Here is a 55,839-nt window from a genome sequence, read left to right as displayed (position 1 = left end):
TCGCTTCCGGCGTGTGCCATACCGACGCGTATACCCTGTCGGGCGCCGACCCGGAAGGCATCTTCCCATCGATCCTCGGCCATGAAGGCGGTGCGGTGGTTGAAGCGATTGGCGAGGGCGTAACGTCGGTGGCCGTGGGCGATCACGTGATCCCGCTGTACACCCCGGAATGTGGCAAGTGCAAATTCTGCCTGTCGGGCAAGACCAACCTGTGCCAGGCCATTCGCTCCACGCAGGGCAAAGGCCTGATGCCGGACGGCACCACGCGTTTTTCCTACAAAGGCCAGCCAATTTTCCACTACATGGGCACCTCGACCTTCTCCGAGTACACCGTGCTGCCGGAAATTTCCGTGGCCAAGATTCCTAAAGAAGCGCCGCTGGAAAAAGTCTGCCTGCTCGGCTGCGGCGTCACCACCGGTATCGGCGCGGTGATCAACACCGCCAAGGTCAAGCCGGGCGACACCGTGGCGATCTTCGGCCTTGGCGGCATCGGCCTGTCGGCGGTGATCGGCGCGGTCAAGGCCAAGGCTGGCCGCATCATTGCTATCGACATCAACCCAGCCAAGTTCGAAATCGCCAAGCAACTGGGCGCCACCGACTGCATCAACCCGAAAGACTACGATCGCCCAATCCAGGACGTGATCGTCGACCTCACCGACGGCGGCGTGGACTTCTCCTTCGAATGCATCGGCAACGTGCAACTGATGCGCGCCGCCCTTGAGTGCTGCCATAAAGGCTGGGGCGAGTCGGTGATCATTGGCGTGGCCGGTGCAGGCCAGGAAATCGCCACCCGTCCCTTCCAGCTGGTGACCGGTCGCGTCTGGCGCGGTTCGGCATTCGGCGGCGTGCGCGGCCGCAGCGAACTGCCGAGCTACGTGGAAATGGCCCAGACCGGCGAGATCCCGCTGGACACCTTCATCACCCACACCATGGGCCTGGAAGACATCAACAAAGCGTTTGACCTGATGCATGAAGGCAAGAGCATTCGTACCGTCATCCACTTCTGAGGTCGGCCATGAGTCTGGAAAACCTGTCGTGCCAGAAAAGCTTCGGCGGCTGGCACAAACGCTACAAGCATCATTCCGATGTGCTCGGTTGCGACATGACGTTCGCCGTCTACCTGCCGCCGCAAGCGGAGCAGGGCAGCAAGTTGCCGGTGCTGTACTGGCTGTCCGGTCTCACCTGCACCGATGAGAACTTCATGCAGAAGGCCGGCGCCCAGCGCATGGCTGCCGAACTGGGGTTGATCATCGTTGCGCCGGACACCAGCCCGCGTGGGCCGGGTGTGCCGGGCGATCCGGATAATGCTTGGGATTTCGGCCTCGGTGCCGGCTTCTATCTGAATGCCACGCAGGAGCCGTGGGCCAAGCACTATCGGATGCATGACTACGTGGTGCAGGAATTGCCTGCATTGGTTGAAGCGCATTTTCCGGCTTCGGACAAACGCGGCATCAGCGGCCACTCCATGGGCGGCCACGGGGCGCTGGTGTGCGCATTGCGCAACCCAGGACGTTACCTGTCGGTGTCGGCCTTTTCGCCGATCAACAACCCGATGGATTGCCCGTGGGGTCAGAAAGCCTTCTCGCGTTATTTGGGCGAAGAGCGTTCGAAGTGGCGTGAGTGGGACGCCTGCGTGCTGATCAGCGAAGCCTCGGAAAAGCTGCCGCTGCTGGTGGACCAGGGCGATCGCGACGATTTTCTCGCCGTGCAACTCAAGCCTGAAGCCCTGCAGCAAGCGGCCAAGGCGGCCAACCATCCGCTGGAGCTGCGCCTGCAACCTGGCTATGACCACAGCTACTTCTTTATCGCCAGCTTCATCGAAGACCATTTGCGACACCATGGCCGCGCTTTGCTCGGTTAATGTGAGGCAAAAGTAGGTAGAATCACGCCCTGAATTAAATCGGGGCGTTTTTTTATGCGTATTGGCCACGGCTACGATGTGCACCGTTTCGCTGAAGGCGATTTCATCACCCTGGGCGGTGTGCGCATTGCACATCACCAGGGTTTGCTGGCTCATTCCGACGGCGACGTTGTGTTGCACGCCTTGAGCGATGCCTTGCTCGGTGCCGCGGCGTTGGGCGATATCGGCAAGCACTTTCCGGACACCGACCCGACCTTCAAGGGCGCGGATAGCCGCGTACTGCTGCGTCATGTGGTCGGCCTGATCCACGCCAAAGGCTGGAAGGTCGGCAACGTCGACAACACCATCGTGGCCCAGGCGCCGAAGATGGCCCCCCATATCGAGTCGATGCGCGCGCTGATTGCCGCCGACCTGCACATTGAACTGGACCAAGTGAACGTGAAAGCCACCACTACCGAAAAGCTCGGCTTCACCGGTCGTGAAGAGGGCATTGCCGTGCACTCTGTCGCCTTGTTGCTGCGCGCATGAATGACTTGCAACTATTGGGTCCACGGGCCTATGGCGAGGCCTTGGGCCGTGCGGTGCTGAAGGCAACGGCCGAAGACTTCCAGGTCGACGAGGTGCTGGATATCCCGCTGACCGGCGAGGGTGAACACCTGTGGTTGTGGGTGGAGAAGCGCGGGCTCAACACCGAGGAAGCTGCGCGGCGGATTGCCAAAGCGGCTGGCGTGCCGTTGCGCACCGTCAGCTATGCCGGGCTCAAGGACCGCCAGGCGTTGACCCGCCAATGGTTCAGCGTGCAGCTGCCCGGCAAGGCCGATCCGGACATGAGCGCGGCGGAGAATGACACGCTCAAGATCCTCAAGACCGCCCGCCACAAGCGCAAGCTGCAGCGCGGTGCACACTCAGCCAATGGTTTCACCTTGCGCCTGACCCAGTTGTCCGGTGATACCGCAGCCATCGACGCGCGGTTGCAACTGATTGCACAGCACGGCATTCCCAACTATTTCGGCGCCCAGCGTTTTGGCCACAACGGCGGCAACGTGGTGGACGCCCGTGAGTGGGCCGCGCGCAGGGCGTTGCCGGAGCAGCGCAACGTGCGTTCGCGTTTGCTCTCCACGGCGCGCAGCTTCCTGTTCAACAAAGTGTTGGCGGCGCGTGTGGCCGATGGGTCTTGGCAGCGTGCCCAGGTCGGCGATTTGCTCGCCTTTACCGACAGCCGCAGTTTTTTCCCGGCGGGGGAGGCCGAATGCAGCGACCCACGCCTGGCGATCCTGGACCTGCACCCGACCGGGCCACAGTGGGGTGAGGGCGATTCGCCGGCCAGTGGTGCAACCTTTGAGCTTGAACAGGCCGTTGCCGCCGGTGAAGCCGACCTGCGCGATTGGCTGGTGAATGCCGGTATGAGCCAGGAACGTCGCATTCTGCGACTGCCCATTGGCGGTTTGACGTGGCATTATCCCTCGCTGGACATTCTGCAATTGGAATTCGTCCTGCCGGCCGGATGCTTCGCCACTGTCTTGGTGCGCGAGCTTGTGGATCTGGTGCCGGTGGGGCAGACGGACAACCCATGCGTATTCTGATATCAAACGATGACGGTGCCACCGCACCCGGTCTTGCCGCGCTCTATGCTGCGCTGGAAGATTACGCCGAGTGCGTGGTGGTTGCCCCCGACCAGGACAAGAGCGGCGCCAGCAGTTCGCTGACGCTCGACCGTCCGTTGCACCCGCACGTCCTGGCCAATGGCTTTATCAGCGTGAACGGCACCCCCACCGACTGTGTCCACCTGGCGATCAACAGCCTGCTGGATCAGGAGCCGGACCTGGTGGTGTCGGGTATCAACCTCGGTGCCAACCTGGGCGATGACGTGCTGTATTCCGGCACCGTGGCGGCGGCTCTCGAAGGCCGTTTCCTGGGGCGTACGGCGTTCGCCTTTTCGTTTGCTTCGCGCCAACTGGATAACTTGCCGACTGCTGCGTATTTTGCGCGCAAGCTGGTGCAAGCCCATGGCTCCTTGAACCTGCCTCCGCGCACCGTGCTCAACGTCAATATCCCCAACTTGCCCCTCGACCATATCCGCGGCATCCAGCTGACACGCCTGGGCCATCGTGCCCGTGCGGCGGCGCCGTTGAAGGTGGTCGACCCGCGTGGCAAGGAAGGTTATTGGATTGCTGCAGCGGGAGATGCCGAAGATGGCGGGGAAGGCACGGACTTTCATGCCGTGATGCAAGGCTATGTGTCGATTACTCCGTTGCAGTTCGATCGCACCTTCAGCGATGCCTTCAGTGGTCTCGATGGCTGGCTGGAGGGGCTGCGCTGATGGGCCGTGAACAAGACGACTTGCTGCGTCGGGGTATCGGGATGACGTCCCAGCGTACCCGCGAACGCTTGATCCAGCGCCTTTACGAAGAGGGCTTGTCCAACGCCCAGGTGCTGGAAGTGATCCGGCGCACGCCTCGGCACCTGTTTGTCGATGAAGCCCTGGCTCATCGTGCCTACGAAGACACGGCGCTGCCCATCGGCCACAACCAGACCATCTCCCAGCCTTACATGGTGGCGCGCATGAGCGAGCTATTGCTGGCGGCGGGTCCATTGGACAAGGTGCTGGAAATCGGCACCGGCTCCGGCTACCAGACCGCCGTGCTGGCACAACTGGTGGAGCGGGTGTTCTCGGTCGAGCGCATCAAGGTGCTGCAAGACCGTGCCAAGGAGCGTCTGGTGGAGTTGAACCTGCGCAACGTGGTGTTCCGCTGGGGTGATGGCTGGGAAGGCTGGCCGGCGCTGGCGCCGTACAACGGCATCATCGTGACCGCCGTGGCCACCGATGTGCCCCAGGCGTTGCTCGATCAACTCGCTCCGGGTGGGCGTCTGGTCATCCCGGTGGGCTCCGGTGAAGTGCAACAATTGATGCTCATTATCCGTGAGGAAGAAGGCTTTTCCCGGCACGTACTGGGCGCCGTGCGCTTCGTGCCGCTGCTCAATGGCCCGCTGGCCTGATCATTTGTTCGCAGGCAGTGAATTCTGTTGGCGCGGATGTGTCTTACGGCGGGGTCTATCGAGTCAACATGATCGGGCGCCGGCATTAAACACGATGAATGTTTCGTTTCAGTCGTATGCCGGTAAAAAGCCAATGCCCAGTTATACTTGCGTCATATTTCAAGCCTGATACAGGCGTTCATATTCAGCCACCACAAAGGGAGCGGCGGGTGAGTCTCACAGGTCTTGCGCAGCGTATGAGTAAAACAAGCTTTCATCGACTGGTGCTTGGCCTCGTCTTCAGTTCCGTGTTGGTCGGGTGCTCCAGCTCGCCAAGCAGCGGCGCACGGGTGGTTGACCGTAACAATGCGGTACCGCAAAAGCCGACGGTGACCACCGGGCAATACGTGGTGCGCAAGGGCGATACGATGTTCTCGATCGCCTTCCGTTATGGCTGGGATTACAAGGCGCTTGCAGCTCGTAACAATATTCCCGTGCCCTACACGATACATCCGGGTCAGACGATTCGTTTCGACGGCCGCACCGGTTCGACCCCTACGACAGTTGTGACAAACACCGGATCTTCGCCGTCGTCTTCGAGCAAAACCACCATTATCACTAGGCCTGCAGGTACCGCCAAACCGGCGTCTGCGGCCAAGCCGGCACCCGCGCCGTTGCCGCCTGCCGGGCCTGCGCCGACCGGTTGGGGATGGCCCTCGAACGGCGTGTTGATTGGAAAATTCTCTTCAAACGGTAGTTTGAATAAAGGCATTGATATCGCCGGGGATTTGGGACAGCCTGTTTTAGCTGCGTCTGATGGGACAGTGGTGTACGCCGGGAGTGGTTTACGGGGCTACGGCGAGCTGGTCATCATCAAACACAGTGATACCTACGTCAGTGCTTACGGCCACAACCGTAGGCTGTTGGTTCGGGAGGGGCAGCAGGTCAAGGTCGGACAGACAATTGCTGAAATGGGGTCAACTGGTACAGACCGGGTGAAACTGCACTTTGAGATTCGCCGCCAAGGGAAGCCTGTAGATCCTCTGCAATTCCTACCCCGTCGTTGATGTGTTGCACAGCCTGTTCCCTCACGTAGAAGGAACAGGCTCCAGCGTTGCCAAGGATAAAGGCGCCGCTTGAGCTTGAGGTCGAACTCACCAAAGGACTATAACAATGGCTCTCAGTAAAGAAGCGCCGGAGTTTGACATCGACGATGAGGTTCTCCTTATGGAGGCCGGTATCGATACGGAATCGATGTCGAATGAGGGACCAGCTGTACCTTCAGTTCGCACCAAATCCAAGAACGCCACCGCATTAAAGCAACACAAGTACATTGACTACACGCGGGCGCTCGATGCGACCCAGCTGTACCTCAATGAAATCGGTTTTTCCCCTCTGCTTACCCCCGAAGAAGAAGTCCATTTTGCGCGCTTGTCGCAAAAGGGCGATCCGGCTGGGCGCAAGCGCATGATTGAAAGCAACCTGCGCCTGGTGGTGAAAATCGCCCGACGCTATGTCAATCGTGGGCTGTCCCTGTTGGACTTGATCGAGGAAGGCAACCTGGGCTTGATCCGGGCGGTGGAGAAGTTCGACCCTGAGCGGGGCTTCCGCTTTTCAACCTATGCCACCTGGTGGATTCGCCAGACCATCGAACGGGCGATCATGAATCAGACCCGCACGATCCGGTTGCCGATCCATGTGGTCAAGGAGCTCAACGTCTACCTGCGGGCGGCACGTGAGCTTACCCAAAAACTCGATCATGAACCTTCGCCCGAAGAAATCGCCAACCTGCTGGAAAAACCGGTAGGGGAGGTCAAGCGCATGCTGGGTCTCAATGAGCGGGTGTCTTCGGTCGATGTCTCGCTGGGTCCGGATTCGGATAAAACCCTGCTGGACACCCTGACGGATGATCGTCCTACCGATCCTTGCGAGCTGTTGCAGGACGATGATCTTTCCCAAAGCATTGACCAGTGGCTGTCGGAACTCACGGACAAGCAGCGTGAGGTGGTGATTCGCCGCTTCGGCCTGCGCGGCCATGAGAGCAGCACCCTGGAAGACGTAGGCCTGGAGATCGGCCTGACCCGTGAGCGGGTGCGGCAGATCCAGGTGGAGGGGCTCAAGCGTCTGCGTGAGATCCTCGAGAAGAATGGCTTGTCGAGTGAGTCGTTGTTTCAATAGACGACGCAGGACCCAATGTGGGAGCGGGCTTGCTCGCGAAGGCGATGGATCAGTCAGTACATCTGTAACTGACGCACCGCCTTCGCGAGCAAGCCCGCTCCCACATTTTTTTGTGCTCGGCCATTACATCGCAAGCAGCACCGAATGACAGGCATAAAAAAAACCCGCTTTTAAGGGCGGGGTCTTTTCGACTAAGTCAGTACAAGTTAGATAACTCCTGGAGATCGGCCTGACCGGTGAGCGGATGCGGCAGATCCAGGTGGAGGGGCTCAAGCGTCTGCGTGAGATCCTCGAGAAGAATGGCTTGTCGAGTGAGTCGTTGTTTCAATAAGCGACGCAGGACCCAATGTGGGAGCGGGCTTGCTCGCGAAGGCGATGGATCAGTCAGTACATCTGTAACTGACGCACCGCCTTCGCGAGCAAGCCCGCTCCCACATTTTTTTGTGCTCGGCCATTACATCGCAAGCAGCACCGAATGACAGGCATAAAAAAAAACCCGCTTTTAAGGGCGGGGTCTTTCGACTAAGTCAGTACAAGTTAGATAACTCCTGGAGATCGGCCTGACCGGTGAGCGGGTGCGGCAGATCCAGGTGGAGGGGCTCAAGCGTCTGCGTGAGATCCTCGAGAAGAATGGCTTGTCGAGTGAGTCGTTGTTTCAATAGACGACGCAGGACGCAATGTGGGAGCGGGCTTGCTCGCGAAGGCGATGGATCAGTCAGTACATCTGTGACTGACGCACCGCATTCGCGAGCAAGCCCGCTCCCACATTTTTTTGTGCTCGGCCATTACATCGCAAGCAGCACCGAATGACAGGCATAAAAAAACCCCGCTTTTAAGGGCGGGGTCTTTTCGACTAAGTCAGTACAAGTTAGATAACTTGAACTTCTTCAGCTTGCATGCCTTTCTGACCGCGGGTAGCGATGAAAGAAACCTGTTGGCCTTCTTTCAGGCTTTTGAAGCCGTCGGATTGGATAGCTTTGAAGTGAACGAACAGGTCGTCACCGGATTGTGGAGTGATGAAGCCGAAGCCTTTTTCATCGTTGAACCACTTAACGGTACCAGTTTGGCGATTAGACATGGTGTATCTCCTTGGACAAAGTTAACTGCGACTCAGGAAAAGCCCTGGCCGAGACTGAGTGCAAAGAGCAGGAAAAATTCTTGGAGATGGTTGGATCGAAATTCAACATATCGTGTAGAGATTCTCAGTGACACAAGCAGCACAGTGGCGCCACCTTAACCCTTTTTCCGGGACGTGCCAATGATATTTCCGAAGGTTTCTCCAAATTCGTGACTGGCGGTGGTATTTCTGCTCACTGGCATGCCCATACATATCCCGGCCCCGCTAGCTGCGGCTTATGGCAGGCGGCGCATTCGTCAAGAAAAGGCCCGCGGCCTTTGAACCCCAACGCCGGCCCCGGTAAGATGCCCCACAGAATTTTTCCACCTCGCTATTCAGGACACACGCCATGAGCATCAAATCGGACAAGTGGATTCGCCGCATGGCGCAGGAACACGGCATGATCGAACCGTTCGTCGAGCGCCAGATCCGTGGCCAAGGCGATGCACCGGTGATTTCCTACGGCGTTTCCAGCTACGGCTACGATGTGCGCTGCGCCGATGAGTTCAAGGTGTTCACCAACATCAATTCAGCGATTGTCGATCCAAAGAACTTCGACGAAAAGAGCTTCGTCGACGTCAAGAGCGACGTGTGCATCATTCCGCCGAACTCCTTCGCCCTGGCGCGCACCGTGGAATTCTTCCGTATTCCCCGCGACGTGCTGACCATCTGCCTGGGTAAAAGCACTTATGCGCGTTGCGGCATCATCGTCAACGTGACTCCGCTTGAACCCGAGTGGGAGGGCCACGTGACCCTGGAATTCTCCAACACCACCACGCTGCCGGCGAAAATCTACGCCAACGAAGGCGTGGCACAGATGCTGTTCCTGCAGTCCGATGAAGCCTGTGAAGTGTCCTACAAAGACCGTGCAGGCAAGTATCAGGGCCAGCGCGGCGTCACCCTCCCACGCGCTTGATCGAAAGCTCCTACGCGCAAAGGGAATTAGTCTGCATAAAGTGACTCTATCTAGGTGTACTGCCTCGGCACGTGTAAAACGCGCCGAGCCACGCTTGAGGAGTACCTTATGAAGATCGACCCGCGAATCAGCGCAGAACTTGCCCGGCTTGAACCCAATCAGATTGGCGTTCTGGCCTGGTCCCTGATGGCCGATCCTGCTTATGCGGGCGGCATCCCCGGCCAACCCGAGCCGGATTACCCACAACCTACCGAACCTGGTGAGCCGACATTGCCGGACGAGCCACCACCCGCACCGGTTGCCTGATCCCTAGCCCACTGGCCAGACGTCATGATCGCCAATCACATAGATTTGGCGGTCATTGTCCTGTTCCACCCCATGCCCGCCGGTAAATGCGCCGAACGCCGGCAGCAGGCTGACTCGGACGCCGATCACAAAGCACGGCAAACGTAAGCTCTGCCGACCCTTGCCGCGTAATCGATACACCGGATGCACATGCCCCGCCAGCACGTGGTGGCTGGGATGGGCGTCAGGTTCGTGCTGCAGGGCAAAAGGGCCTATCAGCAGCGGCTCTGTGACCACGTTTATGTTCAGGTCCTCGGGCGGGTCGCCTGCGCGTTTATCGTGATTGCCGCGAATCAAGGTCATGGGCAGGTCAGGATTGAGGGCTCGCCAGCTTCTCAATGCGCCCAGCGTGCCGCTGGCGTGCGAGCCCGGGCCGTGCAGGAAGTCGCCAAGAAAGATCACCTGCGTGCAGGGCAGCGCCGAGAGCAACCGATCCAGGCGCTGCAGGTTTTCCGTGGTGGTCCCTTGCGGCACCGGTTGTCCCAGGCTGCGATACGCCGAGGCCTTACCGAAATGTGCATCGGCGATCATCAGGCATTGGCGCGCTGGCCAGTAGACAGCCTTGTCCGCCAGCAGCCACAGCTCCTCACCCTCTAGCTCCACCGTGCACAGCATCAGCGTTTCCCGTTGTCCGCGACTTTTTCCAGGTCCTTGACCATCCGTGCGATGCGCTCCGAGAGTTTTTCCGAACTCATGCTTTCGCGCATCCGTTCAACCAGCAATGGGAAGGCCAGGGGCGTGGGCCGCTGGATCCGATGCAACTCCAGTTTCAGCGCGCAAAGATGGCGTAACGTTTGTTCCAGTCGACGAATGTCCAGCTCATCGCGCAGGACTTCTTCGCCGGCCTGGGTCAGCAACAGGTTCTGCGGGTCATATTGCTTGAACACCTCAAAGAACAACCCACTGGACGCCTGCACCTGCCGGGTACTTTTGGGGGCGCCCGGATACCCGGCAAACACCAGCCCGGCGATCCGTGCGATCTCGCGAAAACGACGCAGGGCCAGTTCCCCGGCATTCAGGCTGGCCACCACGTCTTCCAGCAAATGTTCAGGGCTCAGTAGTGCTTCATTCAGCAATGCCGGCCAATTCACTTCAGTGGCACTCAACAGCTCCAGTCCATAATCATTGACTGCAATCGAGAAGGTGACGGCCTGCCCCTGGCTCACACGCCACGCCAACAGGCTCGCCAGCCCCAAATGCACCTGGCGTCCGGCAAAGGGATAGAGAAACAGGTGCCAGCCTTCCCGTGCCTTCAGCGCTTCGGCCAGCAGGTGTTCGCGCGTCGGCAAGCCGGACCAGCGCACCTGCGTCTGCAACAATGGGCGTACCGCCTGCATCTCCGGCCCCTCGAAGTGCCCCTGAGCCGCTGCATCAAAGCGCTCTACAACCGCTTGCGCCAGCTCGTTGGAAAGCGGCATGCGCCCGCCATTCCAGCGTGGCACGGCAGCTTTTTTCGCGTTGCTGCGGCGCACATAGGCCGTCATGTTTTCTACCCTCACCAGCTCAAGCAGGCGGCCGGCGAACAGGAAGCCATCTCCCGGCTTCAGCCGGGCAATAAACCCTTCCTCGACACTGCCAAGGTTCTTGCCACCTCCGCCTTTGCTCCAGAATTTCAGATGGATGCTCGCATCACTGACGATCGTGCCCACGCTCATTCGGTGACGCCGTGCCAGCCGGGCATCCGGGACACGCCAGATGCCGTGCTCGTCTGGTTCCACGCGGCGGTAATCCGGATAGGCGGTCAACGACAGCCCACCATGACGCACAAAACCTAGAGCCCAGGCCCAGTCTTCATCCGTCAGGTCGTGGTAGGCCCAGGCACCCCGCACTTCCACCAATAAGTCGTCGGGCTTGTAGCCGCCGCCCAATGCCATGCTGACCAAGTGCTGTACGAGTACATCCAAAGGCTTGTAAGGCGATTCCCGTGCTTCGATACGCCGTTGCGCAATCGCATCTTGAGCGGCGGCAGCTTCCACCAGCTCCAGGCTGTGGGTCGGCACCAGCGTCACCCGCGACGGCCGTCCTGGCGCATGCCCCGAGCGACCGGCGCGTTGCATCAAACGCGCCACGCCTTTGGCCGAGCCGATCTGCAGCACGCGTTCCACCGGCAGGAAGTCCACCCCCAGGTCCAGGCTCGAGGTGCACACCACTGCCTTGAGCTGGCCGTCTTTCAAGGCCCGCTCCACCCAGTCACGGGTCTCTCGGGACAGCGAGCCATGGTGCAGCGCAATCACCCCGGCCCAATCGGGGCGTGCGTCCAGCAACGCCTGAAACCAGATCTCCGACTGCGCCCGTGTATTGGTAAACACCAGGCAACTGCTGCTGGCGTCCACTTCAGCCACTACCTGGGGCAACATCTTCAAACCGATATGCCCGGCCCACGGAAAGCGTTCAGTCACAGGTGGCAACAACGTATCGATGATCAACTGTTTAGCCGTTTGCCCCTGCACATTGATCCCGTCACCTTGTGGGACCAAGACTTCCAGCGCGTGAGCTTGATTACCCAAGGTCGCCGAAATCCCCCATACCATCAAATCAGGGTGCCAGCGCCGCAGTCGCGCCAGTGCCAATTGCAGTTGCACACCGCGTTTATTGCCAATCAGCTCATGCCATTCATCCACCACCACCATGCGCAGGTGCGCAAGACTCACTTCGCTGTCGGCGCGGGCGAGCATCAGCGTGAGGCTTTCCGGGGTGGTGACCAGTACGGTGGGCTGGCGCCGGGTCTGGCGTGCGCGCTCGCTGCTGCTGGTGTCGCCAGTGCGCAGGCCGACACTCCAGGGAATCTGTAACGTCTCAAGCGGGGCTTCAAGGGCGCGGGCGGTGTCGGCGGCCAGCGCACGCATGGGCGTGATCCACAACACCGTCAGCGGCTCAGCGGGCGGTTTGCGTTTAGCGGTAACAGGCGGGCGAGCGATGGCGAAGCGATTGAGGGCGGCGAACCACAGCGCATAGGTTTTACCCGCACCGGTGCTGGCGTGCAGCAACCCCGATTGACCGCTCTTGACCGCCGCCCATACCTCTTTCTGAAAGGCAAACGGCTTCCAGCCTTTGGCGGCAAACCAGCGTTTGGCGAAATCGGTGGCTTTTGCCATGGGGCGGCTGACACTCTGGAAGGCCTATTCCACAGACCCTCCAGAGCGACCAAAGGTTTACTTCAAATTGCCACTCAAGAACTGCTGCAAGCGCTCGCTCTTCGGATTGCCCAGCACCTCTTCCGGCGGACCTTGCTCTTCCACCAGCCCCTGGTGCAGGAACAACACCTGGCTGGACACTTTGCGTGCAAAGCTCATTTCGTGGGTGACCATGATCATGGTGCGGCCTTCCTCGGCCAACCCCTGGATCACCTTCAACACTTCGCCCACCAGCTCCGGGTCGAGGGCAGAGGTGGGCTCGTCGAACAGCATCACTTCCGGTTCCATGGCCAAGGCGCGGGCGATGGCGACGCGCTGTTGCTGGCCGCCGGAGAGGAACGCCGGGTATTGATCGGCCACGCGTGCGGGCAGGCCCACCTTGTCCAAGTAACGACGGGCGCGGTCTTCGGCGTCCTTCTTGCTGCACCCCAGCACCCGGCGCGGGGCCATGGTGATGTTCTCCAGCACGCTCATATGGCTCCACAGGTTGAAGTGCTGGAACACCATGGCCAGGCGCGTACGCAGGCGCTGTAATTCGGCGTCATCAGCCACGCGCATGCCGTGTCTGTCGCTGACCATGCGGATCGGCTGGCCGTCGAGGGTCATGGCGCCGTCGTTGGGGGTTTCCAGGAAGTTGATGCAGCGCAAAAAGGTGCTCTTGCCCGAGCCGCTGGCGCCGATCAGGCTGATCACGTCACCGGTCTTGGCCTTGAGCGAAACACCTTTGAGCACCTCATTGTCGCCATAGCTTTTATGCAGGCCTTCAACGGTCAATTTGTACATGGGGCGTGCATCCTCAAGGCGAAAGTAGATAGCCGCTGCGGTAGGCCTCGGTGCCTGCGACATGGGCGATTACCATCCCGGCAGTGGCCATGCGGCGCAGCGAACGGGCGTAGAGCAGGCCGGCATTGCGGCAATGCACGGGCGTTACGCGGTCGGAAAGGGGGTCGATGATTTCAGCGATCAGTTGTCCGGCTTCCAGGTATTCACCCGGCAGGGCGCAAAATACCAGCAGGCCGCCCACAGGCGTTGCCACGGGTTCAACACCCGCCAGCGGTGTGGCCGGGTAAGGCAGGTCGGGCAGCGGTGCAACGTCACCGGCGATGGCGCCGAAGTGGATCAGGTAATCGATGATCGCCTGGCAGTCGAGGGCGGCCAGGCCGTGGTTGACGTCACCTTGGCCACGCAGTTCGACGGTGACCGAAAAACTGCCCATGGGGATCGGGAAGCGCTCACCGAAGCGTTGCTGCAACTGCCACCACACCAGGGTGAAACACTCATCGAAGGACTGCCCGCCGGAGTCGGTCGCCAGCAGATTGGCCTGCGAACCGATGTAACGCGCCAACGGCTCCACCTGCGGCCAGGCCTCGGGCGTGGTGTACAAGTGCGCCACGGCTTCGAAGTCGCAATGCAGGTCCAGCACCATATCGGCATTGCACGCCAGGCGTTGCAAGACCAGGCGCTGGGAGTGCAATTGGGTCTCAGCGCTTTGCGCGGCGAGGGCGGTAGACAGTGCCGCGCGGATCAACTCGACGTTGTGCTGGGGATCGTCCCCAAGCAGGTCCTCGACTTGATTACCCACCGCTTCACTGAGGTCGACAAACAGACGATTGAAGTTCTGCCCGCTTTCCAGCTCGTAGCGGCCCAGGGGAATATCCATCAGCACCTGTTCCAGGCCCGCGGGGTTGGCAATGGGCACCAGCACAATCTCGCTGCGCAGGCGACCAGCCGCCGCCAGTTCAGCCAGTCGCACCTTGAGGTGCCAAGCCACCAGCATGCCCGGCAGCTCGTCGGCATGCAGTGACGACTGAATGTAGATTTTGCCCGCGGCCTGATCCGGGCCGAAGTGAAAACTGTGAATCTGCCGCGCCGTTCCTGGCACCGGCGCGATCAGTTCATGGACTTGATGTCGCATGAAAGCTCCTGAACATAAAAAACGGCTTAATGGCTCGGCCCGAGGAAGGCCAGCCAGCGACGCTCCGCCAACCGGAACAGACCGACCAGGGCAAAGGTCACGGTCAGGTAGATCAGCGCAGCGATACCGAAGGATTGAAAGGTCATAAAGGTGGCCGAGTTGGCATCCCGCGCCACTTTGAGGATGTCTGGAATCGTCGCGGTGAAGGCCACCGTGGTCGAGTGCAGCATCAGGATCACTTCATTACTGTAGTACGGTAGCGAGCGACGCAACGCCGACGGCATGATCACGTAGGCGTAGAGCTTCCACCCGCTCAAGCCGTAGGCCTTGGCCGCTTCGACCTCACCATGGGCCATGCTGCGGATCGCCCCGGCGAAAATCTCCGTGGTGTAGGCGCAGGTGTTGAGGGCGAAGGCCAGGATGGTGCAGTTCATCGCGTCGCGGAAGAACGCATCCAGCAACGGCTGTTCGCGCACGGCGGCAATGCTGTAGATGCCGGTGTAGCAGATCAGCAGTTGGATGTAGAGCGGCGTGCCCCGGAACAGGTAGGTGTAGAACTGCACTGGCCAACGCACCAGGCGCTTGCGCGACACGCGGGCGATGGACAACGGGATCGACACCAGGAAGCCAATGACCAAGGCGGTGGTGAGCAACCACATGGTCATGGCGAGGCCGGTGATGTGCTGGCCGTCGCTATAAAGGAAGGGGCGCCAGTATTCCTGCAAGAGTTCGATCATCGCACGGCCTCCCGGGCGCCAGCGGAGTAGCGACGTTCAAGGCGGCGCAAGACGAAGTTGGACGCGCTGGTGATCAACAGGTAGATCAATGCCGCGAGTACCAGGAAGTAAAACAGCTGATAGGTGCTCTTGCCGGCATCCTGGGCGGCCTTGACCAGGTCGGCCAGGCCGATGATCGACACCAGGGCCGTGGCCTTGAGCATCACCATCCAGTTATTGCCGATACCCGGCAGGGCAAAGCGCATCATCTGCGGGAAGGTCACGTAGCGAAACCGCTGGCCGCGCTTGAGCCCATAGGCCGTGGCGGCTTCCAGCTGACCACGCGGCACCGCGAGGATTGCGCCGCGGAAAGTCTCGGTGAAGTACGCACCGTAGATAAACCCGAGCGTGATCACCCCGGCGCTGAAGGGGTCGATCTCGATGTATTCCCATTCCATGAAGTCGGTGAGGCCGGTCAGCCAAGTTTGCAGGCTGTAGAAAATCAGCAGCATCAGCACCAGGTCGGGCACACCGCGGATCAGCGTGGTGTAGAGCTGGGCGGGAATGCGCAGGAAGGGCAGGCTGGACAGTTTGGCGCTGGCGCCGAGCAGGCCCAGCAACACGCTGACGGCCAGGGACAGCACCGACAACTTGATAGTCATCCAGGTGCCTTGCAGCAACAGCGGGCCGAAACCCTTCAGGCTGAGCGCGCTCAGGCCGAGGGTTTGCAACAGTTCTTCGAACATAAATCGGGACCTATGGCGATAAAAAAGCGCCCCTCCAGGGGAGGGGCGCTCCAGGCATTACTTGCCGCTGTACAGGTTCAGATCGCCAAAGTGTTTCTTCTGAATGGTGGCGTAGGTGCCATCATCGTGTAACGCTTTGATACCTTTATCCAAAAGCGCCTTCAGTTCAGTGTTACCTTTTTTGATACCGATCGCGGTTTTCGACGGCAGCAGCGGGTCGTCAATCGCCGCGCTGACTTCATAACCGGCACCGGCCGGCGACTTCAGGAAGCCCAGCTCGGCTTGCAGCATGTCCTGCACAGAAGCGTCGAGACGGCCGGAGGTCAGGTCGGCATACACCTGGTCCTGGTTGGCGTAGGCCTTGGTGGTCACGCCGGCTTTATCCAGTACGGCCTTGGCATAGGCTTCCTGGATGGTGCCTTGCTCGTAGCCCACAGACTTGCCCTTGAGGGACTCAGGCGTCGAGTAGCCTGCGCCTTTCTTGAACACCAACGAAGTAGGGCCGGAGAACAGTTCGCTGGAGAAGTCGATGGCCTTCTCGCGCACTGGGGTCACGGTCATGGACGAAATCACGCCATCGAATTTGTTGGCTTTCAGGCCTGGAATCATGCCGTCGAAGTCACTTTCTACCCACTTGCACTTCACTTTCAGCTCGGCGCAGATCGCATTGCCCAGGTCGATATCGAAGCCTACCAGGCTGCCGTCGGCGGCCTTGGACTCGAACGGTGCGTAGGACGGATCGACACCAAAACGCAATTCCTTGTATTCCTTGGCCAGCGCGGAACCGGCGGCCATGCACAGGGCCAGTGCAGAAAGGGTCAGCAATGCTTTTTTCATTATGTAATCCCTGGAAACCAAGATAAGCGCTTGTGGCGCGTTTAGGACTGTTACTGAACGGTGTCAGACGGATCACAAGTAGCAATTTCTGCACCATAGTTCCGAATGAGCGTTTTAAAAGGTGAGACAAGGAAGAAGTGAGTGTAGGAGATGCCCGAAAATGGGCGCACAAAAAACACTGCACCAAGTTGGGTCTGGCACACCTCAAGAATGTGGGAGCTGGTATTTGTTGCCAAACAATCAGGTCAGAAGGTTTTGCAGGGTGGCAAGGTTGTCAGCCTCTTCCACGGATTTGTCCTGCCGCCAGCGCAACATCCGCGGAAACCGCACCGCAATCCCACTTTTGTGTCGCTTGGACAGGGCAATGCCCTCGAACCCCAGTTCAAACACCATGCTCGGCGTCACGCTGCTGACCGGGCCGAATTTTTCCACCGTGGTCTTGCGCACAATGGCGTCAACCTTGCGCATTTCTTCGTCGGTCAGGCCGGAGTAGGCCTTGGCAAACGGCACCAGGGTGCGTTCGCTGCCGGGCGGTCCGTCCCACACGGCGAAGGTGTAGTCGCTGTAGAGGCTGGCGCGCCGACCATGACCGCGCTGGGCATAGATCAACACCGCGTCGACGCTGAACGGGTCGACCTTCCACTTCCACCACACGCCCATGTCCTTGGTGCGGCCGACGCCGTAGAGGCCATCCCGCGCCTTGAGCATCATGCCTTCCACGCCGAGGCTGCGGGAGGCTTCGCGTTGTTTGGCCAGCGCTTCCCAGGTCGCGCCGGTCAACAGCGCAGACGCCACTAGTACGGGCTGATTGCACTGGGCAATCACCCGCTCAAGCTGCGTGCGACGCTCAGCCTGGGTGTGGTTGCGCCAATCGTCGCCCTGGTGTTCCAGCAGGTCGTAGGCCAGTACCGCAACCGGAGCATCTTCCAGCACTTTTTTGCTCAGGGTCTTGCGGCCAATTCGCTGTTGCAGCAGCGCGAAGGGTTGCACCGTGTCTTTCCATACCACGATTTCACCGTCGATCACCGTGCCATCGGGCAAGCCGCTCACCAGGCTGTGCAGTTCTGGGAAACGCTCGGTTACCAATTCTTCGCCACGGGACCAGATCCACAGGCGGCCCTCGCGTTTCACCAGCTGCGCGCGGATGCCATCCCACTTCCATTCCACTTGCCAATCGGCGGGAGAGCCCAGCAAATCGTGGAATTGCTCCACCGGTTGTGACAAACCATGGGCGAGAAAAAACGGATAAGGCTGTCCGCCCCGTTGTGCATGTTCGTCGGGCGATTCGGCGGCGATCAACTTGAGGTAGCCTTGGGCCGTAGGACGGTTGGATAAGTCGGTGTAGCCCACCAACCGTTGCGCCACGCGCTTACTGTCCAGATCGGCCATCGCGGCGAGTGCGCGGGTGACCAGCAGTTTGGACACGCCAACGCGAAAGCTGCCGGTGATCAACTTGATGCACACCATCAGGCTGGGCTGATCCAGTTGTGACCATAACGCCGGTAGACGTTCGGCCAATTCCAATGGCGGCAGACCACGCAGGGGCAGGAGTTTTTCCTCCAGCCACACTGCCAAGCCGTCCTCCGAGGTGTAGGTAGATTCCGGCAGCAGCAGGGAAATGGTCTCCGCCAGGTCGCCCACCGACTGGTAGCTTTCTTCGAACAACCACGGCTCGATGCCGGACGCTTCGGTGGCCATATCGCGCAACAGGCGCGTCGGCACCAGTTGCCGAGGTCGCCCGCCGGACAGGAAATACACCGCCCAGGCGGCATCCTCCGGTGCGGCATCCTGGAAGTAGGCTTGCAGCGCGGCAAGCTTGGCGTTGCTGGAGGTCGTGGCGTCTAGGTTGGCGTACAACTCGGCAAAGGCCTTCATGCGCTGGCCTCTTCTTCGTCATCACCGTATTCAGTCGTGAAGCCCTGGGCATCCAGGCCTTTTTCCCGCAGATGGCGCACCAGAACGCCGACAGACCCGTGAGTGACCATCACCCGCTCGGCGCCGGTTTGCTCGATGGCCCACAGCAGGCCAGGCCAATCGGCGTGGTCCGATAGCACAAACCCCCGGTCCACGCCGCGCCTGCGTCGGGTGCCGCGCAGGCGCATCCAGCCGCTGGCGAAAGCGTCGCTGTAGTCGCCGAAGCGCTTGATCCAACTGCTGCCGCCGGCGGAAGGCGGCGCGATGATCAAGGCCTGGCGCAGCAGCGGGTCGGTTTTCTTGAAGTCACCGGCGTATAGGGTTTCAGGGATATAGATGCCGGCCTCGCGGTACACCCGATTCAATGGTTCGACCGCGCCATGGCTGAGGATCGGGCCGATGCTGGCGTCGATGCCATGCAGGATGCGCTGAGCCTTGCCGAAGGAGTAACAGAACAACACGCTGGCTTTGCCGGCTGCGATATTCGCCTGCCACCAGGCGTTGATCCCGGCAAAAATCTGCGCCTGGGGCTGCCAGCGATAGATCGGCAGGCCAAAGGTGGATTCGGTGATAAAGGTGTGGCAGCGCACCGGCTCGAAGGGCGCGCAGGTGCCGTCGGGTTCGACCTTGTAGTCGCCGGACGCGACCCAGACTTCACCCCTGTATTCCAGGCGCACCTGGGCCGAACCCAATACATGCCCGGCGGGGTGAAAACTCAGGGTGACGCCGTGGTGGAGCAATTGTTCGCCGTAGGCCAGGGTCTGCAGGTTGATGTCCTGTCCCAGCCGCGAACGCAGGATGCCTTCGCCAGGGGCGGCGGCCAGGTAGTGCTGGTTCCCGGTGCGGGCATGGTCGCCATGGGCGTGGGTGATGACCGAGCGTTCCACCGGGCGCCAGGGGTCAATGTAGAAATCTCCGGCGGGGCAGTAGAGGCCTTCGGGGCGGGCGATGACAAGGTCCATGGGCGTGCCGGGGGCGATGGGCTTATCAGGTAGGAGGCGGTTGGCAGAGGAGAAGTTCGATTAACTATTTGCAGTGATCGGGCTTGCTCAACACAGCAAGCCACTCCCACATGTTGATCCGGTTATTTACCGGGCGTCAGGGTCAACCTGGCTTTCCCATACACCTTCTCGAAGTTCTGCGGCTGCATCGGGAAGCTCAGGTATTGGGCCTTGAGCGACGGGTCGATGCCATTGGCATAGTTCGGGCTGGCCGGGTTGCCGGACTGGCCGATGCCACCCTGGCCCATCATCGGTTCCACTTGGCCGAAGTCGACGATCATGCGCAGGGCCGACACTTGGGTGGTGGTGAAGTCCTGGCCCCAGCTGTAAGGCGCAGGGTTCAGGGTGTTGTGGTCGCCACCGGAGGCCAGCGGGCCGCGGATCGCCTGGCCGTTGGTGTTTTTCCAGGTGGTGGTGTGCAGTTTGCCCCACTGCCAGGCCTTGTGATCGGCGCCCAACTGGCTATCCCCCGCGCTGATCGCGGCGGCCAGGCTGCGGGCGAGGATCGCCGGTTTGTCTTCTTTTTGCGGGGTACGCACGTCATCCCAGAACGGGCTGTCTTCGCGGCCCAGCAAGTGGTCGGCCTGGGCGGCGTAGGACAGGCTGGCATTGCTGACAAACGCCTTCCAGCTGGCGCTGTTTTCCGGGCCGAGTTCGTCAAGGAAGATCTGCTTGGCGCTTTCTTGCAGGAACAGTTCATAAATCGCCGCGTCGGCGGAGGTGGACGCCAGGCGACCGTCAAAGGCCATCAGACGCCCCAGCGCTTCCCGTGCCTTGGTCTGTTCGGGCGCCGGCAGTGCGTCGATCGCCTGTTTCAGCGGCTGGGCCATGCCTTGCGCCTGGAACATTGTCTTGAGCTTGGCGGCGAAGGTGGTGGTCTGGTCGTACTGCATGGCGATCATGCTGCGGCTGTCATGCTTGCCGGCATTGGCCAGTTGCGCCAGGCGCTCACTGCGCTCCGGTGCATCCCAGGAGTTGGACAACTGCATACCATAACCGCGCGGCGCGGTGCGTTGGTTGGCGGTGCCGATCCAGCCTTGGGCCGGGTCCTGGTCATAGGGGTGCAGCATCGCGTCGGCGTAGCCATCCCAGTCAAACCGCGTGTCCCAGCCGGGCGACGGCAGCAGGCCTTCGCCTTCGCGACGGTTGGGGAAGCGCCCGGTGACTTGCCAACCAATGTTGCTGGCGTCGGCGAAGATCATGTTCAGGGCAATGGCGCGAATCTCGCGCGTCGCGTCCGAGGCCTTGCCGGCGTTTTGTGCACGGGACAGGTCGAAGAACGCGTCCAGGCTCTTGTCATCCTTGAGTTCGGCGGTTTGCAGCGCCAGACCCAAACCGGTGGTCAGCGCCTGGCTGCTGTTGAGCAGGGCGCCGTGGCGGGTTTCGTACACCACTTCACGAATCGAGCGTTGGCCTTTGACGAAGAAGGTTTCGTTACGCACACCAGCGGGTAGCCATTTTCCGTTGTTCTCGTAATACAACGCGCTGCCCTGGCGTTTGACCTTTTCCAGGAACAGGTCCTGAGTGTCGCCCTTGACCGTGCTCATGCTCCACGCGACTTTGCCGTTGAAGCCGGACAGCAGTGTCGGCAGGCCGGCAATCGAGGCGCCCACGGCCTGGTACTTCGGCGCGCGGATCTGCACGTAGCTCCACGGAGACGGTGCTTGCGGCTGGGCGGCGAGGTCGCCTGCCAACAGGCTTTTACCGCTGCGGCTGCGTTGCGGGCCAATGGCCCAGTTGCTCGATGTGGTCACTGCCAGCGAGTTGAGGCTGCTCAGTTGCTGGCCGACCGCGTCCAGGCCGGCGAGGCCGGTAATCTGGCTGAAATTCACGCCCTTGAGTTTCTCGGCCTCGGCCAACGGGATCGCTTCATCCGGCGCACTTGGGGTGAGCCAGGCGAGTTTGTCGACGCCGACCTTCTGTGCCAGCACCAAGGATGCGATTTCCTCCTGCAGGTTGACCGATTCGCTGAAATTCAGCAGGCAGAACAGCAGCGCCGAATCTTCCGGCTTCCAGTACTCGGGCTTGTACCCGGTCTGGGCCAGGTCTGGCGGTAGCTTGTCGCGGTAGCGGAACAGGTAGGCATTGACGCCACGGGCATACACTTCGAAGAAGCGCTTGAGGCGCGGGCTCGATGCGTTATACAGCTCGCCCGCGCTTTTCTTCAGGTTGACCGCGCGCATGAATCGATCGACATCCAGCACCTCGGGCCCGGACATTTCCGCCAGGCGGCCCTGAGCCAACAGGCGCAGGGTGACCATCTGTGTGATGCGATCACTGGCGTGCACATAACCGAGGCTGAACAGTGCGTCATGGAACGTGTTGCTTTCGATCAGCGGCATGCCTTGAGCATTGCGGCGCACGGAAACATTCTGTGCCAGGCCTTTGAGCGGCTGCACGCCGGCGACCGGGGGCAGGGTGTCCTGGGTGCTCTGGAGCTGGCAACCGGCCAGGCTTAACGCACTGGCCACTGCCGCGGCAACGCCGAACCGGGGAAGAAAATGTGAGAGGGCTGGCGAGGCCATGGCAAAGCTCCTGCGGGGGGTAGCGTCAGTAAAGGCGCTACGTTAGTGAGCGCGGCGAAACGACGCAAGCAGGAGCTATGCCTTATTTTCAGGAAATGCGTATCAAGACTTGGGCGGGTTCACTTTCTGCACCAGCTCATACGCGCGGACCGTCGCCGGCCGCTCCTTGATCCTGTTGAACCAGCGGTGCAGGTGTGGGAAATCTTCCAGGCGTTGGCTCTGCCACTTGTGGGAAACAATCCACGGGTAGATCGCCATGTCAGCAATGCTGTAGGCCTCACCCGCCACGAACGCGCGGTCTGCCAGACGCCGATCCAGCACACCGTAAAGGCGAGCGGTCTCGTCCACATAACGCTTGATCGCATACGGAATTTTTTCCGGTGCGAACTGGCTGAAGTGATGATTCTGACCGGCCATCGGCCCCAGGCCGCCCATTTGCCAGAACAACCACTGCAGTGTTTCCTGGCGACCGCGTAGGTCTTTTGGAATGAACTGGCCGGTTTTTTCCGCGAGGTACAGCAGGATCGCGCCGGATTCAAACAGTGAAATCGGCGCGCCACCGTCGGTCGGGTTCTGATCGACGATGGCCGGAATGCGGTTGTTGGGAGCGATCTTGAGGAAGTCAGGCTTGAACTGGTCGCCCTGGCCGATGTTGATCGGGTGCACCTTGTAGGGCAGGCCGGCTTCTTCCAGGAACAGCGATACTTTGTGACCGTTAGGGGTAGTCCAGTAATACAGGTCGATCATGAAGCTCTCCAAAAGTGGTGATGCTTGAGCGAATGCCTGTAGGTATAGGTAATGTTGGGTGTGCGAAGTTTCAATGAAACATTTGCGCATACCCATAGAAGCAAATTAAAAGGCGCCGTCCACCAACACCTGCACCGTCTGCTGCGAACAGCGCTCGATGCGTGCCCGCACGCGATACACCTCGGCAAACAGCAGTGGGTTGAGCACGTCGTCCGCTGCACCGCTGGCATACAAACGTCCCTGGCGCAGCACGGCAATATGGTCGGCGAAGCGCGCGGCGAGGTTGATGTCGTGCAGCACCACCACGGCAATCAGGTTGTGTTCGCGCACCAAATCGCGCACGCAATCCATGACTTTCAGTTGGTAATTGAGGTCGAGGGCGCTGGTGGGTTCGTCCAGCAGCATCACCTGAGGGCGACGGGCGATGAGTTGGGCGAGGCTGACCAGTTGGCGTTGGCCGCCGGATAGGGTGCTCAGCAACTGATCGGCCAAATGCGCGATGCCAATGCGCTGCAAGGCGTCGAAGGCTTCACGCAGGCAGGCGTCGCTGGACAACGGGATGCCCTCGACATTCGCCACGCGCAGGGCGGCGATCACACTTTCCATCACGCTGAGGCTCAGTCCCGGTGGCAAGTTTTGCGGCATGTAGGTCACACGCCGCGCGCGCTCGGCGACGGACATGGCCGACAGGTCGAGGTCACCCAATCGCACAACGCCTTGCATCTTTTCCAGCCCGGCCACGGCACGTAGCAAGGTGGATTTACCCGCGCCGTTGGGGCCGATCAGAGCGGTGATGCTGCCGTGGGGCAGGGTGGGCAGGCTCAGGTCGTGCACGATCTGGCGGCGCCCGTAACTTACCTGGGCATTGTGTACGCTCAACCCTTGGCTCATAACTGCCTCCCCCGCTTGAACACCAACACCACGAAAATCGGCACGCCCACCAACGCGGTGACGATGCCCACCGGCACGATCACGCCGGGCATGATCAGCTTGCTGGCAATCGACGACAGCGCCAGCAGCAACGCGCCGGTCAAGGCGCTGGCCGGTAGCAGGAAGCGTTGATCTTCGCCCACCAGAATCCGCGCGATATGCGGACCCACCAGGCCGATAAAACCGATGGTGCCTACAAAGGCCACGGCGGTGGCCGACAGCAGACTGATGCGCAGCAGTGAGAAAAACCGCAGGCGCTTCACGTCCACGCCAAAGCTTTGCGCACGGTCCTCGCCCATGCGCAACAGGGTCAGGCGCGGTGCGGCGGCAAAGGAAAACGGCAGCACTACCGCGACCACCAGCGCCAGGATGCCGAGCTTGTCCCAGTTGGCCCGGGTCACACTGCCCAACGTCCAGAACACCAGCTGTTGCAACACATCTTCGGTGGCCACCAGTTGCAGCAGCGCCACCACCGCGTTGCAACTGAACACTAGGGCGATGCCGAACAGCACCAGGCTTTCCACCCCGGCGCCGCGCAAACGCGACATGGCTTGCAGCAAAAATACCGACGCCGCCGCGAAGATAAATGCCGAGATGGAAATCGCCGTATTGGCCGAGACCCACAGTGTCGTCACCGGAAACACAATCACCAGGGACGCGCCCAAGGCCGCCGCCGACGACACGCCCAAGGTGAACGGGCTGGCCAGCGGGTTGTTCAGGATCGCCTGCATTTCGGCCCCGGCCAGCGACAGCGCGCAGCCCACCAGCACTGCCATGAGTGCATAGGGCAGGCGCACGTTCCAGATGATCACCTGGTCGGTGACGCTGAGGTGGGACGGGTGCAGGATTCCGTCCAGCAAGGCCAGCAGGCCCATGCCCGAGGGGCCGCTGGCAAGGTCCACGAGGATGGCGCTCACCAGCGCCGTACCGAGCAGGCCAAGCAGCCAGGCGCGCCGCGCCAGCAGACGGCGATAGCCATGGGTGGCGCTGGCGAGGTCGAGGGTTCGAGTGGTCATTGAGCTCACACAATCTTGAAAGCGAAGAGGATCCAAATGTGGGAGCTGGCAAGCCTGCTCCCACACTGACTGCATTCCAATAGGGCGATCAACGTTACTTGGGCTTGCTGTCGATCCAATAGGCACCCTGCAACGGCATCCCCAGGAATTGCGCGTTGATCTGGTCCATGGTCGTCTGCGGATCCAGCTGGGCGAACAGCTCCGGGTGCACCCATTTGGCCAACGATTCAATCGCCAGCAGGTTGTACGGCGAGTTGTAGAAGTCATGCCACAGGCCGTGGGCATTGCCCTCACGGATTGCACGAAGATTGGCGAATTCGGGACGCGCCAATACCCGGTCCAGCGCCTCGTGGGCTTCATCTGCGCCGACACCCGCGCCCAAGATCAAGCCGGGCTTGCGGTTGCCGGTGGCTATATACACATCCGGGTCGGCCTTGAGCGCGTACTCGACGCTGATATCGCCCAACGCACCCGGCACCACGCCAGCGGCGATATTGCGCCCGCCGACCAGTGCGATCAGTTCGCCCATGCCACTCTTGCCGGTGGTATGCCCCGGCGCTTGCCAAACGCCGGCCAGCAGTTCGAGGAACACACTCGGGCGCGGCCCCGCCGGCAAGGTGGCGATCGCATCGGTGATCACCTTGATGTGCTGGTCATAGAAATCCAGGAACGCCTTGGCCTGGGCTTCACGCCCCAATGCCTGGCCCAGCGCGGTCATGCTGGTGTGAGTACCCTGCGCCGGGTTGATGCGGAAGTCGACGAACACCACCGGAATGCCCGCCTGGGCCAGCACATCGGCGACCGGACTGTGTTCGGTGGGGCCGTGACCGGAAATGCTGAACACTGCCAGGTCAGGTTTCAGCGAGAGGATTTCCTCGGCGCTGACACTTTGTTCCGACGCTTGCCCGATCAGCGGGATGTCTTTCACTGTCGGAAATTTCGCCACGTAGGCGTTGTAGGTGTGTTGGTCGAGCAAGCGCAAATCGTTCTGCCAGCCGACGATGCGCTGGAAGGGCGCGTCCTTGTCCAGCAACGCAAACGCCGAAATCAGCCGGCCTTCACCCAGGACAACGCGCTTTACGTTGTCAGCCACTTCGACCTTGCGGCCCAGCACATCGGTGACTTCATGGGCGGCAGCGGTTTCAGCATGGCCCAGGGCCAGCGCGGCAAACAGCACGCCGAGCGTGACCACATTACGGGGTTTCAACATGGCAGGGACTCCAGGTGAAGGCGGCGCATCAGCCATCGCTCCAGCGCCGCAACAGGTTGTGGTAAGCGCCGCTCAGTTGCAGCAGCGCGTGGTGATCGGCGTCTTGGGCGGTGAGGGTCTGGATCGCCACGTCCATGTCCAATAGCAACTGGCGCTGGCTGTCTTCGCGCACCAGGCTTTCGATCCAGAAAAAACTGGCGATGCGCTCACCGCGCGTCACTGGATTGATCTTGTGCAGGCTGCTGCCGGGGTAGATCAGCAAGTGGCCGGCGGGCAGCTTCACAGCGTGTTCGCCGAAGGTGTCGCGGATCACCAATTCACCGCCGTCGTAGCTGGCCGGGTCGGCCAGGAACAGCGTGGCGGAGATGTCGGTGCGCACCCGCTCGCGCACGCCCTTGATGCCGCGAATGGCGTTGTCGATATGCCACTCGAACCCTTCACCACCGCTGTAGCGGTTGAACAGCGGCGGGTAGATGCGCTTGGGCAAGGCGGCGGACATAAACAGCGCGTTGTCCGACAGCCGCGCCAGAATCTGCTCACCGATGCGATGGGCCACTGGCGAATCCTCCGACAACTGCCGGTTATTTTTCGCCATGGCCGAGCGCGGTCCGGCGGTCACCTTGCCGTCAACCCAGGGCTGATCGAGCAAGGTGGCCACGGTGGCGTCGACTTCGCTGGCACTGAACAGCGCCGGGATTTCGATCAGCACGGTTCAGAACTCATAGTCGACGCTGGCGGTGAGGGTGCGCCCGGCACCTGGGATGCCGTAGAGCTGGAAGCCGTCGAGGGAGGCGCCGACCTGGCTGTAGTAGAACTTGTTGAACACGTTGTTGAGGTTGAGGTTGACCGTGGTGTCCTTGTTCACTTTGTATTGCGCGGCCAGGTTGCTCAGCCAGTAGCCGGGGGCTTTTTCGTGGTCGCGGGTGTAGATCGCGTACACGCCGGACGGGCCGTTGGCGTAACTGCTGTTGTTGTTCAAGCCGCCGACGTATTTGTTGTCGGTGTAACGGCGGCGGCCCACGTATTGCTCGCCGTAGCTGAGGCTCAGGGCATCGGTGACGGCGTAGGTGGTCCACAGATTGGCGGTCAGGTCGGGCACGTTCTTGGCTTCGGCGCCCTTGTTGATGCCTTTGGTCTGCGTGCTTTTGAGTGCCGAGAAACCACTGTAGGCGGTCCAGCGCGGGGTGATATTGCCCTGCAGGCCCAGTTCGATGCCGTCGACCCGTTTGGCGGGCAGGGCGCGTACCGGCGCGGATTCGCCGTCCTGGTATTCCCAGGCATTGTCCAGTTCGGTGCGGAAGATCGCTGCTGTGACGTTGAGCATATCGTGGGCAATGTCCCACTTGGTGCCCAATTCATAGGTCTTGGACTTGGCCGGGCTGTAGTGGCTGGTGCTCGCCGTGCCGTAGATCTGGTTATTGGTCGACGCACCCAACGCGGACGGCTGCGCCGCTTCGCTGTAGGACACATAGAGGCTGCCGTTGGGCAACGGCTTGAACACCGCGCCAACCCGACCGCTGACGGCACCGTCGGTGCTGCTGATGCTGGCTTGACCGCGTTGGCTGGTCTGGGCACGCCAGTTGTCGTAGCGCAGCGACCCGAGCACTTGCCACTGATCGTTGAGGGTGATGGTGTCGCCCAGGTAGATCCCGGCGTTGTCGATCACTGAGCGCGGGTCGCCTTCGCCTTTGGTCACGTAGGTGCTGGCGAAGCTGTGGTTGGGGGCGTTCATGTCGAACAACATGTCGCCGGCCGGCACTTTGGCGCTGCGTTTCAGGCCGCCGTAAGTCTCGTGATAGAACTCCAAGCCGCTGACCACGGCGTGTTGCAGGCTGCCGGTGGTGAGGTTGAAATTGAAGTCGGTCTGGTTGTCGAGGATGGTGTAGCGCTTGGACAAGCCGAAATCGCTGCCGCGCAGGATGCCGTAGGCGGTATTGCTGTTGTTCACGTAGTCGGAGTAGGCATTCACCGTGCTGCCCGGCACTTGGCTGATCGGTCCTACACCGGTGTAGCCCAAGGTCGCACAACGGGTGCCGGTGCAGGTCTTCTGGCCGTTGGCGTTGGCGGCGAAGAAGCGCGCCGGGGAGAGCACGGCAAAATTGTCGCTGCGTTCCCAACGCGTCTGGTTGCGCAGGTTGGCGTCATTCCAGTCGAAGTCATGCTCGAAGCGCGCCGTGAGCGAAGTGGTTTTGTTCTCTTGGGTGTAGAGGCTCGAGTCGCCGTACCCGTTGGAGCGCTTCACGCCGGGCATGCGATCGCCATTCGTCCCACGCTGGATCGGCACGCCGCCGTCCGGCGTATTGGTGTCTTTCTGGTAGAAGGTGTCGACAAAGACGCGCGTGTCGGTGCCCAAGCCAAAGCCGAACGAGGTGGAAATGCCCCAGCGGTCGTAGTCCACGTCGTCACGTTCGGCCACTTGGTTGTAGTGCTTCATCAGGTTGATACGTAGGGCAGTGGTGTCGTTGATCTGTTTATTCAGGTCAGCGGTGAGGCGGCGGTAGGCATCGGTGCCGATACCGGCCGAGACGCGGTTGGCATCGCCCAGGTGCGCTTCTTTACTCACCAGGTTGACGCTGCCCCCCACGGCGGACACGCCGGATTCGATGGAGCCAGTGCCCTTGAACACTTCCGCCTGTTGCAGGTTGAAGGTGTCGGTGCGCGTGGACATGCCCGCATCGCGCACGCCATCGACGGTCAGGCTTTGTTCGGAAGAAAACCCGCGAATCGAAAACAGGTCGCCCCACCCCAGGTTGCCTTCGCCGGACATGAAGGTAATCCCCGGCACGTTGCGCAACACTTCCTGCAAGGTCTGCGCATTCTGCTCCTTGAGCACCTGCTGCGGCACGATGTTCACGCTTTGCGGGGCGTCCAGCAGCGGTTGGCTGATTTTTGCCGAGGTCACCCGGTCTACTTTGAACGTGGAAGTGGCTTCACCATCGACCTTGATTTCCGGCAGGCTCAGCACCGAATCGTTGGACTTGGCCGCTGGCGCGCCAGCCAAGGCGACCGGGACGACGCCGCCGGCAGCCAGTAGGCCGAACATCGGTGCCAGGGTGATGTGCAGCGTGTGGCTGCGAGGTGTGGACGATGACATGGGCAACTTCCGAGTCTAAATTACAATTACTCTCATTTAGGTTCGGTAGTCTAAAGAGCGTTTTCCCCTGCCATGCCCCGGGTTTGTATCGCTGATGCGTGATTATGGTTTCCTACAACATTCCATTACATTTGCCTGCACGGCTGGCTGAACTTTCGGCTATTTGCTGCGTTTCATTGTTTTTTGGATTGACTGCCCATGGCCAAGCAAGACCACCTGCTGATCGTTGATGACGATCCGCAAATCCGCCAGTTGCTCTGCGACTACCTGAGCGACGCCGGCTTCCAGGTCTCCACTGCGGCCGACGGCAAGGAAATGCGCCGCCGCCTGGCGCTGAATGTCATCGACCTGATCGTTCTCGACCTGATGCTGCCCGGTGAAGACGGCCTGAGCCTGTGCCGCGAACTGCGGGTGAACTCAAACACGCCGGTGGTGATGCTCACGGCAAAAGGCTCGTTGATCGACCGCATCGTCGGCCTGGAAATCGGCGCCGACGATTACCTGCCCAAACCGTTCGACCCGCGCGAACTGCTGGTGCGGATCAAGGTGGTGTTGCGCCGGGTGCAGAGCTTTCCCGACCGTGCGCGCCTGGATGAAGCGCCGAGCATCCGTTTCGCAGGCTGGCAGCTCGACACGCGGGCGCGGCAGTTACTGTCGCCGGAGGGGGTGGTGGTCAGCCTGGGCAACTCCGATTACCGCGTGTTGCGCCTGCTGTTGCAGCACCCCAATCGCCCGTTGAGCCGCGACTTCCTGCTCAATCACGTGTTCGACAAGGACAGCACGCCGTTCGACCGTTCCATCGATGTGTGCGTCAGCCGTCTGCGCTCGCAACTGCCGGCCAATGTGATCAAGACTGTGCGCAACGAAGGCTACATGCTCACCGCCGACGACGTTGTGCTGGAATCGTGAGACTGCTGCCGCGTTCGCTGTTCGGGCGGTTGGTGCTGATTTTGGTCAGCGGCATGCTCGCGGCGCAGGCGCTGACCAGCAGCATCTGGTACGACCGGCGCCACGGGCAGGTGCTGGAAATCCCTGCGCGCTTGATCGCCACGCGCTTGGCGGACGTGGTGCGGCTGGTGCACGGCGACCCGCAACAGGCGGACCTGCTGATCAAGATGCTCGACACGCCGACCTTCCGCCTGACCCTCAGCGACCAGGCCAGTAATACGCCTAGCACGCTTCACGACAGCGACCGGCCCACCGAACGGTTGATCAAGAAGGTATTGTCGGAAAAAACCGGTTACGCCCAGACGCTGATCCTGTTGCGCCTGTCGTTGGTGGATGGCGAAGGGCAAACCGCCGGGCTGTCGACCCTGCTGGGTTCCAAACCGGTGGTGGGGCAGTTTCTGATCGACCTGCGCCTGCCCGACGGCCGCTGGTTGCAGGTGGATGCCAGCGAAGAACAGGGCTGGACCAGCACCTCACCGCTGGACCTGTTGTTCGATTACGTTATGCGCATTTATTTGCTGCGGGTACTGGTATTGGTGCTGATCGCTCTGGTGGCGGTGCGCCTGGCGATCCGCCCGCTCAACGCGTTGGCCAAGGCGGCCGAAGCCCTGGGCCGGGATATCCAGCGACCGCCGTTGTCGGTGGATGGCCCTACCGAAGTGCGCCGTGCCGCCCAGGCCTTCAATGCCATGCAGCAGCGGCTGATCGCCAACATCGCCGAGCGCACGCGGTTTCTTGCGGCTATTTCCCACGACCTGCGTTCACCGATCACACGCCTGCGCCTGCGCACCGAGATGCTTGAGGACAACCGCACCAAGGAACGTTTTCGCAGTGACTTGGAGGAAATGGAACAGATGGTGGCCAGTACGCTGGATTTTGTCAGCAGCGGTGAAATCAACGAGGCACGGCAGAACATCGACATCAATGCCTTGCTGCAAAGCTTGCAGGCGGATCTGCAGGATGTGGGCGAGAACGTGGTGATCGAAGGCCGCGCAAAACAGCCACTGCCGGGGTACGCCCGCAGCCTCAAGCGGTGTGTGCAGAACCTGCTGGAGAACGCGGTGCGTTATGGCCGCGATGTGACGGTGCGGGTCGAGGACCAGGCGGATAGCTTGACGATCATTATCAGCGACCGAGGGCCGGGGATTCCCCAGGCACAGCTGGAGCAGGTGATGGAGCCGTTTTATCGGGTAGAAGGCTCACGCAATGCCGAGACCGGCGGGTATGGGCTGGGTTTGAGCATCGCTCACACCATCGCCAAGGCGCATGACGGGCGGTTGAGCTTGCGTAATCGGGAAGGTGGGGGCCTTGAGGCGGAGCTGCGATTCCAAAGCAAATCCTGAATGTGAAGTGCAATCTAAATGTGGGAGCGGGCTTGCTCGCGAAAGCGGACTTTCAGTCGATGCATCAGGTGACTGACACACCGAATTCGCGAGCAAGCCGGCTCCCACACAAGCCCGCTCACATTTGGGCCTTACGCCCCGTGGCACTTCTTGAATTTCTTCTCGCTGCCGCACGGGCAAGGATCATTGCGACCCACGTCCTTCAAGGCGTTGCGCACGGGCTCCTGGTGAGCATGGCCGCAGTTCGGGCCGTGGACATGGCCGTGGTCGTGATCATGGTGATCGTGATCGTGGTTGCAGTCAGGACCATGGACATGGGGTTGCTGAGTCATCGATGTCGCTCCGGAATAAAATCGCCGGGGATTATCTCGCCATTGTGGTTCACCTGCACGTCATAACCGATGAATAATCCGGTTTTCAGCTCGCCATCCAAGCGATACGGCACAGGCCGGTCGGGATTTTTCAGCATCTGCACCACATCACGGATCTGCGGCCAGAGGTTGGTGCGCACCGACACCCGGAAAAACTTATGACTGCGCGGCGGCACGGTGAGCCATTCATTGGACTCGCCCTCAGTCAGCACGAAGTCGCCCAGGGTGACCTTGTAAATCAAACCGCGCACAGTCAGGTCGGCGTCGTCGCGGTTATCCACGCGAAAGTACAGCTTGAATTTCTGCTCCAGCAACTTGGCGCGCACCACTTCGACTTTCACCAGCGACACGTGGGGCGGGGGGGAGTCGTCTTCAAACCACGACGCGCAACCGCTCAAACCGAGGGCTAACGCCAGCATCAAGCTGTACATCCGAAGCATGGCGTTAATCCTTAGCGTTTTTAGAGGTAGCTGGAACAGCACTTCTTGAATTTCTGCCCACTGCCACACAGGCAGGCATCGTTGCGTCCGGCCTTCACTTCCACGGTCGGGTCGATGAAGTACCAGCGCCCGTCATTCTGTACGAAAGAAGACTGCTCGCGGTGGCTATGTTCGCCGTTGCTGTCGTGCCAGCGCGCGGTGAAGGTCACGAACGCGTGTTCCGGCTGGCCGCCGAACACCTCGGAGCTTTCCACCTCAAGGCCGAGCCAGGTGCTCTGGGCACTCCAGGCGGCGATGGCATTTCGGTCCAGCCCGGCTTGTTGCGCGGGCAGGGTGGTGGCGATCAGGTAATCCACCAGGCCCAAGACGTAGGCGCTATAACGCGAACGCATCAACGCGGTGGCGCAGGGTGCCGGGTGGCCGGCGTGATAATGGCCGCAGCAGGCATCCAGCAGGTTGCCACTGCCGCAGGGGCAAATGGATGTACTCATCAGGTTACCACCAATACTTTCCGAAGTTTTCCGGGTTGGCCCAGAAGCGGGCGTTGAGCCAGTCCGGCACCTGTTTATAGTCAAGCAGATCATAGGTAAACAGCGTGAGAACCTGCTCGTCGCGCTGGAATCGCTCACCGGCCTGCAGGGCCAGGGAGAAAAAGTCCGTGTCCTTCCAGTCGCAGGCGCCCAGGTCCACCAGCACCGCAATGCGGCTGGCATTCAGGTTACGGATGCCGCCGAGCAGCGTCAGGCCTTGCGGTTTTGACAGGTGCTCCAGGCAGTCCACCACCAGCGCCAGGTCAAACCGCTGTGCGGCAAGCTCTGTGGGCAACGCGCCCGGTGCCGCGACGGACACCTGAGTGTCCGGGTGGGCTTTTTGAAAAGCCTCCAGCGCCGGGAACTGGCTGGCGCCCAACAGCAGCAGGCGTTTGGGCTGGTGCAGATCGAGCAAGGCGGCCAAGGCTTGCTGAGGTGTACGGGCAGAAATACCAGCGGTCATCAGAGATCCTCACATCGGGACCATAGAGACTAGCGCGGCTGAGCGTGCGGGCCTAGAGCGGGTGGCGGCGAAAAGTCCTACGAATGCGGCGATCCTCAATGAATACAGGGGCGCGGCGTAGTGGCGCAGATGAAAAGAGCCGTCTTTACTCCACCCATCGGCCCCCGCCGATCCCCTCAGGAGAAATCAGATGAGCATCATGCGGACAGCTCTACCCTTGGTTCTGCTAACCGGAGTATTGACAGGTTGCGCAGGTTTGCAAAAAACCGATTGGCCCACCTGCGCCGCCATTGGCGGTGTGACCGGTGCGGCGATCGGTGCCACTGAAAGCTCGGCCTATGCGGGCGCTGGTGCGCTGCTGATCGGCGGCATGGCCGGTGCCTATTGCTGGGTGCACGGCGATGGTGATGAAGACGGTGATGGTGTGCCGGATAGCCGCGACAAGTGCCCAGGCACGCCAAAAGGTGTGCAGGTGGATGCCAATGGTTGCCCACCGACACCGCCACCGGCCGTGGTTGAGGAAGTGGTGGTGGTCAAGGAAGAAACCATCGTGATCCGCGATGTGCACTTCCAGTTCGACTCGGCCAAGCTGACGGCGGCGGACAAAACCAATCTCGACACCATCGCCACGCGCTTGAAACAGGAAGCCCCGACCGCCCAGTTGCGGGTCAGTGGGCACACCGACAGCGTCGGCAACGACGCCTACAACCAGAAGCTTTCGGACAAACGCGCCCATTCGGTGACGGACTACCTGATCGGTGCCGGTGTGCCGCGCAGCAATTTCGTATCGGTGACCGGCGCAGGTGAAAGCCATCCTGTAGCGGATAACAAAACCGCTGAAGGCCGCGCCTTGAACCGCCGCACCGAAATCCAGATCAACCGCTGACGGCCCTTGCCCCTGTGGGATCCACAGGGGCATTGCTGCCAATCCTCCCCCTTTATCATCTTTTTTGATCCTTCACTGGCAAAGCGCCTGTGGAAGTCGTTACTGTGCGTCCAAAGAAAAACTAGAAATATTTTTTGAAAATTTTCAGGGGAGCTCCACGATGCGTAAGGTTCTATTGCTGGCCCTGTTGGTCAGCCCCGTTGCCCTGGCCCAGAGCGTCAGTGTTGAAACCAACTCGTTGATGCGCCTGCCCAGCAGCACCAGTGTGTTGCAACTGGAGCGCTTGGACGTGGCGGACTACGGCACGTTGTTGATTCCGGCCACCATCAGCCAAGTCACCGTGGATGAACTGCACCTGGGCCGCGACGCCCGTATCGCCATCGTGCCCGGTAACACTGCGCTGCAATTGCAAGTGCGCCATGCGCAGTTGGATCACGGCAGCCAGATCACCTCACGCGGCGCTCCCGGCACCCACGAAAAGCCGGCCAAGGCCGGGCGTGACCTGACGTTGCGCATCAATTCTCTGGTAGCCGAAGAACTGTCGGTGGACGCCCGTGGCGGCGCCGGTGCCCAAGGTTATGCCGGGCTGGATGGCGCCAATGGCGAAGACCCGGGCTGCACCTGGGGCTCGGCCGGTCGTGGCGCCAATGGCGATAACGGCGGTGACGGTTTGCCAGGCGCGGCGGGTGCGCAGGTGCGGGTCGAACTGCCGCAGGACTTCCCGGCGCAGCAGATCAAGGTGTGGGTGGATGGCGGTGCCGGAGGTTTGGCTGGCACAGCGGGCAAGCCCGGCAAGGGTGGCCAGTCCAAAGGCTGCCTGGTGTACCGCGCTGATGGCGGCGAGAAAGGCCGCCCAGGGTTGGAAGGGCAGCCAGGGCCGGCTGGGCCTGCAGGCACTGTGACAATCCAGCGGCTGTGAGTCGTTTGGGCTGACGTCTTCGCGAGCAAGCCCGCTCCCACATGCGACCGCATTCTCATGTTGGAACTCGGTCAACTGTGGGAGCGGGCTTGCCCGCGAAGAGGCCCTGAAGAACACCCTTATAACATCGGCCGAGCCGAAGCAATCGCCACCACCACCAACCCCACGATCAAATTGATCCCCACCAACCGGCGGATCTGGCCCAGCACCGCAGCCCCTGCCGGCCAATCCTCAGCCGCCACCGCCGTGCGCAATTCCGGGAATTTCAACGCCTGGATACGGATAAACAACGCCGTCATCACCAGATACAACCCCATCATCACCTGCACATACCGCGGTGCCGTCTCAAACCCGTTGAAGCGCAATTGCAGCAAGCCAATGCCGCTGATCGGCAAAATCGCCACCGCGACCCACACCCATACGAAAAAACGTTGAAACACATTCGCCCATAACCTGAGGCGGGCCGGGCCCTCAAGTGCCGCGACAGCGGCGGGGCGCAGGATCATCCAGGCGAAAAACATACCGCCGACCCATACCAGGGCGGCCAATACATGCAGGGTGTAAACGAGGCTAAACGCGGTCATTGTGGTACTCCGTTCTGCGCGGGATTCATTAGCGGGGTATGATAGCCGCCGATCCGAACCACTGAAAATTTATCCAGCGTTTTTTGCGCCCGACTATCCATGATCAGCACTGAACTCAAAACCACGATCCAGGGCGCCTACTCGCGTTTTCTCGAAGCCAAGAGCTTGAAACCGCGTTACGGCCAACGCCTGATGATCGCCGAAGTGGCCAAGGTCCTCGGGGATATCGACACCGACGACGAAGGTCGCCGCGAGGGTGAGCCCGCGGTCGTGGCGGTCGAGGCTGGCACCGGCACCGGCAAGACCGTGGCCTACAGCCTGGCAGCGATCCCCACCGCCAAGGCTGCTGGCAAGCGCCTGGTGATCGCCACCGCCACCGTCGCCCTGCAAGAGCAGATTGTCTACAAAGACCTGCCCGACCTGATGCGCAACAGCGGCCTGAACTTCACCTTCGCCCTGGCCAAGGGCCGTGGCCGCTACATGTGCCTGTCCAAGCTCGACGTACTGTTGCAGGAAGGCCATGCGCAGACCGCCACTGCCCAGCTGTTCGAAGAAGAAGGCTTCAAGATCGAAGTCGATGAGGCCAGCCAGAAGCTGTTCACCAGCATGATCGAGAAACTGGCCGGCAATAAATGGGACGGCGACCGCGACAGTTGGCCCACCGCCCTGGAAGACGCCGACTGGGCACGCTTGACCACCGACCACAGCCAATGCACCAACCGCCATTGCCCCAACTTCGGTCAGTGCGCCTTCTACAAGGCCCGCGAAGGCATGGGCAAGGTCGATGTGATCGTCACCAACCACGACATGGTCCTGGCTGACCTGGCCCTGGGCGGCGGCGCAGTATTGCCGGACCCGCGTGACACCCTCTATGTCTTCGACGAAGGGCACCACCTGCCCGACAAGGCCATCGGTCACTTCGCCCACTACACGCGCCTGCGCTCCACTGCCGACTGGCTGGAAACCACCGCGAAGAATCTCACCAAGTTGCTGGCCCAGCACCCGCTGCCCGGTGACCTGGGCAAGCTGATCGAACAGGTGCCGGAGCTGGCGCGGGAGATCAAGACCCAGCAGCAATTCATGTTCAGCGCCTGCGAGCAGGTGGCTGATTTCAAACCCGGCGAAGACGTCGAGGGCCGTGAGCGGCCGCGTCACCGTTTTGTCGGCGGGTTGATTCCCGAGCACATGCGCGAAATGGGCATCGAGCTGAAGAAGGGTTTTTCACGCCTGACCGACCTGTTCACCCGTCTCACCGACCTGCTCAAAGAGGGCATGGACGGCGAGGTCAATATCGGCATCGCCAGCAACCAGGCCGAGGAATGGTATCCGTTGTTCGGCAGCCTGTTGTCCCGTTCCCAGGGCAACTGGGAGTTGTGGACGGCCTTTACTGTTGAAGACCCGGAAGACAACCCGCCCATGGCGCGTTGGTTGACCCTGTCGGAAAGCGGTGCGCTGTTCGACATCGAGGTCAACGCGAGCCCGATCCTGGCCGCCGAGATGTTGCGCCGCAACCTGTGGAACGTGGCCTACGGCTGCCTGGTCACCTCGGCCACGCTGACGGCCCTGGGCACTTTCGACCGCTTCCGCATGCGCGCCGGCCTGCCAAAAAAGGCCGTCACCGCGGTGGTGCCGAGCCCCTTCCATCACGCCGACGCCGGTGTGTTACGGGTGCCGGACCTCAAGGCTGATCCACGGGATGCGGCGGCGCACACCGCTGCGATCATCCGTGACCTGCCAGAGCTGGTAGAGGGTTCACGCGGTACGCTGGTGCTGTTCTCGTCGCGCAAACAGATGCAGGACGTGTTCGACGGCCTCGACCGTGACTGGCGCAAGCAGGTGTTTATCCAAGGCAACCTGTCCAAGCAGGAAACCCTGAACAAGCACAAGGCGCGCGTTGATGGTGGGGACTCCAGCGTACTGTTCGGCCTGGCGAGTTTTGCTGAAGGTGTGGACTTGCCGGGTGCCTACTGCGAGCACGTGGTGATCGCCAAGATTCCGTTCTCGGTGCCGGACGATCCGGTCGAGGCGGCCTTGGCCGAATGGATCGAAGCACGGGGCGGCAACCCGTTCATGGAAATCTCGGTGCCGGATGCTTCCCTGAAGCTGGTCCAGGCCTGCGGTCGCTTGCTGCGTACCGAGGAAGACCGAGGCACCATCACCTTGCTTGACCGCCGTTTGGTCACCCAGCGCTATGGCAAGGCTATCCTTAATGCCTTGCCGCCGTTCAGGCGCGAAATTTCTTAAGCCACAGTGGGCGGATTCGCCCACTTCGTGGTCTATCTGACTGTCATTCATCAGGCCATTCATCGGCCGCCTGGGAGAACCTTGCTCGTATGATTCGCACGCTGCCCGCCCTTTTTGCCCTGCTGTTCGCCGCGCCCTTGATGGCCGCGCCTGCAGGGCAACAGACCCTGTTCAATTTCGTCCGGCCTGCCGATGTGGTCAAGGTGGCGACCCAGGACGCCAGCCTGCCGCAATACAACGCCGAACAGACGCCTGAAGGCGAAGTGCTGCGCCGTATCACGTTCAACCCGGCTGCCGAACCGAGCCTGGTCCTCAGCCCACAGACCGGCGCCTGGGACTGGTCCCAGTCGGGGGCCATGAGCCTGCGCATCCAGAGTGCGATGGATTGGGCATTGACGCTCTACGTCAAGGTGCAGAGCAACGACGGCCGTACCCTGGTCAGCCGCATCGACCTGCCGGCGGGTCCGGCGCAGACCCTGCTGGTCCCATTGCAAGCCAATTCACCATTGAGCCAGGGCATGAAGGCCGGTCCGCCGATGCCGATCACTGTGGACGGCCAGCGGGTATTGCTGGCCAGCAGCGCGGGTGAAATCGACCGCAGCCAGGTGGTTTCGGTGACTTTGTCGATGATCAAGCCCAACGCCGCCCAGAGTATCTTGCTGGAGCGCTTTGGCGTGCAGGACAGCGAGCCCGTATTGAAGGCTGCCTACAGCGAATTGGTGGATGCCTATGGTCAATCCACCCGTGCGCGCTGGCCGGAAAAAGTCAGCAGCGACGAGCAGCTCAAGGCTGCCTCCGCCAAGGAGCAACAGCAGCTCCAGGGCTGGCTGGCCACGCGGGATAAGTCCGCCCTGGATCAGTACGGCGGCTGGAACAAGGGCCCCGCGTTCGACGCCAGCGGTTTTTTCCGCACCGAGAAGCGCGACGGGCGCTGGTACCTGGTGACGCCGGAGGGGCATCCGTTCTACTCCCTGGGCGTCAATACCGTGGCCCCGGACAACAACCAGACCTACGTGTCCGGTCGTGAATGGATGTTTGCGGCGCTGCCCAAGGCCGGCGAACCGTTCGACAAGTATTACGGCAGTGGTGACAACCGCACGGGCAATGGCGCAGGTGAGGGCCGCAGCTTTGGCGCCGGGCGCTGGTACGATTTCTACGGCGCCAACCTGCAGCGCACCTATGGCGGTGAAGGTTTTGACCAGAAACGCTGGACCACTCACACCCTCGACCGCCTGCAAGCCTGGGGTTTCAATACCGTGGGCAACTGGAGCGATGGCGACCTGGCCAGCGCCGACCGCGTACCCTATACCTTGCCGCTGTCGATCGTCGGCGACTACACCAGCATCAGTACTGGCACTGACTGGTGGGGCGGCATGCCCGACCCGTTCGACCCGCGCTTTGCCATGGCCACTGAGCGCGCCGTGGCCATCGCTGCTCGCGATCATCGCGATGATCCGTGGCTGATCGGTTTCTTTGCCGACAACGAGTTGGCTTGGGCCGGCCCAGGTGATGATCCGAAGTCCCGCTATGCCTTGGCCTATGGCACCTTGCGCATGACCACCGACGTCCCGGCCAAGCGTGCGTTTCTCAAGCAACTGCGCGACAAATACCGTAATGAGGAAGGCCTGTCGAAAGCCTGGGGCATCGAATTGAAGGGGTGGGAACTGATGGAAGACCCGGGCTTCGAACCGCCGGTGCCCAACCCTGAGCACCCGGAAATCGAAGCGGACTTCAAGTACTTCCAGAAGACCTTCGCCGATGCCTATTTCAAGACCATTTCCGATTCGCTGAAGTGGCATGCGCCGAATCAACTGCTATTAGGCGGTCGTTTTGCGGTCAGCACACCGGAAGCCGTGGCGTCCTGTGCACAGTATTGCGATGTGCTGAGCTTCAACATGTACACCCTCAAGCCGCAGGACGGTTACGACTTCGCCGCCCTGCGTGCGCTGGACAAGCCGGTGTTGATCACCGAATTCAACTTCGGCTCGGCCGACCGTGGGCCTTTCTGGGGGGGCGTGACGCAGCTGGCCCGTGAGGAAGACCGTGGCGCGGCCTATGGCAACTTCTTGAAGCAGGCCATGGCCGAGCCGTCGATCGTTGGCGTGCATTGGTTCCAGTACCTGGATCAGCCGGCCACCGGGCGTTTGCTGGACGGTGAAAACGGCCATTTTGGCCTGGTAGGCATCACCGACGTGCCGTTCCAGGGCTTTGTCGACAGCGTACGCAAAAGCAACCTGGCGGCCGTCGATCAACTGGGCAAGGAAGCGGAAAAGGCCAAGGCAGCGGGGGCTGTGCGTGAAAGCGAAGGCGGCAGGGCCGGACACGAGGGCAAAGGCCCGGGGCAGGGCGCCGGACATGCGGGCGGGCACTCTGGAAATGGTCATTGATTGAGTGCTGACGGGTTCACAAAACCCACAAGGGCTGGAACAATGTCGGCCACTTTTTTGATGTTTTCGAGGGCGCTCAGGTGCAGATTCAGGGTCATTACGAACTCCAGTTCGAAGCGGTACGTGAAGCCTTCGCCGCCTTGTTCGATGACCCTCAGGAGCGTGGTGCCGGGCTCTGCATCCAGATCGGCGGTGAAACCGTTGTCGACCTGTGGGCCGGTACCGCCGACAAGGACGGTGCCGAAGCCTGGCACAGCGACACTATCGTCAACCTGTTCTCCTGCACCAAGACCTTCACAGCCGTGACGGCCCTGCAGCTGGTGGCCGAAGGCAAGTTGCAACTGGATGCACCCGTGGCCAACTATTGGCCGGAATTTGCTGCGGCCGGGAAAGAAACCATTACCCTGCGCCACTTGCTCTGCCACCAGGCTGGTTTACCGGCGATCCGCGAAATGCTCCCCACCGAGGCCCTGTACGACTGGCAACTGATGGTCGACACCCTGGCGGCAGAAGCCCCGTGGTGGACGCCCGGCCAAGGCCACGGCTACGAGGCGATCACCTACGGCTGGCTGGTGGGTGAATTGCTGCGTCGCGCCGATGGGCGCGGGCCGGGAGAGTCAATCGTGGCGCGGGTTGCACGGCCACTTGGGCTGGATTTCCATGTGGGCCTGGCGGATGCAGAGTTTTATCGCGTGGCACATATAGCGCGCAGCAAAGGCAATATGGGCGATGAAGCCGCACAACGTTTACTGCAAGTAATGATGCGTGAACCTTCGGCCATGACCACACGTGCATTTGCCAATCCGCCGTCTATTCTGACCAGTACTAATAAACCTGAATGGCGCCGCATGCAGCAGCCGGCGGCAAATGGTCACGGTAATGCACGCAGCCTGGCAGGCTTTTATAGCGGTTTATTGGACGGTAGTTTGCTTGAAGCCGATATGCTTGAACAATTGACCCGCGAACACAGTATCGGGCCGGATAAAACATTATTGACACAAACCCGTTTTGGCCTGGGCTGCATGTTGGACCAACCGCAGCTGCCCAATGCCACCTTCGGCCTTGGCCCGCGTGCATTCGGGCATCCCGGCGCAGGCGGCTCGGTAGGCTTTGCCGACCCAGAGCATGATGTAGCGTTTGGTTTCGTGACTAATACATTGGGACCTTATGTACTTATGGACCCCCGGGCGCAGAAGTTGGTCGGAATATTGGCCGGTTGTCTGTAAACCTCTTGCTGTTTCACGATTTTTTGTTACAAAGGCAAGTATAAGAAGACGCTGAACGAAATGATCTAACTTTGATGTTCTGTAAGCGTCTGTTTAACGGGTCATCCAGACCCCCGTTTCTTTTCTCATTTTGTGGATATCTCATGTTATCGAACAAGTCCTTGGCACTGGCGCTATGCCTCACTATTACCGGCTGCGCACAAACTCCACAAAATGATGCCGAGGGCGGGCATTGGTGGTCATTTGGATCTGACAAGGCCGCGACCAAGGACGCAGTGACCCAAACCGACGCCAAGCCAGACGCCAAGCCGGCTGCGGGTGCCAAGCCTGTAGCGCCGGTAGCCGCCACCGCCGCGCCGGCGCCAGCCGCCAAGGCTGACACCGGCTCCAGCTGGTGGCCGTTCTCTTCCAAGAGCGCCGACGAAAAGGCCGCCGATGCCAAGGCTGACCTGAAAGCCGATCTCAAGGCCGCCGAGCCTGCAACTGCTCCGGCCGTCGCCAAGACAGACAGCGAAACCCGCTGGTGGTGGCCGTTCGAAAGCAAACCCAAGCCATTGGCCAAGGTCGACGTGACCAACGTGCCAATGCCTGACCCGAAAATCACCCAGGCCTGGTTGGACGACTATGAGCCGCGCCTGCGCGCCGCCATCAAGGACAGCAACCTGCAACTGGAGCGTCGCGACAACGTGCTCGTCGTGATTGCGCCGGTAGACGGTTCCTACAACCCGAAACGCCCGACCATGCTGCTGCCGGTCACCCTCGGTCCGTTCACGCGCGTTGCCAAGGCTGTTGAAGCCGATCCCAAGACCGCCGTGCTGGTACTCGGCCATGTGGATGCCACCGGCACCGCCCCGGCCAGCCAAGCGCTGACCAAAGAGCGTGCACAATCCATCGCTTCGATCTTCAGCCTCAGCGGCCTGAAGCAGGATCGCCTGATGTTGCGTGGCATGGGCGACCTGATGCCCCGTGCCGCCAACGACAGCAATCAGGGCCGTGCCCTGAACCGTCGCATGGAAATCATGTTGACCCAGCGCACCACCATGCTGGCGCTGCTGAGCAAGTACCAGTCGGGCAAGACCCCGCCTGTCGCCGAGATGGTTGCTGTGCAGAATGTTCCCGCTCCGGCTCCGGCTCCAGCTGCCAAAGCTACGGCTAAAAAGGCGCCAGCCAAGAAAGCCGCCGCCAAGCCAGCCGCCAAGAAAGCCCCGGCCAAGCCTGCTGCCAAAAAGCCTGCGCCGGCCAAAGCCAAAGCTGCGGCACCGGCTAACGACCAGGCCAAAAACTGATCCGCTGAACCAGAAGGATAAAGCCGCATGACCCAGGCACTGGCCGATATGCGCCGTGACTACACACGGGATGGTTTGAGCGAGGCCCAGGCCCCGAGCGAGCCATTTGCCTTGTTCCATCAGTGGTTTGCTGACGCGGTGAAAACCGAGCAGCCACCGGTGGAGGCCAATGCCATGACCCTGGCCACGGTTGACCAGGACGGTCGCCCGCACTGCCGCATCCTGCTGCTCAAGGGCCTGGACGCGCAGGGTTTTACCTTCTTCACCAACTATCAGAGTGCTAAGGGCCAGCAGCTCGCGGCGCGGCCGTTTGCGGCCATGACCTTCTTCTGGCCGACCCTGGAGCGCCAAGTGCGGATCGAGGGGCGGGTGGTGAAAGTCACGGCTGAAGAGTCGGACGCTTATTATCAGGTCCGCCCGCTGGGGAGCCGGCTGGGCGCCTGGGCGTCGCCGCAGAGCCAGGTCATTCGTGATCGAGAGGAACTGCAGGACCTGCTGAAGGCCACCGAACAGCGTTTCAGCGACACCCAGCCCGACTGCCCTGAGCATTGGGGTGGCTATCGCTTGCTGCCGGAGCGCATCGAGTTCTGGCAGGGTCGTGCCAGCCGTTTGCATGACCGTCTGAACTACCGCCTGCAAGGGGCCGACTGGACCCGCGAACGCCTGGCGCCCTGAGCTGCACCTTTCGTCATTTCCCTTGAATGCATCCCGTCACTCTGACGTCTCTATTCCAGAGACGTCGGACGTGTACTGCCGCGCCGAGTTCTCGTCGACCGTTGCGACTACAATCAATGTAAACCTTGAAGGTAGAACTACCGTTCGTCGAGTTTTCTGGTGTGGGCAGTCTGTACTAAGGCTGAATGAAAGCAATTTTTTGCGGTGCTTGCCGTGACAGGCGTCAAGCTGCAGCGTTTAATGACCACCTGTCCTTTGGAGTTGATGCTATGCGTAAGTCAGTTTTACTGGTTGCCTGCTTTACCACCCTGTCGTTGCTGCTGGGTGGCTGCGCCTCGAGTCTGACCGGCGACTCGTATTCCCGTGACGAAGCGCGTCGTGTACAGACCGTGCGCATGGGGACCATCGAATCCCTGCGTCCGGTAAAAATCGAAGGTACCAAGACCCCAATCGGCGGTGCAGCCGGCGCAGTCATTGGCGGCGTTGGCGGCAGCGCCATCGGCGGCGGCCGTGGCAGCATCGTGACCGCAGTGATCGGCGCCGTCGCTGGCGGCCTGCTGGGTTCGGCCACCGAAGAAGGCCTGACTCGCACTCAAGGTGTGGAAATCACCGTTCGCGAAGACGACGGCAGCATGCGTGCCTACGTGCAGGCTGTGCAGGAGAATGAAATCTTCCGCATTGGTGACCGTGTGCGCATCATGACTGTTGATGGTACTAGCCGCGTTACGCGTTAAGCGCTGGTTGTAGAACTACAAAACCCCAGCCGGGTGACCGGTTGGGGTTTTTGGTTTTATGGGGTGTGGCCGGGTTGAACTGCAAAAAATGCAGGCATTAAAAAACCGCCTTAGTAGGGCGGTTTTTTATTGCGAACCCGATTATTGACGGGGCTGCGACTTCAAAGATGCATTGACCTGCGGCCGGGATAGTACCTCCGGTCACACCGTCATGCAAGGTTGAGAGAAGTCGACGAAGGCCATTCTTGACGCTTTTCTGTTTTCAATTTTTACTGCAAAAAATTGCAATAGATCTCATAAGCAGTACTGGATATTTAACCACTTTTCGTCACACCTTCATTCGGGAGATTCGTTAGGCTCCCCCTTGTTCTACGTTTTTCGCTAATAGGCGAGCCGGGTACGCGCGCGAATTTTTGGACTGATCGCCACGGGCTAGTAAGCCGTGCCGGATTCATGCGGGAAGCCCATCAACCCGGCCGCCTCAAAGATGCATTGACCTGCATCCAAAGGCTCACGTGTTCCGGTAAGTGCGCTGGAGGTAAGGCCTAACGTTAGGAGGGCCGAGTATGTCGAAGTTTGCACGACGTACGTGGAACCTCGTAGTGAATAGCCTGCGTGTCTACCACGTGTGGGTATTTCTGCGGGACAGCTTCGATGACCGGTAAGGTCTGAAAAGTGGAGCCGCCTCGGTTTAAGCCGAGGCGGCTTTTTGGTTTTCGGCGCTGTCAGTTCAAACCTGAAGTTTCGGCCTTCTTGCGACTCGCCATCGCCGTCACCGCATAACCAATACACGCGGCCAATATCGACCCCGTCAGAATCCCCATCCGGTCCTCCCCAGCAAACTCACTGGCACCCGGCACAAACGCCAGCGAACCGACAAACAGGCTCATGGTAAAGCCGATGCCGCAGAGGATCGCCACACCAAACACCTGGCCCCAGTTGGCGCCGTTGGGCAAGGCAGCGAGGCCGGTCTTGATGGCCAGCCAGGTGAGGCCAAACACACCCACGGTCTTGCCGATCAACAAACCGGCGGCAATGCCCATCGGCACATGGTGAGTGAAGCTTTCCAGGCTGACGCCGGTCAGGGATACGCCGGCGTTGGCGAAGGCAAACAGCGGCAAAATACCGTAGGCCACCCACGGGTGAAGCGCGTGTTCCAGCGTGAGCAGCGGTGAGGGCTCGGCGTTCTTGGTGCGCATCGGGATGCAGAATGCCAATGTCACACCCGCAAGCGTCGCGTGAACACCGCTCTTGAGTACGCACACCCACAGGATCAGCCCAATGATCAGGTATGGTCCGAGCTTGATGACGCCCAGGCGGTTCATCGCAATCAAGGCAACCAGACAGGCAGCTGCGCCCGCCAGGGCGGCGCCGGACAGGTCGGCGGAATAGAACACGGCAATCACGATGATCGCGCCAAGGTCGTCAATGATCGCCAAGGTCATCAGGAACAGCTTCAGCGACACCGGCACGCGCTTGCCCAGCAAGGCCAGCACGCCGAGGGCGAAGGCGATGTCGGTCGCCATGGGAATCGCCCAGCCGGAGAGTGCGGCGGGGTAATCCTTGTTGATCGCCCAGTAGATCAACGCCGGCACGACCATGCCGCCGATAGCCGCTGCGCCGGGCAGTACCACTTGCGAGGGCTTTGACAGGTGGCCGTCGAGCAACTCACGTTTGACCTCCAGACCGATCAACAGGAAGAACAGGGCCATCAGGCCATCGTTGATCCACAGCAAGGCCGGTTTGGCGATTTTCAACGCGCCGATCTGCGCCACCACCGGTACATCAAGAAACGCAGCGTACAGGTGCGACAAAGGGGAGTTGTTGATGATCAACGCCAGTGCCGCAGCCGCGATCAATAACAGACCGCTGGCGGCTTCCAGCTGGAAGAAACGGGTAAAAGTGCTACGCAGAGGCAAGGGATGCTCTCCAATCCAGATTCAATAGGTGGGTACCCTAACCCGTACCGTTAGTTGTTAAAACAAAAGTTATATTCTTATTTGTTATAAGCGACGGTTTGGAATGACGTTGCGATTGAACCTAGCAATTGTGCGCCCGATTGAATCGGTACTGTATCTGTGTGACACGTAGGAAACCCCCTAAAATCAGGGCTTACACCCTTTAGAGAAACTCTCCATGAGTGACCATCGTCCCTGGGCTCGCGAAGCCATTCGCATCATTGAAGCTGACTTCCAGCGCAGCGCGGACACGCACTTGATCCCTTTGCCGCTGCCGGGGTTGCCGGGCATCGAGCTTTACTTCAAGGACGAGTCCAGCCACCCCACCGGTAGCCTGAAGCATCGGCTGGCGCGTTCGCTGTTTCTCTACGCGCTGTGCAATGGCTGGCTCAAGCCGGGCGCGCCGGTGATCGAAGCATCCAGCGGTTCGACGGCGATTTCTGAAGCCTACTTCGCGCGCCTGCTCGGTCTGCCGTTTATTGCGGTGATGCCGGCCACCACGTCCCAGGAGAAAATCGCGCAGATTGCCTTCTACGGCGGCAAGAGCCACCTGGTACAGGATCCCACGCAGATCTATGCCGAATCCGAACGTCTGGCGCGGGAAAGTGGCGGTCACTTCATGGACCAGTTCACCTACGCTGAGCGCGCCACCGACTGGCGGGCAAACAACAACATCGCTGAGTCGATCTTCCAGCAGATGCGTTTCGAGCAACATCCAGAACCGAGCTGGTTGATCTCCAGCCCCGGTACGGGCGGCACCACCGCGACCCTCGGTCGTTATGTACGTTATCGCCAGCATTGCACCCGCGTGTTGTGTGCCGATGCCGAACGCTCGGTGTTCTTTGATTTCTACCAGAGTGGTGATGCCAGTTTGCGCCTGGACTGCGGTTCGCGGATTGAGGGCATTGGTCGGCCACGGGTCGAGGCATCGTTTTTGCCCAAGGTGATCGATGCGATGGTCAAGGTGCCGGATGCACTGTCGCTGGCGGCCATGCACTACCTGGCCGAGCGGTTGGGGCGGCGGGTCGGCGGTTCGAGCGGGACTAACCTGGTTGGCGCTTTGGTGGCGGCGCAGCAGATGAGAGCGGCGGGAGAGTCGGGCTCGATTGTGGCGATCTTGTGTGATGGCGGTGAGCGCTACGCCACAACTTACTACGATCAGGCCTGGCTGGCGGGGCAGGGGTATGCGCTGGACGGGTTGATTGCGGCGGTTGCGGCCAGTGTCGAGCGCGGCGAGCCGTTGCCGGACAGTATTCTGCGCGCCAACATTTAACGTTGTAGAAGCCCGGCGAGCCGGGCTTCTACAAGGGAATGTGTCAGGCTTGCAGGCCCAACATGTCCCGCGCCAACGCCTCGGCAATGCGAATCCCATCCACACCTGCCGACAGAATCCCTCCGGCATAACCGGCGCCTTCCCCCGCCGGGAACAGACCTTTCACGTTCAAGCTCTGCATCGATTCGTTACGGGTAATCCGCAGCGGCGACGAAGTACGCGTCTCAATGCCGGTCAACACGGCATCGTGCAGCGAGTAGCCTTTGATCTGCTTCTCGAACGCCGGCAGGGCTTCGCGGATCGCTTCGATGGCGAAGTCCGGCAAGGCCAGCGCCAAGTCGCCCAGGGAAACGCCTGGTTTGTAGGACGGTTCCACGCTGCCGATCGCTGTGGACGGCTTGCCGGCGATGAAGTCACCCACCAACTGCGCCGGCGCCTCGTAGTTGCTGCCACCGAGGACATAAGCGTGGGACTCCAGGCGCTCCTGCAGCTCGATACCTGCCAGCGGACCGCCCGGGTAATCCACCTCCGGAGTGATGCCGACCACGATGCCGGAGTTGGCATTGCGCTCGTTGCGCGAATATTGGCTCATGCCGTTGGTGACCACGCGGTTCGGCTCGGAAGTCGCCGCGACCACGGTGCCGCCTGGGCACATGCAAAAGCTGTAGACCGAGCGGCCGTTCTTGGCGTGGTGCACCAGCTTGTAGTCGGCGGCGCCAAGTTTCGGATGCCCGGCGTATTTGCCCAGGCGCGCGGCGTCGATCAGTGATTGCGGGTGCTCGATGCGGAAACCCACCGAAAACGGCTTGGCTTCCATGTACACACCGCGGCCGTGGAGCATGCGGAAGGTGTCGCGGGCGCTGTGACCCAGGGCCAGGATCACGTGCTTGGACAGGATTTGCTCGCCACCATCGACGACCACGCCGTTCAACTGGCCGTCCTCGATCAGCACGTCGGTAACCCGCTGCTCGAAACGCACTTCACCGCCGAGGGCGATGATCTGCTCGCGCATGTTCTCTACCACACCGGTCAGGCGGAACGTACCGATATGCGGCTTGCTGACGTAGAGGATTTCTTCCGGTGCACCGGCCTTGACGAACTCGTGCAGGACTTTGCGGCCGTGGAATTTCGGGTCTTTGATCTGGCTGTACAGCTTGCCGTCGGAAAAGGTCCCGGCGCCACCTTCCCCGAACTGCACGTTGGACTCTGGGTTGAGCACGCTTTTGCGCCACAGGCCCCAAGTGTCCTTGGTGCGCTGGCGTACTTCCTTGCCGCGCTCAAGGATGATCGGCTTGAAGCCCATTTGTGCCAACAACAGCCCGGCAAAGATCCCGCATGGGCCGAAACCCACTACGATCGGCCGTTCAACCAGGCCTTCCGGCGCCTGGCCCACGACTTTGTAGCTGACATCTGGCGCGGGGTTGACGTTGCGATCATCGGCGAACTTGAGCAGCAGGGCGGCTTCGCCCTTAACATTCAAGTCGACGGTGTAGATGAAGCACAGCTCCGACGATTTCTTGCGGGCGTCGTAGCTACGCTTGAACAGGGTGAAATCGAGCAGGTCATCACTGGCGATGCCCAGGCGCTGCACGATGGCGGGCCGCAGGTCTTCTTCGGGATGGTCGATGGGCAGCTTGAGTTCGGTGATTCGTAACATGACAGGATCCGGTAGGCGGCGGGCTCGGAGGCCGGCTGTTTTGCAAACCGGCGATTATAAGCCTCAATGGCGGTTTCCCGTCATGTTAAAACAGCGTGGGGTCGCGTCAGTCGTCGCGCGAGCCGCCGAACGACGCGCAACCGCGCTGCACCTGGCCGTTGACGCGCAACTCGGCGGTCATGTGTTGCAGGCTGCCGCTGACCGGGTCGACGCAACGCTGCGGGGCTACCCACAATTCCACGTGCTGGTTGTTGGCTTCGGTCATCAGGTTGAAGCGGCCGTCACCGATTTGTTCTTCCACATAGGGCACCGCCAGTGGCGGTTGGCCTTCGCGCTCCAGCACCAGGCCCTTGGCGGTGACGTTCATCACCCAGGTCGGTTTGTGGCCGTTGGCGCGCAGGATCATGCGTTTGAAGTCCGGGTCGTCGCAGGCCGACGTCGAGCGCTCGACGCGGTAGAGTTGTTGCAGGTCGACGCTGCCCTGGGTGCCGCTGGCGACCCCGGAGAACTTGCCACGCAGGTCGGCAAACAACGCGCCTTGCTCGCCGGCGAGGGAGGCCGCTTCCTGCAGGATGCTGGTGCCGCCGGTGTCGTTGACCACGTAGTTGCGTTTGTCATTGCACGGCTGGAACAGCAGTTTGCCGCCGACTGCGGTGAGTTCGCCCTGCATTCGGGTCAGCCCGGCCGTAGAAGGCTTGGCCGGATCGTTATCGAACATCTGGCAGGCGCCAAACAGGGGAAACAAGGCAAGTAGGGCAAGGGTATGGGCGGCACGCATTATCGGGTCTCCAGACAAGTGCCGCCACGTTACGCAGGCCTGCGCTGCATCACAACCCCGCCCGTTAGCTTCAGGTAATTCTGACAGGCAGCCTGATCACCCCACGATAAACGTCTGGCCGGTCTGCAAGCCTTCCACACTTTTTGCGTAGGCCAATGCCACGTCGGCGCCCGGCGCCGGTTTGTAGCCACGGAAGTACGGTGCGTAGCTGTCCATGGCTTCCAGTAACACCGTCGGGCTCACCGAGTTGACACGCAGGCCACGTGGCAGCTCGATTGCCGCTGCTTTGACGAAAGCATCCAGCGCACCATTGACCAGCGCAGCTGAAGCCCCGGTGCGAATCGGGTCGCGGTTCAGAATGCCACTGGTGAAGGTGAATGAGGCGCCATCGTTGGCGTATTCGCGGCCGATCAGCAGCAGGTTGACCTGGCCCATCAGTTTGTCACGCAGGCCCAGTTCGAAATCGCCTTCGCTCATCTCGCCTAGCGCCACGAACTTCACGCTGCCTGCCGCACAGACCAGGGCATCGAACTTGCCGGTCTGTTCGAACAGTTTGCGGATCGACGCGCTGTCGCTGATATCCACCTGGAAGTCACCGCTGTTGCGGCCGATGCTGATCACGTCGTGACGCTGGGCCAGTTCCGCCTTGATTGCTGAACCGACAGTGCCGCTGGCGCCAATCAATAGGATTTTCATGGTGCTGTTCCTCCAGGGAGTTAAGTGAGGGTTCAGTCTAGAGTGGCTTCTTTTGCGAATAAACGTGCTAATAGGCAACCTTTGGTTTTCAAATGGAAACAATCCGTGAGTGACATGGATGACCTGGCCGCGTTTGCGGTGCTGATCGAAGCCGGTAGTTTTACCGTGGCCGCCGAGCAATTGGGCTGCAGCAAAGGGCAGTTGTCCAAGCGGATCAGCCAGTTGGAAGCGCGGTTTTCCGTGGTATTGCTGCACCGCACCACCCGCAAGCTTAGCCTGACCGCGGCCGGCGCAGCGTTGCTGCCCCAGGCCCAGGCATTGGTGGTGCAGGTGGATCGTGCCCGACAGGCGTTGGCCCGGCTCAAGGATGATCTGGCTGGGCCGGTACGCATGACGGTGCCGGTGTCGCTGGGCGAGACCTTCTTCGACGGATTGTTGCTGGAGTTTTCCAAGCAGTACCCGCAGGTACAGATCGAGCTGGAGCTCAACAACAGCTACCGCGACCTGGCGCGGGATGGCTTTGACCTGGGGGTACGCTTAGGCGCGATCGAGAATGAGCGCCTGGTGGCCAAGCCGTTGTTGGCCTGGCATGAGATGACCTGCGCCAGCCCAGCCTACCTTGAGGAGCATGGCGAGCCGCAGACCCCGTCCGACCTGGCCGCGCACACCTGCCTGCTCAACAGCCATTACAGCGGGCGTGAAGAGTGGCTGTATCACCAGCAGCACGAATTGCTGCGGGTGCGGGTCAGCGGCACATTCGCCTCCAACCACTACAACCTGTTGAAAAAGGCCGCATTGGTGGGCGCCGGTATTGCGCGGCTGCCGTCCTACGTTCTCCCCGCGGAATTAGCGGACGGCCGTTTGCGCTGGCTCCTGCGCGATTATCAGACGCGGAGCATGCCGATGTACCTGGTGCATCCCTATCAGGGCGGTTTGCCGCGCCGCACCCAGGTGTTAGCCGATTATCTGGTGGGTTGGTTCAAGCGCAGCGGCGAGGCCCTGGATCGGCTTTAAGCATAGCGACGGGCGATCAGGTGATCGATGGACAGACGTCCCGGCCCTTTGGCCACCAGCAACAATAGCAGCGCGATCCAGGTCCCGTGGGTCGGGTAGGCGTCCGGGTAGACGAACAGCTGAATCACCAGGGTCATGCCGATCAGGGCCAAGGCCGAGAAGCGTGTGGCAAAGCCCACCAGGATCAATACCGGGAAAAAGTGCTCGGCAAATGCGGCCATAGGCGCTGCGACTTCGGGCGATAACAGGGGCACGTGGTATTCGCTGCGAAACAACGGCAACGTTGAGGCTGCCAGTTTGGGTTCACCCAGTTGGAAGGTGCCGCTGATCAGATCAATCGCGAAGCCTTCGACTTTGGTTTGCCCGGATTTCCAGAACACCGCGGCAATGGAAAAACGTGCGAGAAAGGCGATCAGGCTGTAGGGGATCTGCTCGAAAAGCGCGATGACCCGATTGATCAGGTACGACGGACGAGTATTCATGGCGATACCTTTTGTTCTGGATACAAATGAGTGATGGCGTTGTGGCTGATCAGCAGCGTCAGGCATTGGTGCAGGTCGAACTCGACTGACACTTCAAGCGCCTGCTCCACGGCTATTTCCAAGGGCGTGCCATGGGCCAGGCTGTCGATAAACGTGGCTGAACCGTGGTCGATAGCAAAGACCTGGACCTTCAGGCCCTGACGCATGACCAGCGCACCCTGGGCGTGCCAGGGATTCAGGGTGGCCAGGCCACCTTCGAGCTGGTGTGCGGCCCAGATGGCTACCACCGCATAAGTTGAATTCAATGTGGCAAGGGAGGGGTGCAGTTGCAGGCGCAATTTCCCCAGGGCTGACTGGCCTTGCAGTGCTTGGAGAACCGCCTGCTGTTCCAGCGGCTGGGTATCTGCTGCGTGGTAGGCACGCACGCGCAAGCGTTCCAGGCGTGCGACATCGGCCAGGTAGGGCACGCTGGCGGCAGGCTCGAAGTCCTGGATAAACGCCGCGAACGCACTGCCGTACTCGCTGATCAACGGGCTGGTGGGTGGGTAAGCCTGCACAAACAGGCCGGCCATTGCGCGGAAAAATTCCTCGCCCACCAGTTGTAATGTCACCGGGTAAGCCGTTGCCAGTGCGTTGATCAACGCGCTGTGCACGTTGTTGCGATACACCACAAAGCGGCTGGCAGGGTCGGCGCCATTGCTGCTGAACAGGCCATCGGGGCAGGCCAGATCCGGCGCCAACAAGGCCTCGGCGAACTCGTCATGCAGGCTCATGGGGTCACCTGCGACAGATGCCATTCGGCCTGTTGAGCCTCGGCCAGCAGTGCGCCGAATGCTGGCACCTGGTTATCCCGCTCGATCAGGGTCGCAACCGAGCCAACGTGTGCCAGTACTTTTTCGTACAGCTGCCACACGGCGTTATCGATTGGCGCGCCGTGATCATCGATCAGCAAGCGATCACCGAGGCTGTCAGTGTCTTCGGCAAAACCGGCCAGATGAATTTCGCCGACGGCCTGCAGCGGCAGGGCATCGATGTAGGCGAGTGGATCGCGCTGATGGTTGATGCACGACACATAGACGTTGTTGACGTCCAGCAGCAAACCACAGCCGGTGCGGCGGATGATTTCGCTGATGAAGTCGGTCTCGTCCAGGGTCGAGCGCTGGAATTGCAGATAAGTCGACGGGTTTTCCAGCAGCATTGGGCGCTTCAAGGTGCTCTGTACCTGGTCAATGTGTTCGCACACCCGTTGCAGGGTCGCGCTGTCGTAGGCCAGGGGCAGCAGGTCATTGAGGAACACCGGGCCATGGCTCGACCAGGCCAGGTGTTCGGAAAAAGACTGGGGGTGATAGCGATCGATCAGCGTGGCCAACCGTGCCAGGTGCTCACGGTCCAGCGGGTGTTCGCCGCCAATGGACAGGCCCACACCGTGCAAGGACAACGGGTACTGTTCGCGGATCAACCCCAGGTAATGATGAAACGGGCCGCCGGCCACCATGTAGTTTTCGGCGTGCACTTCAAAAAAACCGATGTCGGGTGAGGTCTCCAGCACTTCAAGGAAATGCTCATGCTTGAGCCCCAGCCCGGCCCGGCGGGGGAGGCCGGGCGCCTGAGCCTGGGAGATGGCGTGCAGGGATGAAAGAGTCATCATCAGTACTCAGGTTTTGCGAGGGATCAGGACTTGGCAGTGAAGGCCGCTTCCTGGCCGAATCCGGTCGGCGAGGTGGAGCTTGGGGTCTTGAGGCAGGTGCCGGCCGGGACCAGTTTCCAGGCGTTGGCCTGGTCTTTGGTTTTCGAGGTGCCGGCGCAGGAAGTGCCGGCACCCGCGGCGCAATCGTTCTTGCCAGCTTCGGCGACGCCAAAGCATTTCTGCATGTCGTCGGCAGCGTGGGCGGTGGTGGCCAGGGTGGACAGGCTCAGGGCGGAACCGAGGGCCAGGACGAGGGTGGCGGCGGACAGTTTGGTAGTCATGTTGAATCTCCAGCAGTGGGTTGAATTGGCGGGCTTGAGTGCCTGCTTGCACCACTAGAGGCGGGAAGGTGAGATTCGTTACACATCGCTTGAAAATAATTTCAAACAATGAAAGTTTCAGGGATCACACAAAGCAAAATGTGGGAGCGGGCTTGCTCGCGAATGCGGTGTTTCAGTCACTGAATGTGCTGACTGATCCACTTTATTCGCGAGCAAGCCCGCTCCCACATTTTTGATCGGGTTCCTACAGCAACCGTCTCTTAACCGCCCAGGTACGCCTCGCGCACCTTGGGATCGGTCAGCAACTGCTCGCCAGTCCCTTGCATCACCACCCGGCCGTTTTCCAGCACATAGGCGCGGTCAGCGATCTTCAAGGCCTGGTTGGCATTCTGTTCCACCAGGAACACCGTCACACCGTCCTTGCGCAGTTGTTCGATGATGTCGAAGATCTGCTGGATGATGATCGGCGCCAGGCCCAGTGAAGGTTCGTCCAGCAGCAACAGCTTGGGCTTGCTCATCAGCGCACGGCCGATGGCGAGCATTTGCTGCTCACCGCCGGACATGGTGCCGCCGCGTTGACTGAAGCGTTCCTTGAGCCTCGGGAACAGGTGCAATACCTTGTCCATCTGCTCCTGGTAGTCGCCCTTGTCGGTGAAGAACCCGCCCATGGCCAGGTTCTCTTCCACGGTCAGGCGCGAGAACACGCGACGGCCTTCCGGCACCACCGCAATGCTCTTTCGCATGATCTGCGACGACTGCTGGCCCACCAGCTCTTCGCCCATGTAGCGGATGCTGCCGCTGTGGGCTTGCGGCGAACCGCACAGGGTCATCAGCAAGGTCGATTTGCCGGCACCGTTGGCGCCGATCAGCGTGACGATCTCGCCTTGGCGCACTTCCACGTTGACGCTGTGCAGGGCCTGGATCTTGCCGTAGAAAGTGGAAACGTTTTCGAATTGCAGCATTTTACGCTTCCCCCAAATAGGCTTTGATCACTTCAGGATTGTCGCGGATCTGCTCCGGCGTGCCGTTGGCCAAAGGTGTGCCCTGGTTGATCACCACGATGTGGTCGGAAATGCTCATGACCAGTTTCATGTCGTGTTCGATCAACAGCACGGTGGCGTTGTTTTCCTCACGCAACACGCTGATCAGGGCCTTGAGGTCTTCGGTTTCCTTGGGGTTCAGGCCGGCCGCGGGTTCGTCGAGCATGAGGATCCGCGGACGGGTCATCATGCAACGGGCGATTTCCAGGCGACGTTGCTGCCCATAGGCCAGGGTGCCGGCGGGGCGGTTGGCGAACTCGGTGAGGTTGACCTTGTCCAGCCAGTACTCCGCATATTCCATGGCCTCGCGCTCGCTCTTGCGGAACGCCGGGGTCTTGAACAAGCCTGCGAAGAAATTGGTGTTCAGGTGGCGGTGCTGGGCGATCAGCAGGTTTTCGACCGCCGTCATGTCCTTGAACAACCGCACGTTCTGGAAGGTCCGCACCACGCCTTTGCGGGCGATCTCGTGACCGGCCAGGCCCTGGATCGGTTGGCCGTCCAGCAGGATGCTGCCACCGCTCGGCTTGTAGAAACCGGTGAGGCAGTTGAACACCGTGGTCTTGCCGGCGCCGTTGGGGCCGATCAGCGCTACGACTTGTTTTTCTTTGACGGTCAGGGCTACGCCGTTGACCGCTAGCAAACCGCCGAAGCGCATGCTCAGATTTTCGACTTTCAGGATCTCGCGGCTCATTTGCGCAGCTCCATGTGTGGACGTTGCATGGGCAGCAGGCCTTGAGGACGCCAGATCATCATCAGCAC

At 60.8% G+C, this 55,839-nt stretch carries 55 protein-coding genes and 2 pseudogenes (2 of these 57 only partly in view); 24 read left to right on the top strand and 33 right to left on the bottom strand.

Annotation, left to right across the window (positions count from 1 at the left end; all coding sequences use genetic code 11):
• The 10 genes and pseudogenes from AB4O08_RS06135 to AB4O08_RS06090 form a co-directional block, all read left to right on the top strand.
• On the top strand, positions 1-1,007 hold the 3' portion of the coding sequence (locus AB4O08_RS06135; protein WP_010212435.1) for an S-(hydroxymethyl)glutathione dehydrogenase/class III alcohol dehydrogenase. It extends 106 nt beyond the left edge of the window; 1,007 of the gene's 1,113 nt are visible here — the last part of the coding sequence; its start codon lies beyond the left edge, outside the window; it ends in the stop codon at positions 1,005-1,007.
• 8 nt (positions 1,008-1,015) lie between these two features.
• Positions 1,016-1,861, top strand: a complete 846-nt coding sequence (fghA, locus tag AB4O08_RS06130) for an S-formylglutathione hydrolase (protein ID WP_010212433.1) — start codon at positions 1,016-1,018, stop codon at positions 1,859-1,861.
• A 54-nt stretch (positions 1,862-1,915) separates the two neighbouring features.
• The gene (gene ispF / locus AB4O08_RS06125) at positions 1,916-2,389 is read left to right on the top strand and encodes a 2-C-methyl-D-erythritol 2,4-cyclodiphosphate synthase (protein WP_010212431.1); all 474 of its coding nucleotides are present in this window, start codon (positions 1,916-1,918) and stop codon (positions 2,387-2,389) included.
• The gene (gene truD, locus AB4O08_RS06120; protein ID WP_460114756.1) at positions 2,386-3,444 is read left to right on the top strand and encodes a tRNA pseudouridine(13) synthase TruD; all 1,059 of its coding nucleotides are present in this window, start codon (positions 2,386-2,388) and stop codon (positions 3,442-3,444) included. Before ispF ends, truD begins: the two co-directional genes overlap by 4 nt.
• Positions 3,432-4,181: a 5'/3'-nucleotidase SurE gene (gene surE, locus AB4O08_RS06115; protein ID WP_021492421.1), complete on the top strand. Its 750-nt coding sequence runs from the start codon at positions 3,432-3,434 to the stop codon at positions 4,179-4,181. Before truD ends, surE begins: the two co-directional genes overlap by 13 nt.
• Before the next feature lie 41 nt (positions 4,182-4,222).
• Positions 4,223-4,858 carry a protein-L-isoaspartate(D-aspartate) O-methyltransferase gene (locus tag AB4O08_RS06110; protein WP_010212427.1) on the top strand — a complete coding sequence of 212 codons (636 nt, stop codon included), beginning with the start codon at positions 4,223-4,225 and terminating at the stop codon, positions 4,856-4,858.
• Positions 4,859-5,067: 209 nt separating this feature from the next.
• A complete protein-coding gene (locus tag AB4O08_RS06105) occupies positions 5,068-5,904 on the top strand; it encodes a peptidoglycan DD-metalloendopeptidase family protein (protein ID WP_021492420.1) in 837 nt (278 codons plus the stop codon).
• Positions 5,905-6,010: 106 nt separating this feature from the next.
• Entirely contained in the window at positions 6,011-7,015 is a 1,005-nt protein-coding gene (gene rpoS / locus AB4O08_RS06100; RefSeq protein ID WP_042570670.1) for an RNA polymerase sigma factor RpoS, read from the top strand.
• A gap of 220 nt (positions 7,016-7,235) precedes the next feature.
• Positions 7,236-7,346 (top strand): annotated as a pseudogene (locus tag AB4O08_RS06095) (RNA polymerase sigma factor RpoS); the annotation flags it as partial.
• Between the two features lie 220 nt (positions 7,347-7,566).
• A pseudogene (locus AB4O08_RS06090) lies at positions 7,567-7,677 on the top strand (RNA polymerase sigma factor RpoS); the annotation flags it as partial.
• Positions 7,678-7,883: 206 nt separating this feature from the next.
• Here AB4O08_RS06090 and AB4O08_RS06085 read toward each other — a convergent pair.
• On the bottom strand, positions 7,884-8,093 hold the full coding sequence (locus AB4O08_RS06085) for a cold-shock protein (protein WP_002554837.1): 210 nt from the start codon (positions 8,091-8,093) through the stop codon (positions 7,884-7,886).
• Between the two features lie 388 nt (positions 8,094-8,481).
• Here AB4O08_RS06085 and dcd point away from each other — a divergent pair, with 388 nt between their 5' ends.
• Both dcd and AB4O08_RS06075 read left to right on the top strand, forming a co-directional pair.
• Positions 8,482-9,048 carry a dCTP deaminase gene (gene dcd / locus AB4O08_RS06080; RefSeq protein ID WP_010212421.1) on the top strand — a complete coding sequence of 189 codons (567 nt, stop codon included), beginning with the start codon at positions 8,482-8,484 and terminating at the stop codon, positions 9,046-9,048.
• Between the two features lie 108 nt (positions 9,049-9,156).
• Positions 9,157-9,354: a hypothetical protein gene (locus AB4O08_RS06075; protein ID WP_010212420.1), complete on the top strand. Its 198-nt coding sequence runs from the start codon at positions 9,157-9,159 to the stop codon at positions 9,352-9,354.
• A gap of 3 nt (positions 9,355-9,357) precedes the next feature.
• Here the strand turns inward: AB4O08_RS06075 and pdeM are convergent, their stop codons facing one another.
• The 16 genes from pdeM to AB4O08_RS05995 all read right to left on the bottom strand — a co-directional run bounded on the left by pdeM (position 9,358) and on the right by AB4O08_RS05995 (position 29,178).
• Positions 9,358-10,008, bottom strand: coding sequence for a ligase-associated DNA damage response endonuclease PdeM (gene pdeM / locus AB4O08_RS06070; protein WP_010212418.1), 651 nt, complete (start codon positions 10,006-10,008; stop codon positions 9,358-9,360).
• Positions 10,008-12,488 (bottom strand): ligase-associated DNA damage response DEXH box helicase, encoded by a 2,481-nt coding sequence (locus tag AB4O08_RS06065; RefSeq protein ID WP_460114755.1) that lies wholly within the window; start codon positions 12,486-12,488, stop codon positions 10,008-10,010. The genes pdeM and AB4O08_RS06065 overlap by 1 nt, the downstream gene beginning before the upstream one ends.
• A gap of 57 nt (positions 12,489-12,545) precedes the next feature.
• A complete protein-coding gene (locus tag AB4O08_RS06060) occupies positions 12,546-13,310 on the bottom strand; it encodes an ABC transporter ATP-binding protein (RefSeq protein ID WP_010212416.1) in 765 nt (254 codons plus the stop codon).
• Positions 13,311-13,323: 13 nt separating this feature from the next.
• Entirely contained in the window at positions 13,324-14,442 is a 1,119-nt protein-coding gene (locus tag AB4O08_RS06055; protein ID WP_021492417.1) for a succinylglutamate desuccinylase/aspartoacylase family protein, read from the bottom strand.
• A gap of 26 nt (positions 14,443-14,468) precedes the next feature.
• Complete coding sequence (locus tag AB4O08_RS06050; RefSeq protein WP_044286733.1) at positions 14,469-15,179, bottom strand: ABC transporter permease; 711 nt, start codon at positions 15,177-15,179, stop codon at positions 14,469-14,471.
• On the bottom strand, positions 15,176-15,904 hold the full coding sequence (locus AB4O08_RS06045; protein ID WP_010212412.1) for an ABC transporter permease: 729 nt from the start codon (positions 15,902-15,904) through the stop codon (positions 15,176-15,178). Before AB4O08_RS06045 ends, AB4O08_RS06050 begins: the two co-directional genes overlap by 4 nt.
• A gap of 57 nt (positions 15,905-15,961) precedes the next feature.
• Entirely contained in the window at positions 15,962-16,741 is a 780-nt protein-coding gene (locus tag AB4O08_RS06040) for a transporter substrate-binding domain-containing protein (protein ID WP_021492416.1), read from the bottom strand.
• A gap of 240 nt (positions 16,742-16,981) precedes the next feature.
• On the bottom strand, positions 16,982-18,616 hold the full coding sequence (locus AB4O08_RS06035; protein WP_010212409.1) for an ATP-dependent DNA ligase: 1,635 nt from the start codon (positions 18,614-18,616) through the stop codon (positions 16,982-16,984).
• Positions 18,613-19,617, bottom strand: a complete 1,005-nt coding sequence (locus AB4O08_RS06030; protein ID WP_010212407.1) for a ligase-associated DNA damage response exonuclease — start codon at positions 19,615-19,617, stop codon at positions 18,613-18,615. Before AB4O08_RS06030 ends, AB4O08_RS06035 begins: the two co-directional genes overlap by 4 nt.
• A 122-nt stretch (positions 19,618-19,739) precedes the next feature.
• Positions 19,740-22,181 carry a penicillin acylase family protein gene (locus AB4O08_RS06025; protein WP_460114754.1) on the bottom strand — a complete coding sequence of 814 codons (2,442 nt, stop codon included), beginning with the start codon at positions 22,179-22,181 and terminating at the stop codon, positions 19,740-19,742.
• A gap of 102 nt (positions 22,182-22,283) precedes the next feature.
• Positions 22,284-22,928: a glutathione binding-like protein gene (locus AB4O08_RS06020; RefSeq protein WP_010212403.1), complete on the bottom strand. Its 645-nt coding sequence runs from the start codon at positions 22,926-22,928 to the stop codon at positions 22,284-22,286.
• A 105-nt stretch (positions 22,929-23,033) separates the two neighbouring features.
• On the bottom strand, positions 23,034-23,819 hold the full coding sequence (locus AB4O08_RS06015) for an ABC transporter ATP-binding protein (protein ID WP_256454760.1): 786 nt from the start codon (positions 23,817-23,819) through the stop codon (positions 23,034-23,036).
• Positions 23,816-24,874: a FecCD family ABC transporter permease gene (locus AB4O08_RS06010; protein ID WP_198832075.1), complete on the bottom strand. Its 1,059-nt coding sequence runs from the start codon at positions 24,872-24,874 to the stop codon at positions 23,816-23,818. The genes AB4O08_RS06015 and AB4O08_RS06010 overlap by 4 nt, the downstream gene beginning before the upstream one ends.
• A 94-nt stretch (positions 24,875-24,968) precedes the next feature.
• Positions 24,969-26,084 carry an ABC transporter substrate-binding protein gene (locus tag AB4O08_RS06005; protein WP_198832074.1) on the bottom strand — a complete coding sequence of 372 codons (1,116 nt, stop codon included), beginning with the start codon at positions 26,082-26,084 and terminating at the stop codon, positions 24,969-24,971.
• Between the two features lie 28 nt (positions 26,085-26,112).
• Positions 26,113-26,793 (bottom strand): Fe2+-dependent dioxygenase, encoded by a 681-nt coding sequence (locus AB4O08_RS06000; RefSeq protein ID WP_198581462.1) that lies wholly within the window; start codon positions 26,791-26,793, stop codon positions 26,113-26,115.
• A gap of 3 nt (positions 26,794-26,796) precedes the next feature.
• Positions 26,797-29,178: a TonB-dependent receptor gene (locus tag AB4O08_RS05995; RefSeq protein ID WP_460114753.1), complete on the bottom strand. Its 2,382-nt coding sequence runs from the start codon at positions 29,176-29,178 to the stop codon at positions 26,797-26,799.
• 198 nt (positions 29,179-29,376) lie between these two features.
• On the opposite strand from AB4O08_RS05995, the gene AB4O08_RS05990 reads away from it, so the two are divergent.
• Both AB4O08_RS05990 and AB4O08_RS05985 read left to right on the top strand, forming a co-directional pair.
• Positions 29,377-30,087: a response regulator gene (locus AB4O08_RS05990; protein WP_010212395.1), complete on the top strand. Its 711-nt coding sequence runs from the start codon at positions 29,377-29,379 to the stop codon at positions 30,085-30,087.
• On the top strand, positions 30,084-31,469 hold the full coding sequence (locus AB4O08_RS05985; RefSeq protein WP_010212394.1) for an ATP-binding protein: 1,386 nt from the start codon (positions 30,084-30,086) through the stop codon (positions 31,467-31,469). The genes AB4O08_RS05990 and AB4O08_RS05985 overlap by 4 nt, the downstream gene beginning before the upstream one ends.
• Positions 31,470-31,600: 131 nt before the next feature.
• On the opposite strand, the gene AB4O08_RS05980 is transcribed toward AB4O08_RS05985, so the two are convergent.
• From AB4O08_RS05980 to AB4O08_RS05965, 4 genes are read right to left on the bottom strand one after another with little or no spacing between them, the layout of a single operon-like run.
• Positions 31,601-31,801, bottom strand: a complete 201-nt coding sequence (locus AB4O08_RS05980) for an SEC-C metal-binding domain-containing protein (RefSeq protein ID WP_003189235.1) — start codon at positions 31,799-31,801, stop codon at positions 31,601-31,603.
• On the bottom strand, positions 31,798-32,280 hold the full coding sequence (locus AB4O08_RS05975) for an LEA/WHy family protein (RefSeq protein ID WP_021492408.1): 483 nt from the start codon (positions 32,278-32,280) through the stop codon (positions 31,798-31,800). Before AB4O08_RS05975 ends, AB4O08_RS05980 begins: the two co-directional genes overlap by 4 nt.
• Positions 32,281-32,300: 20 nt before the next feature.
• On the bottom strand, positions 32,301-32,771 hold the full coding sequence (locus tag AB4O08_RS05970; protein WP_010212389.1) for a YchJ family protein: 471 nt from the start codon (positions 32,769-32,771) through the stop codon (positions 32,301-32,303).
• A gap of 4 nt (positions 32,772-32,775) precedes the next feature.
• Positions 32,776-33,273, bottom strand: coding sequence for a DUF6231 family protein (locus tag AB4O08_RS05965; protein ID WP_010212387.1), 498 nt, complete (start codon positions 33,271-33,273; stop codon positions 32,776-32,778).
• A gap of 190 nt (positions 33,274-33,463) precedes the next feature.
• On the opposite strand from AB4O08_RS05965, the gene AB4O08_RS05960 reads away from it, so the two are divergent.
• Positions 33,464-34,159: an OmpA family protein gene (locus AB4O08_RS05960; RefSeq protein ID WP_042570681.1), complete on the top strand. Its 696-nt coding sequence runs from the start codon at positions 33,464-33,466 to the stop codon at positions 34,157-34,159.
• Between the two features lie 160 nt (positions 34,160-34,319).
• The gene (locus AB4O08_RS05955; protein WP_010212385.1) at positions 34,320-35,078 is read left to right on the top strand and encodes a hypothetical protein; all 759 of its coding nucleotides are present in this window, start codon (positions 34,320-34,322) and stop codon (positions 35,076-35,078) included.
• A gap of 119 nt (positions 35,079-35,197) precedes the next feature.
• Here the strand turns inward: AB4O08_RS05955 and AB4O08_RS05950 are convergent, their stop codons facing one another.
• Positions 35,198-35,662 (bottom strand): CopD family protein, encoded by a 465-nt coding sequence (locus AB4O08_RS05950; RefSeq protein ID WP_042570682.1) that lies wholly within the window; start codon positions 35,660-35,662, stop codon positions 35,198-35,200.
• A 99-nt stretch (positions 35,663-35,761) separates the two neighbouring features.
• Between AB4O08_RS05950 and dinG the strand changes: the two genes are divergently transcribed.
• The 6 genes from dinG (at position 35,762) to AB4O08_RS05920 (ending at position 44,214) form a co-directional block, all read left to right on the top strand.
• Positions 35,762-37,906 carry an ATP-dependent DNA helicase DinG gene (gene dinG / locus AB4O08_RS05945; RefSeq protein ID WP_010212383.1) on the top strand — a complete coding sequence of 715 codons (2,145 nt, stop codon included), beginning with the start codon at positions 35,762-35,764 and terminating at the stop codon, positions 37,904-37,906.
• A gap of 89 nt (positions 37,907-37,995) precedes the next feature.
• Positions 37,996-40,293 carry a beta-galactosidase gene (locus AB4O08_RS05940; RefSeq protein ID WP_010212382.1) on the top strand — a complete coding sequence of 766 codons (2,298 nt, stop codon included), beginning with the start codon at positions 37,996-37,998 and terminating at the stop codon, positions 40,291-40,293.
• An 80-nt stretch (positions 40,294-40,373) separates the two neighbouring features.
• Complete coding sequence (locus tag AB4O08_RS05935; protein WP_010212380.1) at positions 40,374-41,519, top strand: EstA family serine hydrolase; 1,146 nt, start codon at positions 40,374-40,376, stop codon at positions 41,517-41,519.
• A gap of 143 nt (positions 41,520-41,662) precedes the next feature.
• Positions 41,663-42,805 (top strand): OmpA family protein, encoded by a 1,143-nt coding sequence (locus AB4O08_RS05930; RefSeq protein WP_021492393.1) that lies wholly within the window; start codon positions 41,663-41,665, stop codon positions 42,803-42,805.
• A gap of 27 nt (positions 42,806-42,832) precedes the next feature.
• Complete coding sequence (gene pdxH, locus AB4O08_RS05925) at positions 42,833-43,480, top strand: pyridoxamine 5'-phosphate oxidase (protein WP_021492392.1); 648 nt, start codon at positions 42,833-42,835, stop codon at positions 43,478-43,480.
• Positions 43,481-43,749: 269 nt separating this feature from the next.
• Positions 43,750-44,214: an outer membrane lipoprotein gene (locus AB4O08_RS05920; protein WP_003189251.1), complete on the top strand. Its 465-nt coding sequence runs from the start codon at positions 43,750-43,752 to the stop codon at positions 44,212-44,214.
• A 725-nt stretch (positions 44,215-44,939) separates the two neighbouring features.
• Here the strand turns inward: AB4O08_RS05920 and nhaA are convergent.
• The gene (gene nhaA, locus AB4O08_RS05915) at positions 44,940-46,133 is read right to left on the bottom strand and encodes a Na+/H+ antiporter NhaA (RefSeq protein ID WP_010212376.1); all 1,194 of its coding nucleotides are present in this window, start codon (positions 46,131-46,133) and stop codon (positions 44,940-44,942) included.
• Between the two features lie 217 nt (positions 46,134-46,350).
• Here nhaA and AB4O08_RS05910 point away from each other — a divergent pair, with 217 nt between their 5' ends.
• The gene (locus AB4O08_RS05910) at positions 46,351-47,445 is read left to right on the top strand and encodes a PLP-dependent cysteine synthase family protein (RefSeq protein WP_010212375.1); all 1,095 of its coding nucleotides are present in this window, start codon (positions 46,351-46,353) and stop codon (positions 47,443-47,445) included.
• 43 nt (positions 47,446-47,488) lie between these two features.
• Here the strand turns inward: AB4O08_RS05910 and AB4O08_RS05905 are convergent, their stop codons facing one another.
• The 3 genes from AB4O08_RS05905 to AB4O08_RS05895 all read right to left on the bottom strand — a co-directional run bounded on the left by AB4O08_RS05905 (position 47,489) and on the right by AB4O08_RS05895 (position 50,576).
• Positions 47,489-49,102 carry an NAD(P)/FAD-dependent oxidoreductase gene (locus AB4O08_RS05905; protein WP_010212374.1) on the bottom strand — a complete coding sequence of 538 codons (1,614 nt, stop codon included), beginning with the start codon at positions 49,100-49,102 and terminating at the stop codon, positions 47,489-47,491.
• A 106-nt stretch (positions 49,103-49,208) separates the two neighbouring features.
• Positions 49,209-49,880, bottom strand: a complete 672-nt coding sequence (locus AB4O08_RS05900; RefSeq protein ID WP_021492391.1) for a COG3650 family protein — start codon at positions 49,878-49,880, stop codon at positions 49,209-49,211.
• Positions 49,881-49,976: 96 nt separating this feature from the next.
• A complete protein-coding gene (locus AB4O08_RS05895) occupies positions 49,977-50,576 on the bottom strand; it encodes a short chain dehydrogenase (RefSeq protein ID WP_010212372.1) in 600 nt (199 codons plus the stop codon).
• 105 nt (positions 50,577-50,681) lie between these two features.
• Between AB4O08_RS05895 and AB4O08_RS05890 the strand changes: the two genes are divergently transcribed.
• Entirely contained in the window at positions 50,682-51,590 is a 909-nt protein-coding gene (locus AB4O08_RS05890) for a LysR family transcriptional regulator (RefSeq protein ID WP_021492390.1), read from the top strand.
• On the opposite strand, the gene AB4O08_RS05885 is transcribed toward AB4O08_RS05890, so the two are convergent.
• The 7 genes from AB4O08_RS05885 to AB4O08_RS05855 all read right to left on the bottom strand — a co-directional run.
• On the bottom strand, positions 51,587-52,072 hold the full coding sequence (locus AB4O08_RS05885; protein WP_010212370.1) for a DoxX family protein: 486 nt from the start codon (positions 52,070-52,072) through the stop codon (positions 51,587-51,589). The two genes, AB4O08_RS05890 and AB4O08_RS05885, sit on opposite strands and share 4 nt — an antisense overlap.
• Positions 52,069-52,845 carry an HvfC/BufC N-terminal domain-containing protein gene (locus AB4O08_RS05880; RefSeq protein ID WP_460114752.1) on the bottom strand — a complete coding sequence of 259 codons (777 nt, stop codon included), beginning with the start codon at positions 52,843-52,845 and terminating at the stop codon, positions 52,069-52,071. The genes AB4O08_RS05885 and AB4O08_RS05880 overlap by 4 nt, the downstream gene beginning before the upstream one ends.
• Complete coding sequence (gene bufB / locus AB4O08_RS05875) at positions 52,842-53,720, bottom strand: MNIO family bufferin maturase (RefSeq protein ID WP_460114751.1); 879 nt, start codon at positions 53,718-53,720, stop codon at positions 52,842-52,844. Before bufB ends, AB4O08_RS05880 begins: the two co-directional genes overlap by 4 nt.
• Positions 53,721-53,743: 23 nt before the next feature.
• On the bottom strand, positions 53,744-54,040 hold the full coding sequence (locus tag AB4O08_RS05870; RefSeq protein ID WP_010212367.1) for a BufA1 family periplasmic bufferin-type metallophore: 297 nt from the start codon (positions 54,038-54,040) through the stop codon (positions 53,744-53,746).
• Between the two features lie 260 nt (positions 54,041-54,300).
• The gene (locus AB4O08_RS05865) at positions 54,301-55,002 is read right to left on the bottom strand and encodes an ABC transporter ATP-binding protein (RefSeq protein WP_010212366.1); all 702 of its coding nucleotides are present in this window, start codon (positions 55,000-55,002) and stop codon (positions 54,301-54,303) included.
• 1 nt (position 55,003) lies between these two features.
• A complete protein-coding gene (gene livG, locus AB4O08_RS05860) occupies positions 55,004-55,771 on the bottom strand; it encodes a high-affinity branched-chain amino acid ABC transporter ATP-binding protein LivG (protein ID WP_010212365.1) in 768 nt (255 codons plus the stop codon).
• On the bottom strand, positions 55,768-55,839 hold the final stretch of the coding sequence (locus AB4O08_RS05855; protein ID WP_010212364.1) for a high-affinity branched-chain amino acid ABC transporter permease LivM. It continues 1,182 nt past the right edge of the window; only the last 72 of its 1,254 coding nucleotides appear in the window; its start codon lies beyond the right edge, outside the window — the gene reads right to left on this strand; the stop codon is at positions 55,768-55,770. Before AB4O08_RS05855 ends, livG begins: the two co-directional genes overlap by 4 nt.

The sequence above is a fragment of the Pseudomonas sp. H3_E07 genome, assembly GCF_054668895.1.
The sequence above is the reverse complement of the archived record's forward strand: the minus strand, read 5'-3'. Positions and strand labels throughout refer to the sequence as shown.

Bases quoted from the DNA above. Each gene is read 5' to 3' on its own strand.
- AB4O08_RS05905 (WP_010212374.1), bottom strand. From the start codon at position 49,102: ATGTTACGAATCACCGAACTCAAGCTGCCCATCGACCATCCCGAAGAA.
- AB4O08_RS06055 (WP_021492417.1), bottom strand. From the start codon at position 14,442: ATGCGACATCAAGTCCATGAACTGATCGCGCCGGTGCCAGGAACGGCG.
- AB4O08_RS06050 (WP_044286733.1), bottom strand. From the start codon at position 15,179: ATGATCGAACTCTTGCAGGAATACTGGCGCCCCTTCCTTTATAGCGAC.
- pdxH (WP_021492392.1), top strand. From the start codon at position 42,833: ATGACCCAGGCACTGGCCGATATGCGCCGTGACTACACACGGGATGGT.
- AB4O08_RS05880 (WP_460114752.1), bottom strand. From the start codon at position 52,845: ATGAGCCTGCATGACGAGTTCGCCGAGGCCTTGTTGGCGCCGGATCTG.
- ispF (WP_010212431.1), top strand. From the start codon at position 1,916: ATGCGTATTGGCCACGGCTACGATGTGCACCGTTTCGCTGAAGGCGAT.
- AB4O08_RS06005 (WP_198832074.1), bottom strand. From the start codon at position 26,084: ATGTTGAAACCCCGTAATGTGGTCACGCTCGGCGTGCTGTTTGCCGCG.
- AB4O08_RS05965 (WP_010212387.1), bottom strand. From the start codon at position 33,273: ATGACCGCTGGTATTTCTGCCCGTACACCTCAGCAAGCCTTGGCCGCC.
- AB4O08_RS05910 (WP_010212375.1), top strand. From the start codon at position 46,351: ATGAGTGACCATCGTCCCTGGGCTCGCGAAGCCATTCGCATCATTGAA.
- AB4O08_RS05895 (WP_010212372.1), bottom strand. From the start codon at position 50,576: ATGAAAATCCTATTGATTGGCGCCAGCGGCACTGTCGGTTCAGCAATC.
- AB4O08_RS05900 (WP_021492391.1), bottom strand. From the start codon at position 49,880: ATGCGTGCCGCCCATACCCTTGCCCTACTTGCCTTGTTTCCCCTGTTT.
- AB4O08_RS05955 (WP_010212385.1), top strand. From the start codon at position 34,320: ATGCGTAAGGTTCTATTGCTGGCCCTGTTGGTCAGCCCCGTTGCCCTG.
- AB4O08_RS06015 (WP_256454760.1), bottom strand. From the start codon at position 23,819: ATGAGCCAAGGGTTGAGCGTACACAATGCCCAGGTAAGTTACGGGCGC.
- dinG (WP_010212383.1), top strand. From the start codon at position 35,762: ATGATCAGCACTGAACTCAAAACCACGATCCAGGGCGCCTACTCGCGT.
- AB4O08_RS05980 (WP_003189235.1), bottom strand. From the start codon at position 31,801: ATGACTCAGCAACCCCATGTCCATGGTCCTGACTGCAACCACGATCAC.
- AB4O08_RS05995 (WP_460114753.1), bottom strand. From the start codon at position 29,178: ATGTCATCGTCCACACCTCGCAGCCACACGCTGCACATCACCCTGGCA.
- AB4O08_RS05930 (WP_021492393.1), top strand. From the start codon at position 41,663: ATGTTATCGAACAAGTCCTTGGCACTGGCGCTATGCCTCACTATTACC.
- AB4O08_RS05885 (WP_010212370.1), bottom strand. From the start codon at position 52,072: ATGAATACTCGTCCGTCGTACCTGATCAATCGGGTCATCGCGCTTTTC.
- livG (WP_010212365.1), bottom strand. From the start codon at position 55,771: ATGAGCCGCGAGATCCTGAAAGTCGAAAATCTGAGCATGCGCTTCGGC.
- AB4O08_RS05870 (WP_010212367.1), bottom strand. From the start codon at position 54,040: ATGACTACCAAACTGTCCGCCGCCACCCTCGTCCTGGCCCTCGGTTCC.
- AB4O08_RS06085 (WP_002554837.1), bottom strand. From the start codon at position 8,093: ATGTCTAATCGCCAAACTGGTACCGTTAAGTGGTTCAACGATGAAAAA.
- AB4O08_RS06035 (WP_010212409.1), bottom strand. From the start codon at position 18,616: ATGAAGGCCTTTGCCGAGTTGTACGCCAACCTAGACGCCACGACCTCC.
- AB4O08_RS06030 (WP_010212407.1), bottom strand. From the start codon at position 19,617: ATGGACCTTGTCATCGCCCGCCCCGAAGGCCTCTACTGCCCCGCCGGA.
- AB4O08_RS05940 (WP_010212382.1), top strand. From the start codon at position 37,996: ATGATTCGCACGCTGCCCGCCCTTTTTGCCCTGCTGTTCGCCGCGCCC.
- AB4O08_RS05975 (WP_021492408.1), bottom strand. From the start codon at position 32,280: ATGCTTCGGATGTACAGCTTGATGCTGGCGTTAGCCCTCGGTTTGAGC.
- truD (WP_460114756.1), top strand. From the start codon at position 2,386: ATGAATGACTTGCAACTATTGGGTCCACGGGCCTATGGCGAGGCCTTG.
- AB4O08_RS06020 (WP_010212403.1), bottom strand. From the start codon at position 22,928: ATGATCGACCTGTATTACTGGACTACCCCTAACGGTCACAAAGTATCG.
- bufB (WP_460114751.1), bottom strand. From the start codon at position 53,720: ATGATGACTCTTTCATCCCTGCACGCCATCTCCCAGGCTCAGGCGCCC.
- pdeM (WP_010212418.1), bottom strand. From the start codon at position 10,008: ATGCTGTGCACGGTGGAGCTAGAGGGTGAGGAGCTGTGGCTGCTGGCG.
- AB4O08_RS06110 (WP_010212427.1), top strand. From the start codon at position 4,223: ATGACGTCCCAGCGTACCCGCGAACGCTTGATCCAGCGCCTTTACGAA.
- fghA (WP_010212433.1), top strand. From the start codon at position 1,016: ATGAGTCTGGAAAACCTGTCGTGCCAGAAAAGCTTCGGCGGCTGGCAC.
- dcd (WP_010212421.1), top strand. From the start codon at position 8,482: ATGAGCATCAAATCGGACAAGTGGATTCGCCGCATGGCGCAGGAACAC.
- AB4O08_RS05920 (WP_003189251.1), top strand. From the start codon at position 43,750: ATGCGTAAGTCAGTTTTACTGGTTGCCTGCTTTACCACCCTGTCGTTG.
- AB4O08_RS05950 (WP_042570682.1), bottom strand. From the start codon at position 35,662: ATGACCGCGTTTAGCCTCGTTTACACCCTGCATGTATTGGCCGCCCTG.
- AB4O08_RS05990 (WP_010212395.1), top strand. From the start codon at position 29,377: ATGGCCAAGCAAGACCACCTGCTGATCGTTGATGACGATCCGCAAATC.
- surE (WP_021492421.1), top strand. From the start codon at position 3,432: ATGCGTATTCTGATATCAAACGATGACGGTGCCACCGCACCCGGTCTT.
- AB4O08_RS06040 (WP_021492416.1), bottom strand. From the start codon at position 16,741: ATGAAAAAAGCATTGCTGACCCTTTCTGCACTGGCCCTGTGCATGGCC.
- rpoS (WP_042570670.1), top strand. From the start codon at position 6,011: ATGGCTCTCAGTAAAGAAGCGCCGGAGTTTGACATCGACGATGAGGTT.
- AB4O08_RS05865 (WP_010212366.1), bottom strand. From the start codon at position 55,002: ATGCTGCAATTCGAAAACGTTTCCACTTTCTACGGCAAGATCCAGGCC.
- AB4O08_RS06025 (WP_460114754.1), bottom strand. From the start codon at position 22,181: ATGGCCTCGCCAGCCCTCTCACATTTTCTTCCCCGGTTCGGCGTTGCC.
- AB4O08_RS06065 (WP_460114755.1), bottom strand. From the start codon at position 12,488: ATGGCAAAAGCCACCGATTTCGCCAAACGCTGGTTTGCCGCCAAAGGC.
- AB4O08_RS06045 (WP_010212412.1), bottom strand. From the start codon at position 15,904: ATGTTCGAAGAACTGTTGCAAACCCTCGGCCTGAGCGCGCTCAGCCTG.
- AB4O08_RS06010 (WP_198832075.1), bottom strand. From the start codon at position 24,874: ATGACCACTCGAACCCTCGACCTCGCCAGCGCCACCCATGGCTATCGC.
- AB4O08_RS06060 (WP_010212416.1), bottom strand. From the start codon at position 13,310: ATGTACAAATTGACCGTTGAAGGCCTGCATAAAAGCTATGGCGACAAT.
- AB4O08_RS06075 (WP_010212420.1), top strand. From the start codon at position 9,157: ATGAAGATCGACCCGCGAATCAGCGCAGAACTTGCCCGGCTTGAACCC.
- AB4O08_RS05970 (WP_010212389.1), bottom strand. From the start codon at position 32,771: ATGAGTACATCCATTTGCCCCTGCGGCAGTGGCAACCTGCTGGATGCC.
- AB4O08_RS05960 (WP_042570681.1), top strand. From the start codon at position 33,464: ATGAGCATCATGCGGACAGCTCTACCCTTGGTTCTGCTAACCGGAGTA.